Origin of the sequence: Flavonifractor sp. AGMB03687, from assembly GCF_017811815.1 — a bacterium.
Classification (GTDB): domain Bacteria; phylum Bacillota; class Clostridia; order Oscillospirales; family Oscillospiraceae; genus Flavonifractor.
Genome location: NZ_JADKZI010000006.1, coordinates 57,672 through 115,342, shown reverse-complemented (window position 1 = coordinate 115,342; position 57,671 = coordinate 57,672). Strand labels below are relative to the sequence as shown.

Annotated in this window: 53 protein-coding genes, 1 tRNA gene and 3 pseudogenes (2 of these 57 cut by a window edge); 16 read left to right on the top strand and 41 right to left on the bottom strand. The window is 56.8% G+C overall.

Annotated elements, in window-relative coordinates; genetic code table 11:
- Both J9789_RS12880 and J9789_RS12875 read left to right on the top strand, forming a co-directional pair.
- A protein-coding gene (locus J9789_RS12880) for an MFS transporter (RefSeq protein ID WP_209346027.1) crosses the window boundary here: on the top strand, nt 1–1,200 show its 3' portion. Its footprint begins 18 nt before the window's first position; the window shows 1,200 of its 1,218 coding nt (coding positions 19–1,218); its start codon lies off the left edge, out of view; the stop codon is at nt 1,198–1,200.
- 107 nt (nt 1,201–1,307) lie between these two features.
- Entirely contained in the window at nt 1,308–2,729 is a 1,422-nt protein-coding gene (locus J9789_RS12875; protein ID WP_209346024.1) for a sigma 54-interacting transcriptional regulator, read from the top strand.
- Nucleotides 2,730–2,799: 70 nt separating this feature from the next.
- On the opposite strand, the gene J9789_RS17140 is transcribed toward J9789_RS12875, so the two are convergent.
- Both J9789_RS17140 and J9789_RS12865 read right to left on the bottom strand, forming a co-directional pair.
- Nucleotides 2,800–4,092, bottom strand: coding sequence for a hypothetical protein (locus J9789_RS17140; protein ID WP_348633690.1), 1,293 nt, complete (start codon nt 4,090–4,092; stop codon nt 2,800–2,802).
- 59 nt (nt 4,093–4,151) lie between these two features.
- Entirely contained in the window at nt 4,152–4,508 is a 357-nt protein-coding gene (locus J9789_RS12865; protein ID WP_209346023.1) for a TnpV protein, read from the bottom strand.
- Between J9789_RS12865 and J9789_RS12860 the strand changes: the two genes are divergently transcribed.
- On the top strand, nt 4,507–5,310 hold the full coding sequence (locus J9789_RS12860; protein ID WP_209346021.1) for a hypothetical protein: 804 nt from the start codon (nt 4,507–4,509) through the stop codon (nt 5,308–5,310). The two genes, J9789_RS12865 and J9789_RS12860, sit on opposite strands and share 2 nt — an antisense overlap.
- 49 nt (nt 5,311–5,359) lie before the next feature.
- On the opposite strand, the gene J9789_RS12855 is transcribed toward J9789_RS12860, so the two are convergent.
- From J9789_RS12855 to ppdK, 21 genes and pseudogenes are all read right to left on the bottom strand, one after another.
- On the bottom strand, nt 5,360–5,575 hold the full coding sequence (locus tag J9789_RS12855) for a transposon-transfer assisting family protein (protein ID WP_209346019.1): 216 nt from the start codon (nt 5,573–5,575) through the stop codon (nt 5,360–5,362).
- A 1-nt stretch (nt 5,576) separates the two neighbouring features.
- Nucleotides 5,577–6,788: pseudogene (locus J9789_RS12850) on the bottom strand (LPD16 domain-containing protein); the annotation flags it as partial.
- Nucleotide 6,789: 1 nt separating this feature from the next.
- Complete coding sequence (locus J9789_RS12845) at nt 6,790–7,158, bottom strand: DUF3851 family protein (protein ID WP_209346017.1); 369 nt, start codon at nt 7,156–7,158, stop codon at nt 6,790–6,792.
- A gap of 2 nt (nt 7,159–7,160) precedes the next feature.
- Entirely contained in the window at nt 7,161–9,611 is a 2,451-nt protein-coding gene (locus J9789_RS12840) for a VirB4-like conjugal transfer ATPase, CD1110 family (RefSeq protein ID WP_245185270.1), read from the bottom strand.
- The gene (locus J9789_RS12835) at nt 9,571–9,957 is read right to left on the bottom strand and encodes a PrgI family protein (RefSeq protein WP_209346015.1); all 387 of its coding nucleotides are present in this window, start codon (nt 9,955–9,957) and stop codon (nt 9,571–9,573) included. The genes J9789_RS12840 and J9789_RS12835 overlap by 41 nt, the downstream gene beginning before the upstream one ends.
- Nucleotides 9,958–9,977: 20 nt before the next feature.
- Nucleotides 9,978–10,850 carry a VirB6/TrbL-like conjugal transfer protein, CD1112 family gene (locus J9789_RS12830; protein ID WP_209346013.1) on the bottom strand — a complete coding sequence of 291 codons (873 nt, stop codon included), beginning with the start codon at nt 10,848–10,850 and terminating at the stop codon, nt 9,978–9,980.
- Nucleotides 10,851–10,933: 83 nt separating this feature from the next.
- A pseudogene (locus tag J9789_RS12825) lies at nt 10,934–11,020 on the bottom strand (Maff2 family mobile element protein); the annotation flags it as partial.
- Nucleotides 11,021–11,109: 89 nt separating this feature from the next.
- Nucleotides 11,110–12,774 (bottom strand): recombinase family protein, encoded by a 1,665-nt coding sequence (locus J9789_RS12820; RefSeq protein WP_024738135.1) that lies wholly within the window; start codon nt 12,772–12,774, stop codon nt 11,110–11,112.
- A gap of 6 nt (nt 12,775–12,780) precedes the next feature.
- Nucleotides 12,781–12,978, bottom strand: coding sequence for a hypothetical protein (locus J9789_RS12815; RefSeq protein WP_024738134.1), 198 nt, complete (start codon nt 12,976–12,978; stop codon nt 12,781–12,783).
- A 241-nt stretch (nt 12,979–13,219) separates the two neighbouring features.
- Nucleotides 13,220–14,530: a virulence-associated E family protein gene (locus J9789_RS12810; RefSeq protein WP_348633689.1), complete on the bottom strand. Its 1,311-nt coding sequence runs from the start codon at nt 14,528–14,530 to the stop codon at nt 13,220–13,222.
- The gene (locus J9789_RS12805) at nt 14,517–16,550 is read right to left on the bottom strand and encodes a recombinase family protein (RefSeq protein ID WP_348633688.1); all 2,034 of its coding nucleotides are present in this window, start codon (nt 16,548–16,550) and stop codon (nt 14,517–14,519) included. The genes J9789_RS12810 and J9789_RS12805 overlap by 14 nt, the downstream gene beginning before the upstream one ends.
- Complete coding sequence (locus tag J9789_RS12800; protein WP_209346012.1) at nt 16,547–17,047, bottom strand: PcfB family protein; 501 nt, start codon at nt 17,045–17,047, stop codon at nt 16,547–16,549. The genes J9789_RS12805 and J9789_RS12800 overlap by 4 nt, the downstream gene beginning before the upstream one ends.
- Nucleotides 17,048–17,148: 101 nt before the next feature.
- Nucleotides 17,149–17,460, bottom strand: coding sequence for a DUF5720 family protein (locus J9789_RS12795; RefSeq protein WP_209346010.1), 312 nt, complete (start codon nt 17,458–17,460; stop codon nt 17,149–17,151).
- Nucleotides 17,453–17,815 carry a hypothetical protein gene (locus tag J9789_RS12790; RefSeq protein WP_209346008.1) on the bottom strand — a complete coding sequence of 121 codons (363 nt, stop codon included), beginning with the start codon at nt 17,813–17,815 and terminating at the stop codon, nt 17,453–17,455. Before J9789_RS12790 ends, J9789_RS12795 begins: the two co-directional genes overlap by 8 nt.
- Before the next feature lie 48 nt (nt 17,816–17,863).
- Nucleotides 17,864–18,727: a DUF6017 domain-containing protein gene (locus J9789_RS12785; RefSeq protein WP_209346006.1), complete on the bottom strand. Its 864-nt coding sequence runs from the start codon at nt 18,725–18,727 to the stop codon at nt 17,864–17,866.
- A 37-nt stretch (nt 18,728–18,764) separates the two neighbouring features.
- On the bottom strand, nt 18,765–19,256 hold the full coding sequence (locus J9789_RS12780) for a hypothetical protein (protein ID WP_209346004.1): 492 nt from the start codon (nt 19,254–19,256) through the stop codon (nt 18,765–18,767).
- Between the two features lie 50 nt (nt 19,257–19,306).
- Nucleotides 19,307–19,579: a DUF5720 family protein gene (locus tag J9789_RS12775; protein ID WP_204651777.1), complete on the bottom strand. Its 273-nt coding sequence runs from the start codon at nt 19,577–19,579 to the stop codon at nt 19,307–19,309.
- A 12-nt stretch (nt 19,580–19,591) separates the two neighbouring features.
- A complete protein-coding gene (locus J9789_RS12770) occupies nt 19,592–20,527 on the bottom strand; it encodes a ParB/RepB/Spo0J family partition protein (protein WP_209346002.1) in 936 nt (311 codons plus the stop codon).
- Nucleotides 20,484–21,305: a ParA family protein gene (locus tag J9789_RS12765; protein ID WP_209346000.1), complete on the bottom strand. Its 822-nt coding sequence runs from the start codon at nt 21,303–21,305 to the stop codon at nt 20,484–20,486. The genes J9789_RS12770 and J9789_RS12765 overlap by 44 nt, the downstream gene beginning before the upstream one ends.
- Before the next feature lie 450 nt (nt 21,306–21,755).
- The gene (locus J9789_RS12760) at nt 21,756–22,619 is read right to left on the bottom strand and encodes a ParB/RepB/Spo0J family partition protein (protein ID WP_209345998.1); all 864 of its coding nucleotides are present in this window, start codon (nt 22,617–22,619) and stop codon (nt 21,756–21,758) included.
- Nucleotides 22,620–22,934: 315 nt separating this feature from the next.
- Entirely contained in the window at nt 22,935–25,577 is a 2,643-nt protein-coding gene (gene ppdK / locus J9789_RS12755) for a pyruvate, phosphate dikinase (RefSeq protein WP_209345996.1), read from the bottom strand.
- A 264-nt stretch (nt 25,578–25,841) separates the two neighbouring features.
- Between ppdK and J9789_RS12750 the strand changes: the two genes are divergently transcribed.
- From J9789_RS12750 to J9789_RS12735, 4 genes are read left to right on the top strand one after another with little or no spacing between them, the layout of a single operon-like run.
- Nucleotides 25,842–26,222 carry a BlaI/MecI/CopY family transcriptional regulator gene (locus tag J9789_RS12750; RefSeq protein ID WP_209345993.1) on the top strand — a complete coding sequence of 127 codons (381 nt, stop codon included), beginning with the start codon at nt 25,842–25,844 and terminating at the stop codon, nt 26,220–26,222.
- A gap of 1 nt (nt 26,223) precedes the next feature.
- Nucleotides 26,224–26,937 (top strand): M56 family metallopeptidase, encoded by a 714-nt coding sequence (locus tag J9789_RS12745; protein WP_209345991.1) that lies wholly within the window; start codon nt 26,224–26,226, stop codon nt 26,935–26,937.
- Entirely contained in the window at nt 26,900–27,688 is a 789-nt protein-coding gene (locus tag J9789_RS12740) for a M56 family metallopeptidase (RefSeq protein WP_209345989.1), read from the top strand. Before J9789_RS12745 ends, J9789_RS12740 begins: the two co-directional genes overlap by 38 nt.
- A 17-nt stretch (nt 27,689–27,705) precedes the next feature.
- Complete coding sequence (locus J9789_RS12735; RefSeq protein ID WP_209345988.1) at nt 27,706–30,228, top strand: M56 family metallopeptidase; 2,523 nt, start codon at nt 27,706–27,708, stop codon at nt 30,226–30,228.
- Nucleotides 30,229–30,282: 54 nt separating this feature from the next.
- Here the strand turns inward: J9789_RS12735 and J9789_RS12730 are convergent, their stop codons facing one another.
- A complete protein-coding gene (locus J9789_RS12730; RefSeq protein ID WP_209345986.1) occupies nt 30,283–32,484 on the bottom strand; it encodes a hypothetical protein in 2,202 nt (733 codons plus the stop codon).
- A 32-nt stretch (nt 32,485–32,516) separates the two neighbouring features.
- Nucleotides 32,517–33,284 (bottom strand): 23S rRNA (guanosine(2251)-2'-O)-methyltransferase RlmB, encoded by a 768-nt coding sequence (gene rlmB / locus J9789_RS12725; RefSeq protein ID WP_209345984.1) that lies wholly within the window; start codon nt 33,282–33,284, stop codon nt 32,517–32,519.
- A 205-nt stretch (nt 33,285–33,489) separates the two neighbouring features.
- On the opposite strand from rlmB, the gene ftsH reads away from it, so the two are divergent.
- The gene (gene ftsH / locus J9789_RS12720; protein WP_245185269.1) at nt 33,490–35,646 is read left to right on the top strand and encodes an ATP-dependent zinc metalloprotease FtsH; all 2,157 of its coding nucleotides are present in this window, start codon (nt 33,490–33,492) and stop codon (nt 35,644–35,646) included.
- Nucleotides 35,647–35,699: 53 nt separating this feature from the next.
- On the opposite strand, the gene J9789_RS12715 is transcribed toward ftsH, so the two are convergent.
- Nucleotides 35,700–36,329, bottom strand: coding sequence for a helix-turn-helix domain-containing protein (locus J9789_RS12715; RefSeq protein ID WP_209345980.1), 630 nt, complete (start codon nt 36,327–36,329; stop codon nt 35,700–35,702).
- 206 nt (nt 36,330–36,535) lie between these two features.
- Between J9789_RS12715 and J9789_RS12710 the strand changes: the two genes are divergently transcribed.
- Nucleotides 36,536–36,611 (top strand) — tRNA-Ala (locus J9789_RS12710).
- A gap of 48 nt (nt 36,612–36,659) precedes the next feature.
- Here the strand turns inward: J9789_RS12710 and J9789_RS12705 are convergent.
- The gene (locus tag J9789_RS12705; protein ID WP_209345978.1) at nt 36,660–36,902 is read right to left on the bottom strand and encodes a hypothetical protein; all 243 of its coding nucleotides are present in this window, start codon (nt 36,900–36,902) and stop codon (nt 36,660–36,662) included.
- 134 nt (nt 36,903–37,036) lie between these two features.
- A complete protein-coding gene (locus J9789_RS12700) occupies nt 37,037–37,459 on the bottom strand; it encodes a hypothetical protein (protein WP_209345977.1) in 423 nt (140 codons plus the stop codon).
- A gap of 193 nt (nt 37,460–37,652) precedes the next feature.
- Between J9789_RS12700 and yfbR the strand changes: the two genes are divergently transcribed.
- From yfbR to trpS, 7 genes are all read left to right on the top strand, one after another.
- Nucleotides 37,653–38,240, top strand: coding sequence for a 5'-deoxynucleotidase (gene yfbR, locus J9789_RS12695; protein ID WP_209345975.1), 588 nt, complete (start codon nt 37,653–37,655; stop codon nt 38,238–38,240).
- Nucleotides 38,241–38,283: 43 nt separating this feature from the next.
- Nucleotides 38,284–38,553: an ACT domain-containing protein gene (locus J9789_RS12690; protein ID WP_209345973.1), complete on the top strand. Its 270-nt coding sequence runs from the start codon at nt 38,284–38,286 to the stop codon at nt 38,551–38,553.
- A gap of 170 nt (nt 38,554–38,723) precedes the next feature.
- Nucleotides 38,724–40,082: a PFL family protein gene (locus J9789_RS12685; RefSeq protein WP_209345971.1), complete on the top strand. Its 1,359-nt coding sequence runs from the start codon at nt 38,724–38,726 to the stop codon at nt 40,080–40,082.
- Nucleotides 40,083–40,218: 136 nt separating this feature from the next.
- Complete coding sequence (locus J9789_RS12680) at nt 40,219–42,180, top strand: molybdopterin-dependent oxidoreductase (protein ID WP_209345969.1); 1,962 nt, start codon at nt 40,219–40,221, stop codon at nt 42,178–42,180.
- A gap of 112 nt (nt 42,181–42,292) precedes the next feature.
- Nucleotides 42,293–43,627, top strand: coding sequence for a glucose-6-phosphate isomerase (locus J9789_RS12675; protein ID WP_209345967.1), 1,335 nt, complete (start codon nt 42,293–42,295; stop codon nt 43,625–43,627).
- Nucleotides 43,628–43,770: 143 nt separating this feature from the next.
- Entirely contained in the window at nt 43,771–44,184 is a 414-nt protein-coding gene (locus J9789_RS12670; protein WP_209345965.1) for a hypothetical protein, read from the top strand.
- 460 nt (nt 44,185–44,644) lie between these two features.
- Nucleotides 44,645–45,739 carry a tryptophan--tRNA ligase gene (trpS, locus tag J9789_RS12665; protein ID WP_209345963.1) on the top strand — a complete coding sequence of 365 codons (1,095 nt, stop codon included), beginning with the start codon at nt 44,645–44,647 and terminating at the stop codon, nt 45,737–45,739.
- Nucleotides 45,740–45,904: 165 nt separating this feature from the next.
- Here the strand turns inward: trpS and J9789_RS12660 are convergent, their stop codons facing one another.
- The 13 genes and pseudogenes from J9789_RS12660 to J9789_RS12600 all read right to left on the bottom strand — a co-directional run.
- Nucleotides 45,905–46,804, bottom strand: a complete 900-nt coding sequence (locus J9789_RS12660) for a Bro-N domain-containing protein (protein WP_209345961.1) — start codon at nt 46,802–46,804, stop codon at nt 45,905–45,907.
- A pseudogene (locus J9789_RS12655) lies at nt 46,791–47,271 on the bottom strand (low molecular weight protein-tyrosine-phosphatase). The gene J9789_RS12660 and the pseudogene J9789_RS12655 overlap by 14 nt, the downstream one beginning before the upstream one ends.
- 160 nt (nt 47,272–47,431) lie before the next feature.
- Nucleotides 47,432–48,631, bottom strand: coding sequence for a site-specific integrase (locus J9789_RS12650; protein WP_209345957.1), 1,200 nt, complete (start codon nt 48,629–48,631; stop codon nt 47,432–47,434).
- Nucleotides 48,632–48,735: 104 nt separating this feature from the next.
- Complete coding sequence (locus J9789_RS12645; protein ID WP_209345955.1) at nt 48,736–48,936, bottom strand: excisionase; 201 nt, start codon at nt 48,934–48,936, stop codon at nt 48,736–48,738.
- Nucleotides 48,937–48,969: 33 nt separating this feature from the next.
- Complete coding sequence (locus tag J9789_RS12640; RefSeq protein WP_209345953.1) at nt 48,970–50,166, bottom strand: Rep family protein; 1,197 nt, start codon at nt 50,164–50,166, stop codon at nt 48,970–48,972.
- Nucleotides 50,167–50,283: 117 nt separating this feature from the next.
- On the bottom strand, nt 50,284–51,693 hold the full coding sequence (locus J9789_RS12635) for an FtsK/SpoIIIE domain-containing protein (RefSeq protein ID WP_209345951.1): 1,410 nt from the start codon (nt 51,691–51,693) through the stop codon (nt 50,284–50,286).
- Between the two features lie 5 nt (nt 51,694–51,698).
- A complete protein-coding gene (locus J9789_RS12630) occupies nt 51,699–52,046 on the bottom strand; it encodes a hypothetical protein (RefSeq protein ID WP_209345949.1) in 348 nt (115 codons plus the stop codon).
- 348 nt (nt 52,047–52,394) lie between these two features.
- A complete protein-coding gene (locus tag J9789_RS12625; protein WP_209345947.1) occupies nt 52,395–53,600 on the bottom strand; it encodes an S-layer homology domain-containing protein in 1,206 nt (401 codons plus the stop codon).
- A gap of 591 nt (nt 53,601–54,191) precedes the next feature.
- Nucleotides 54,192–54,866: a DUF1016 N-terminal domain-containing protein gene (locus J9789_RS12620; protein WP_209345945.1), complete on the bottom strand. Its 675-nt coding sequence runs from the start codon at nt 54,864–54,866 to the stop codon at nt 54,192–54,194.
- Between the two features lie 19 nt (nt 54,867–54,885).
- Nucleotides 54,886–55,629: a metallophosphoesterase gene (locus J9789_RS12615; protein WP_209345943.1), complete on the bottom strand. Its 744-nt coding sequence runs from the start codon at nt 55,627–55,629 to the stop codon at nt 54,886–54,888.
- A gap of 13 nt (nt 55,630–55,642) precedes the next feature.
- Nucleotides 55,643–55,993, bottom strand: coding sequence for a hypothetical protein (locus J9789_RS12610; protein WP_209345941.1), 351 nt, complete (start codon nt 55,991–55,993; stop codon nt 55,643–55,645).
- A 130-nt stretch (nt 55,994–56,123) separates the two neighbouring features.
- Nucleotides 56,124–57,107 carry an alpha/beta hydrolase gene (locus J9789_RS12605; protein WP_209345939.1) on the bottom strand — a complete coding sequence of 328 codons (984 nt, stop codon included), beginning with the start codon at nt 57,105–57,107 and terminating at the stop codon, nt 56,124–56,126.
- Nucleotides 57,108–57,205: 98 nt separating this feature from the next.
- A protein-coding gene (locus tag J9789_RS12600) for an oleate hydratase (protein ID WP_209345937.1) crosses the window boundary here: on the bottom strand, nt 57,206–57,671 show its 3' end. Its footprint extends 1,310 nt past the window's final position; 466 of the gene's 1,776 nt are visible here — the last part of the coding sequence; its start codon lies beyond the right edge, outside the window — the gene reads right to left on this strand; the stop codon is at nt 57,206–57,208.

Below are 57,671 nucleotides of genomic sequence, written 5' to 3'. Positions count from 1 at the left end.
GTAATGCTCTACCTGAGCAATGGTACATCATCGGATGGACCTAACGTGATCGTGCCCTGGATGGCTTCGGCTCATGGCTGGGATGAGGCAACTTTGCTGGGCTTTGGCACCGTCAGCGGCCTGATCAGTATTGTGGGCATGTTTGTGTTTGGCGTGATCTGCGATAAGAAGGGTGCACGGTTTACAGCAGTGCTCTCTCTGGTGCTGGGCGGCTTGTCCTACATCTGGTACGGCAATGTCAACTCCATTACCCAGTACGCCATTGCCTACATTCTGATTATGCTGTTTTCCAATGTATATGCATGGATTGCAGGCGGTGCCTATCTGGCATCCTGGTTCCCCAAAAAGAAGGGCCTGGCTCTTGGATGGGCCACCATGGGCAACAATCTGTCCTCTGCAACCTTTGTAGTGATTCTGACCCTGATTTCGAGCAAGTTTGGCATGCCGGTGGCCATTACTGTGGTTGGTATCTTTATGATCGTGGTGGCAGTGTGGGGCCTGTTTATGAAAAACAACCCGGAAGATGCCGGAGCCACACCGGACAATGTGCCTATGAGCCAGCAGGAGGTGGAGGCATACCGGCAGGAGGCCAACGCCTATGTAAGCCCCTGGACCTTTGGTAAGCTGGTGCGCACCAAGGAGTTCTGGCTGATCAGCGGCGGCCTGGGCCTGTACATGCTGGTTACCGTGGGTATTATGAGCCAGCTGGTGCCTCGTATGACCTCTCTGGGACTGACTCAGGAGAATGCGCTGTTTATCATGAGTGTCTGCTCTGTTGTGGGTATTGTGGGCAGCTATCTGTGGGGCGTGCTTGACCAGAAACTGAGTACCCGCGTGGCTACTGCAGTCTATGGTGTTTGGTATGCGGTAGCGGTGATCTTTAACCTGATTCCCAACATGGCCTGTCTCTATATCTCCGTGTTTATGATTGGTATCGCCATCGGCGGCAACGCCAACTGGCCTGTTTCTCTGGTGTCCAGTGTATATGGCTACCGTAACTTTGCCAAGGTATACTCTCTGATCAATCCCTGTATCTCCATTATCCGCGTGTTCAGTTTCAGCGTGCTGGCTATTTCCATGGCTATTACCGGTTCCCTGTCCGGCGCTTATGCCGTGTTTGTGGTTCTGGCTTTTGTGGCTGCGGGCCTGATTCTGCTGATCAACGATAAAAAGTACGCCGACGGTAAGACAACCTGCTGATTGCAGTTATGCGGCATAGAAAAGGTCCATCCTTTATAGGATGGACCTTTTCTGATTCTGCAAGATATGCTACACTAAAACAAAATGGAAAAGTGAGGTCGTATAGTATGCTGGCAGAGTCCTTCTGGGAAGTTATGTTTGATAACCTTCATCAGGGTATTTATGTTCTGGACCATGTCGGCCGCTATATTTATTGTAACCGGGCATTTCTCCAGATGGTAGGCGGAGCCAGCCGGGAAGATATCCTTCAGCTAAACGCATTTCGGTTGGTGCCTGAGGGACAGGTGCGCAAAAGCGTGGGTGTGGCGGCATTGGAACAGAAAAAACCGCTGACGATGATCAATACCGTTATTACGCCCCGGGGATACCACTACCGGCAGATGGCTACGGCTACCCCCATTTTTGATGATATGGGTGCGGTAGTATATGTATTGGTGGAAACTACGCTGCTGGAGACGCTGGAGCGTCAATTTCAGAATGCATTACTGGTAGAGGATCGGGATTATGCGGATGTTTACCCGGGCAATGCGGGAGCGCCGGGGCCTGTGGAAGTGGTGGCGGAAAGCCCAGCCATGCGTGCCCTGCTGGAGATGGCCAGGCAGCTTGCCCAGGTAGATACCACCGTATTGCTTACCGGAGAGACCGGGACAGGCAAGGAGGTTGTAGCGCAATATCTCCACCGCCATAGTCGGCGGGCCAGAGGAGACATGGTGGAGATTAACTGTGCGGCTTTGCCAGAAAATCTGCTGGAGGCGGAGCTCTTCGGATATGAAAAGGGTGCTTTTACCGGTGCACTGAATACAGGAAAACCGGGCCTTGTGGAGAAGGCCCAGGGGGGAACTTTGTTTCTGGACGAAGTAAATTCGCTTCCCCTGGCTTTGCAGGGTAAGCTGCTTCGTCTGCTGGAGACCCGCCGGAGCAAACGGCTGGGCGCCTTGGAGGAAAAGGAACTGGATTTCCGCCTGATCTGCGCTACCAATCAGGATCTGCGGGAGCAGATGGAGCAGGGGAATTTCCGTTCGGATCTTTACTATCGGCTCTCAGTGGTACCTATTACGTTACCGCCGCTGCGGGAACGCAGAGAGGATATTGTACCGCTGGCGCTGCACTTTCTGGAACAGTTTTGCCGCCAGTATGGCCGCACAAAGGTCTTTGCCCAGGGGGTGTTGGATCAGCTGCAGGCCTACGATTGGCCGGGTAATGTACGGGAACTGCGCAATGTAGTGGAGCGGCTGTTGATTACCAGTACGGCGGATGCCATGGAGATCCGACAAGCCCCCGACCATCTGATTTCCGGCTCGATTCCCAGTCAGAATGGCCAAGCGCAGTCTATCCAGCAGCCTGTGTGGCATGCGGCAACCCCTGCGCCCTCCGAGGGCCCGTATTCCCTGGAGGAATATGTTCAGTCCTGCGAGCGGCAGGCCATTGCGGATGCGCTTGCCCGCTGCGGGACTACCTATAAAGCGGCAGAATACTTGGGTGTCAATCAGTCCACGATTGTCCGGAAAAAGCAGAAATATGGTCTGTAGAGACTGTTTTATGCGGAATAAAAAGGTGCACGCCGCAAATTTGCGGCGTGCACCTTTTTGTTCAAAGGAATTAGAATTCGTAATCCTCGGGCTCGTTGCTGTGCTCAAAAACGTAGGGGTTTTCGATCTCACCGGCCCGAACCTTTTCCCACCACTCGGTGGCTTTCTTGGGCATAGTGCGCCAGGATTCGGCGGTCTGAGGCGCCTCCATGTCGCGGGTGGCGTAGCGCCAGTCATTGACGCGGCTGATGTACTTCTCATCCTGCTGAGCAGAATTTTCGTCACCCAGCTCACCGGCGGCAATACGCAGCAGAGAGCCATACTGCTCGGAGACGGTGTGCAGCTTCAGATCCTCCATCAGCAGCTTCTTCAGAGGACGCTTGGCCAGGTTGGACATGATGGTGCGGTTCTCATAGGGCATGGTCTTCCACATACGGGCGATCTCCCAGGCGCGCTCCAGAACCTTACCCTTGGGAAGGACCTCGTTGACCATAATGTCGATCTCATGGACCGGGTCACCGTTTCCAATGGTGATGTTATCCCCCATGCGGGTGATGGGCTGACCAGATAAGTCTGGCGGTGTGGGCTGTTCTGGCGTTTCCTCCGCAGCAATCCGCTGGGCATCGGCCATGACCCGCTGCACAAAGGGATCGCTGTCCAGCTTTTCCGGGTCCACCACTTGGCCGTCTACAATCCCACGCTGAGCCAGGGTCTCCCGGATGGCGATGGGGTCCACATCATCTAAATTGTCCTTTTCAACTTGGGTGTAGAAACGGTCCTCTTTGATGAGCTGGGCAATCCGGCGCTGTACTTTGGGCCAGGGCAGAGCCATCCCGTTGGGGCTTTCCGGGCGGATCGCAAACGGGGTTTTGCCGTCACCGCCGTCAAACTCATGGGCCAGCCATGCTGCGGTGTCTTTTTCCCGCCCATGCTTTTTCATGTAGCGGACAACGGCGTGTTTGCTCTCGATCTTTCCGTTCCAGGATTGGATAGCCCGGTCAATGTCATTGTCCGAAAGTGGGCGCAGCAGCTCATGGAGCTTTGGATAGGTTTCGTCTGCCACTTCCCGGTGCAGCCGCTGGCGAAACTCCGGCACATCAGAGAACAGGCGGATCAGCTCTATATCGTGGGAATCAAGAATGGCGCGGCGCACAGCAGCATTACACTCGATCATAGCGTTTTCATAATCACTATGACCGCAGGCGTTCCGGTACCTGGCATCCTGGGTGACAGCCTCCAGCACGATGGGCTTGTATTTTTCATGCAGCTCCCGAAGAGTAGGCTTTGCCGCCTCTGCCTCCTGGTCAGCAGCTTCCGGCTGCGACTGTTCCCGGGCAAAAGAAAAAGCAGAGGATGTTTGCACATTCTCTGCTTCATCTATTCTTTGGATTTGTTCCGCTTCGGAGAGGAACAGGTTTAAGGTCAGCTGTTGATAAGCTCCGCCATCAGAATCTCCTCGGCCTGGGCCTTGCAGGTGTTCATCAGGCCCACCCAGCGCATCGGATCGCGGGCTTTCAGCTCCTCCGTCGCGCCCGCCGACTCCGCCAGCTGGGGCATCATCTGTTGCAAACGGCTGTTTGCCGTCTCGTCGATCTCCAGCAGGTGCGGGTACAGCTCCTCGGTCAGCAGCAGCTGATTGTAAATCAGGGGCCGGTGTTCCTTCAGATACGCTTTCCGCAACCGCCCGTACTTGCCTAGGGGCTTCGTTGGCTGCTCGGTCAACTTCAGGTCGGGAATCTGATAATCTCCGTTCCTCGTGTAAGTCAGGTTGTTCTCCATGTGTAATGCTCCTTTCCGCAAGATGTTCGCGCTCATAGTTCTGGATGATGACGCCGATCTGCCGCAGCACCTGCTGGTTGATCTGGCTGACCGCTGCTCCCAACGCCCCAACCGTGGCCGGGGTATTGAAATCGAAGATTGCCATAAAGTCCTCGTGCTGGAAGTAGCGTTCCGGCTCCAAACCGCAGCGGGACATCAGGGCATAGGCGATGCTGACAGTGGCCGCCGCTTTGAATTGGACTTCGATGTTGAGATCATCGTATTCCTCCAGGAACGAACCGTCAACAATATAGCGGAAGTCCTGCTGATGCTCGTCCCAATACTCACTCGCCAGCTTTCCGGCCACATCGGTGAGCTGCTGGGCGAGATCGTCACCGGCAATACCGTAGTTGCGCTCAAGCATGGCCGACACAGGCCCGATGTGCTGTTCCTCCAGCTGCCACAGCCAGGGGGTACGGGAATGTTCACGGGTGCCGGTATCGGAAATATCGAACACATAGCGCAGCCGGGGTCTGTCGCCAGAATCGTCCACCAAGGCGATACCCTTGGAACCGCGCCGCACATACCGGCCCATCTTCTCGTTCCACAGATCGTACTCGGCACAGGCGGTGGCGTCCGGGCGCTGGGCGTAAATCATCATCTGCTCATGGAACGGATATTTGTAGAGGCGGGCAGCCGTGGCAAGAAAGGCCGTCCATTCCTGCCAGCTGCCCACAAGCCGGGTCGATACCTGTTCGGCCATCTGCCGGTAAAATTCAGCTTTGGATGGCATGGTTTTCTGTCCTCCTTTCATGTTAAATAGAAATGGGGCGGCACATCAGGCCGCCCCGCTGGGTCAGTTGGGATAGTGTTTACTCGTCGAAATCCGGGAACAGCTCCAGCTCGGCAAACTCGGCATCGCTCATAGCCTTGAGCTTACCCAGGGCGCTGTCCGTCAGCTCCCACAGCTCGGCTTCCTCCGGCGAAAGCTCGCCGCACATCTCGGTCAAAGCCTCGATCAACCCGGTGCGGCTGCCGGTGTTGTAAATGCACAGCAGGTTCGTTTCCTCAAAAGTGAAGTTTCCCATATCAAATCTCCCTTTCCGCACTCTTTTTGGGCGCTGCTTTTTTGGGTTCCGCCTTGGGCTGACTTTTCAGCTGCTCCATGACGGACTTTTTCTTGTCCCGATCCTCCCGGTGGGCGGCGGCTGCCAAATCCATGAGGGATATGGGTTGACCGCTGCGGGCCTGCTGTTCCAGCTGGGCTACCGTCGGCTCCTTGGGGCCGTTGTTGATGATACCGTCGATCATACCGTAGTCATCCTCTACGGTCATTTCCGCATTTTTCAATGGATTATCCGGCAAGAATCCGGGAACCGGCTCAAAGCCGAAGCTGTCGCAGTAATGACAGGATACCTTGCCATCACGCTTAATGGCAACGATGTCGCTGACGCTCATGGACGGATGGCGGTAGTCGGCGGGATGTTCATTATTAAAGCGGTATTCGAGATTGTCCAGCACACTGCCTTTCAGGTCTCCGGGGGCAAGCGACGCAGTGTAGACCAGATCGTAGTTGTCTCGCTGAACTGTCCGCCCGATGGACTTGATCCACTCCAGCCCCTCATAACGAATGTCCCGCAGCTCGTCAGTGTGCTTCACTTGATAAATCGCATAGCAGTCCCCCTTGTGAGAGAGAAATGCCTGCTCCCGTTCCTCCTGGTGGGCCATGCGGTCCTTGACCAACTTATCAAACTCCGGGCTTTCCTCCCATTCCTCACGGGACACGGCGAAGATGCCGTCATGGGCATCCAAATCAGCGGTGTCAAAAGCCATCGCCGGATTCTCGCCCTCCTGGATAATGTAAACGGTCAGGTCGCGCTCCATCAGTTCATAGGCTCGTTCTTTGGAGAGCGGCAGAAGGTCGCCGTCCAGGTATCCGCACTTTTCCAAATCATCCTGTGTCAGCGCTGGGTCCGGCATGGGATATTCGTCCAACGCCTGTTCCTGAGCATCCGGTAGCTGGGCGGCTGCGGTTTCTGCGCTCTGCTGGCTGGCCTGTTCCTGCAAGGTCTCGATCATAGACAGCGGAGCATATTTGATGGACTTGCCGCCCATCCCCAGGTCCTCGCAGATATGGCTGACCGCTGTGGAGCGGCCCAAGTCCGCCCCATCCAGCTGGCCGCCGTCCAACTGCTTCATGGTTGCCGCATCGTAGAGGGTGTAGTCCCAGCCGGTGTCGCAGGGCTGAACATGAAGATAGGTGCTATCGTCCAGCACCAACAGGGCCTCCCGGTACTCGGCACTATTCAAACCATTCTCCCATCATCAGGGAGGCCATCATGTAGCGCAGCTCCACATAGAGGGCCAACCCCTGGGGACCACGGGAGGGGTGCTGGATCAGAAAGGCGTAGATCTGCGCCACTACAGAGGCCAGCAGTTCAGACTGCCCGCCCTCGAAGATGACGATGACGGGAACGCCGTTCATAGCGCACCAGATTTCCGTCAGGCGCAGCAGGCCCGCCTCGCCGTCCTCGCTCAGCTGAGCCGCCTGGTCTGCCGCTTCACGGCATTCGCTGACGGCAGCGGCCATGTCGGAGAGCAGATTGGAACGCTGTTCCTCCAGCGCCGCTTCAAAAAACATCATAGAGTTCAGTTCCATATTGGGCTTCATGGTCATTCATCCTCCTTTTTCAGTTCCTGGGGTTTGGTGGTCATAATGCGGTACAACTCGGTGTTCTTCGGGAAGTGGTCCACGAAAGGCAAGATGGTTGCGCCGTAGAACAGCAGGCCCTCGCCCTCGCCAGAATGGGTCACATAGCTGAGCTGGTGCGGAGAAATGCCCAGCTGTTTGGCGAGAATCTGCCGGTCACCGCCCGCCTGGTTGAGCATATACACGAAGTCGGAGTTCTCAAAGATGTTCTCCACCTCCCGGCTGCTCAAAAGGTCTTTGACATTCTGCGTGATGCCGGTGGGGATGCCGCCCCACTTACGGAACCGCTTCCAGATCTCCACCGTGTAGGCGGCGGTCTGTTCCTCTTTCAGCAGCAGGTGCATCTCATCGATGTAGTAGCGGGTGGACTTGTGGGCGGCACGGTTGATGGTGACACGGTTCCACACCTGGTCCTGGACCACCAGCATACCGATCTTTTTCAGCTGCTTGCCCAGTTCCTTGATGTCATAGCAGACAATGCGGTTGTTGATGTCCACATTGCTGCGGTGATTGAACACATTGAGGGAGCCGGTGACGTAGATTTCCAGCGCCGTGGCGATGTACTGCGCTTCCTTTTCCTCCTGTGCCCGCAGCAGGTCATACAGGTCCTCCAGAATGGGCATATTCTCCGGGCGAGGGTCATTGAGGTAAGTCTGATAGACCAGCCGCACACAGCGGTCAATGATGGTTTTCTGCACCGGCTGCAAGCCCTCCTTGCCGCCCACGATCAGCTCGCACAGGGACAGGATGAAGTCGGACTTGAGGGACAGCGGACTTTCATCGTCCGAGTAGTCGAGGTTCAGGTCCATCGGATTGATGTAGTTGGTGGATGTGGGCGAAATCTTGATGACCTGCCCATGCAGACGCTCCACCAGGGGCGCATACTCGGCCTCCGGGTCACAGATGATGACATCATCCGTGGTGAGCAGGAAGCAGTTGGCGATCTCACGCTTGGCCGAAAAGCTCTTGCCGCTGCCCGGTGTTCCCAGGATCAACCCGTTGGGGTTTTTCAGCAATTTTCGGTCCACCATGATGAGGTTGTTGGACAGGGCGTTGATACCGTAGTACAGTGCTTCCTTGCCATTCTGGAACAGCTCCTGCGTGGTGAATGGCACGAAGATGGCCGTGGAGCTGGTGGTCAGCCCTCGCTGAATCTCGATCTGATTGAGGCCCAGGGGCAGGCAGCTCATCAGCCCTTCCTCCTGCTGGAAATCCAAGCAAACCAACTGACAATTATGCTTTTGTGCAATAGAGCTGGCCTGGAAGATATTGTTGTCCAGCTGCCGGGGATTGTCCGCCGTGTTCAGCACCAGGAAGGTCACCAGAAACATTCTCTCGTTGCGGGATTGCAGGTCCTGCAAGAGCTTCTTGGCCTCATTGCCGTAAGTGGCAAGGTCGGACGGGATAATGTCCATGTCGTATCCGGCACGGACAGCCTTTTTCTGTTCCTCGATCTTGCTGCGGTCCAGGTCGGTGATTTTCCGCTTGACCGTCTTGATGGCCTTTACCTGGTCCACCGACTGGATGTGCAGGCTGACGATCAGAGAGCTTTCCATGTCCAGAAAATCCGCCAGCATCCGGTCATTCAGCTCCGGGGCGAGGATCTGCAAAAAAGAAACAGCCCCGTATTTTTTACCCATACAGAACTGTTTGCCGGTGCGGAACTCGAAGCCCGACGGAGCGACAAAGTCCTTGGTGGACAGACCGGACGGAGCCAGCCAGTCCCATTCAAACCGGAACGGCACCTGCTCATCCATGTGGAAAATGGAGTGAAGCTGTGCAAGCCGTGCCTTGCCGTCCAGCACCTCAGCGGCCACGCCCAGGCGCTTGAAGTTATTGAGGATGTCGGTCTCGATGCGCTCCAGACGCGGTTTGGCGGCCTTGAGGCTGTCGGCGTCGATACCGAAGGTCAGGAACTTGGTCTTGATAAGGCCGTTGTTACCTCTTGCCAGCTGGTTTTGCAGCATGGTCATGTACTCGGTACGGATGCTGTCGAAGTCATCCCCCTGGAGGGGAATGGAAATAGCACGGGCAAAGGTTTCTTCGGATGCCGCAAGGTTCAGAAAAGACAGCTGAAATCGGATCGAGCTGTCGAAGTAGTTGAGGAAGTCACACCAGCCCTCAAAGATTGCCGTCTTGTCCTCGTTCTGCGAGAGCTGGTAGTTGATGTCCTGGAACTGGATGGTCTTGGTGTAATGGCCGTCAGGCAGGCGGCAAATGCCGTCCGGCCACATCCGCTCATAGGGGATGCTGTCCTGTGCGGACTTTTCCTTTTTGTCCGTGCGGTTGGCGCGGGCAATGGCGGCTTCGATCTGCTTTCTGTCAGCGCGGGAAAGCTTCTTCTTGGGAACCGGCGGCGTCTGCTTGCCATCCTTATCGGCCTGCCGGTTTTTCTTTGCGGTGAACAATGTCATACACCTCCTTGTCGAGTCTTGCCTGCCGTTCCAGCACGGCATAGAAGTTGTTGGTCTTATACGGGCGCTGTTTAGGCCGAATAACGGCCACCTTGATGATGTTGCCCACGATCTTTTCCAGGGGCTGACCGTGTTTTTCGTACATTGCCAGCATGAAGAAGGGCAGCATGACCAGCATCATACACATGGCAGCCACGCTGTTTCCCACAGGCCCCCGGAGCAAAAAGAAAAGCGGTACGCCGATGAGCGCCCCGCTGCCGAAACAGATCAGCTGCCTTTTGGTCAGATTAAACGCGACCTTGGTTTTGACTTTCGTCAGGTCTTTGGGTACGGGTACATAAGCCAAAGGGATTACCTCCTTCCTGGTTAATGTGCATTGAACACGGATTTTGCGAGACTGCCGGTCTTAAAGAGCGTAAAACACAACAGGACCGTATAGCCCACACAGCTCCAGATGGCCATGATGACATCCGATTCGGTGGCAATATTCTGTACCAGCACGGCGTAGATCGCCACGCAGACGATGATGAGGAATGCCTGAAAGCCCAGGGCGATCAAAGAGCGCAGATAGTTCTGGCCCATTCCGCCGCCCACCTCGCGGCTCATCATAGTTGCCATAGGAATAGGTGCAACCGAGGTCACAAGGTAAATCTCAATCATACGGCCATAAATCACGATAAAGATACAAATGTAAAGCGCCCACATGGTAATGCCGATAAAGAGCGACTGGAACCACAGGCCGAACAGCGGCCCCAGTTCCATATCCATCAGCCTGGACTCCATATCGGTCATGACAGAGGAGATGTCGATGGAAGCATCGGACCCGATGATGCCTGCCGCCTGCGCCACCACGCTTTGGGCCATGTCGAACACGCCCATCACGATGTTCCAAGTATTGGAGACGATGATGATGGCTACGGCAGATTTGAACACCCACTTGAAGATCATCCAGGTGTCCACATCATGCAGATTGTTTTTGTCGGTAATCATCTGAATCAGCTCCATCGTCATCACGATAGCCAGAATCACACCGGCAATCGGCACCATGATGGAGTTGGAGAGGTTCTGGATCATGCTAAAAATGCTGCCGTTCCAGCCTTGGGGGGTCTGGCCCACCTGTGTGGCAATGTCTCCGACCTGCTGATTAACGGAATCGAACATCCCCGATAAGTTGCTCATAATGCCGCCCACCAACATTTCCTTCAGCCAGTCAGTAAGGGCATCCAACAAGAAATCCATACGGTGTCAACCTCCTTTCAGCCGCCCCCGCTTGGGGGCAGGGGCGGCAAGGATTTCTTATGACGGCTTAACGAGGGGAACGATCAGACGGTGAACAGGCCGGAGAGCAGGGGTACGAGGACCATGCCGACCACGGCCACGCCAGCGCCAGCCATGAGCTGCTTTATCCCTAATTAGGAGTAAAACCTTGCTCGATGGCGGGCGGCGGCGTGTCAAAAAATATATGGAATTGTTTTAGAACCGCCCCAGCGGGAACAGGTCAGCCCTTGACCTGTTCCACCTCCGGGATGGGTTTGAGATTGAAGTGAATTTCGATAGAAATGTGTCGTGTCTTATCGCTGTCGATGTGTTCATGGACAACGATTTCTTTAATCAGGCGGTTTAAGGTGGCTGCGTCCAGCTCCGTGATGTCGGCATATTCCTGAATGGCGTCCACCCATTGTTTGGCGTCCATCGCCAGCCGCATTTCATCAGCCAGCTTCTTGCGCCCCTGTGCAACCCGTTCTTTCAACTCGGCCTGTTCTTTCTGCGTCTTGTCCAGCATGAGATTGAAGTTGGCTTCGCTGATCCGTCCGGCAACCATGTCCTCATAGAGCCGCAGCACCATCTTTTCCAGAACCTCAATCCGTTCCTCGTCTTTTGTCAGGGAACGCTCCAACGCTTCCCGCTGGCCTTTCTGCTCGGCTTCACAGGTGTTGGTCAGCTTCCCGGCAATGGCTTCCCCATCGGTCAGGGCAGCCTTGGCGCACTCCCGGATTTTGTTCAGAACAAGGTGGTAAAGGGTGTCGTACTCCACCCGGTGCTGGGTGCAATGGTTCTTGCCGAACGCCCCATAGGTCTTACAGGCGTAAATCTGCTGCGGGTGCTTGGCGTGGGTGGTGCGGATGGTCAGCGACTTGCCGCACTCGCCGCACTTGATAAGCCCGGCAAACAGGCTGGTTTCCCCATTCTGCCGAGGGCACTGGCGGGATTTCAGCTTGTCTTGTACGATGGCAAAACTTTTGCTGTCAATCAACGGTTCGTGCCGTTCCTCCACCACAATCCAGTCCTGCGGCTTCTTCTCGCCAATGGTGCCGATTTTGAAGCGGTAGTCCTTCTTTTGGGAAGCTATCGCCCCGGTATAAACGGGATTCATCAGGATGTCCTTTATCACGGAGAAATCCCACATATACCGCCCGTTTTCCGGGTCTTTCTTTTCCCATTTGGTGCGGACATTGCGGAAGCCCCGTTCCCGGTTCCACCATGTAGGGCAAGGCACCTTCTGTTCCTCCAGCCTGCGCCGGATGAAGTTGGGGCCGTGTCCTTCCAACGCCCAAAGGAAGATTTGCCGGACAATGGGGGCGGTTTCCTCGTCCACCAACAGGTGGTTTTTGTCCTCCGGGTCTTTCCGATACCCAAAGGGAGCCACACAGCCGGTAAACTGGCCTTGCTGGGCTTTCAGAAGATACGAGGAATGTACCTTCTTGGAAATGTCCTTGCTGTACATCTCGTTCAGGATGTTCTTGAACGGCGCAATGTCGTTGCTGTCCCGCATGGTGTCAATACCGTCATTCATGGCGATATAGCGGACGTTGTGGCGGGGGAAGAAGTCCTCGATCAGTGTGCCGGTCTGCAAGTAATTTCGACCCAACCTCGATAAATCTTTCGTTATCACAAGATTTATCTGCCTGCGCTCGATGGCCTTTAACATTCGTTTCAGGTCGGGGCGCTCCATGTTCAGCCCCGTGTAGCCATCGTCCTGATAGACTGCCACAACCTCCCATCCCTGCTTTTCGCAGTAGCTTTCCAGCATATCCCGCTGGTTGGCAATACTGGCGCTCTCCCCGTCAAGGTCATCGTCTTTGGAAAGCCTGCAATAGATGGCCGCCCGGAAGCTGCCCGCCAGAATTGCGTCCATGCCTGTATATTCGTATCCGTTCATCATAACCGTTTACCCGCACAATCCAGACGGAACACGGTTCTTCTGAACCTCGTCTTTATTATATCGCAAATCTTGTGTTTTCGCAAGATTTTCCTTGCCGGTATTCTGCCCATATTTTTGGGCAATCAGGCTTACAAAGACATCCGCTGCGTCCAGCTCGCCGTCAAAAACTGTGGTAACATGAATCTCTGTTTTCGTTTTTGCCATAGGCAGTTATCCTCCATAATAGAATAGCCAGACAAGGAGAAGGTCGGCAACGAAGTCCGGCAACGGGCTTCAAAAAACCTCAAAACCATCTCTGTCTGGCGGTTTGGTTACAATTTATATTTTCTTTTATTTTTCTGTTGCTTTGGTTGCTGATAGGGGAAAAAGCCCGCAGTTACGGGGCTTTCCCCGGCAACCAGCCCGGCAACGGGAGTGCAACAAAGTCGGCAACGGGGTTGGATTTTCAGAAAGGAAGCTCCATCTGCTCTGTGACCTCCACAAATCCCTCCGGGATTTTTTCGGCTCCGCCCTCGGTATTCGTTGCCGGGGCTTCACGCTCCCAGCCCTTTTGCCTGCCGTATTCCGGGAACATCCGGGGATTGGAAAAGTAGTGCCAGCCTGTGACACAGTGGTTCATAATGTCGTTGACCTCCCGGATTTCCCATTGCTTCGGCTCGTCAAAAGGGTGGTTCAGGGCTTCCCGGAAAAGCTGCTTGGAACACACCATGCTGCCGGTATAGCGGTCAAGGTAGGCTTGGATCATCCCGGCCTTGGTATCCTCCGGCATAAAATCCCGCTGGTGTTCTTTGAGATAGCGTACCATTTCGGGGCTGAAAGACAGCTTAAAATCCCCGCTGCGGTAAATGGTCATGGCTTCCGCCCATAGCTGCTCAATGTAGGCTCTGGAAGCGGCTTCATCATCCAAAATGTGAACTTCCGCCTGTTCCGGGTACACCATGACCGGCAGAAAGCGCCGGTTGCCGGATCGGTCAAGGGGCAGGAAGTCAAGGGCATTGGAAGTGCCGCCGAACACGCATTGCCGCAGCCTGTCCTCCGGGTGGGTTTCGTATGGGATTTTATAGACCTCCTTCTGTCGGCTCAAAAAAGACTTGATTTCCTCAATGCTCTTGGCGTTTGCGGTGGCAATCATCTCCGACATCTCAATAATCCAGTGGCCTTGCAGTTTGCGGTACACATTGTCATCGTCCAGCTTGCGAAGGTCATCGGAAAACCACTCGTCTTTCACGGCCAGCAGCCGGAAAAAGGTGGATTTCCCGGCTCCCTGACCGCCCACCAGACAGAGCATGACCTCAAATTTGCAGCCGGGATGAAACGCCCGGTGGATGGCTCCCAGTAGGAACAGCCGCAGGGCTTCATAGGTGTACTGGTCGCTGTCGGCTCCTAAAAAGTGGTGCAGACAGGTACGGATACGCTCGGTTCCGTCCCATGAAAGGCCGTTCAGGTAGTCCCGGATGGGGTGATAGCCGTTTTCATTGGCAGCGATCCCGATGGCGGCTGCAATCTTCTTTTCGCTGGTCAGCCCATAGGTTTCTTCCAGATACAGGAGCAGATAATTCATATCCGTGTCCGTGATGGCGGTGCCGGTACGGTGGTAGCCGATGGGCTTAATGATGTCGGTACGCTCGGTCAGCAGATTTTTGGCGATTGCTCCGGAAAGCAGTGGGTCATTCTGAAAGACGGTCAGGCAGTTGCGGATACTGTTACGGATGCCGCCTTTCTCGGTGCTTTCCAGCATGGCCTTAGCGTCTGACATTCCCACGGATTTTCTGCACAAGGTCAAAGGTCTGCTGGTCAATGATAGGCTCATGGGTATTCTCGAAAATTGTCCATTCGTCCTCCGGGACATAATGGCTTTTCTTGTCCTTGAAGTGCTTTCGGGTCTTGAAATTGATGGTGTGTCCCAGATATTCACGCTTTTCAAGAATGTTGCAGATGGTGGAAGAACCCCAGCCGTACACATCTTTGAAAGTCTTGTTTTTGTTCACGCCCTCGCCGTGCTGGGCAAGGTAAGCGGACGGAATGAGGACTTTTTCTTCTTTCAGCTTGCTGGCGATCTGATACGGACCGTAGCCCTCAATCGTCATGGCAAAGATGCGCTTGACCACATCAGCGGCTTCGGGGGCAACCAACCATTGGTCTCTGGCTTCGTTCCAGAGATAGCCGTAAATGACCGTGCCTGTGAGGTGCTTGCCGGACTTGCCTTTTGACTGGAAAGTGGAACGGATTTTACGGCTGGTGTCTCTGGCGTAATACTCGTTCATAATGTTGCGGAAAGGGGTAAAATCATCGTCCCCTCTGGCACTGTCCACGCCGTCATTGATGGCGATAAGGCGAACGCCACGCTGACGCAGGATTTCCATAATCTGACCGACTTTCAGATAGTCACGACCCATGCGGCTCATGTCCTTGATACACAGATACTCCACATTCCCGGCTTCAACCTCTTTCATCATTGCCAAAAATCCGGGACGGTCAAAGCAAGTACCACTAATGCCATCGTCCGTGAAATGGACAATGTTTGTAAAGCCCTGCCGTGCGGCGAACTCCTCCAACATGGTCTTTTGATTGGAAATGGAATTGCTCTCACGCTGTTGGTCATCATCTTTGCCAAAGTCATCACGGCTCAATCGCTCATAAAGAGCTGTGATTTTCTCGTTTTTTCTCATAACTTGCGCTCCTTTTTTCGGTTTTAGGTTGTGTGTTCTAAGAGACTTCCCAACCGCTTGATTAAGAAGTCTTTTAGAGCATACAACACCTGCGGCCAATTTGTATTTCTTGTACTGGCGTACCGCAAAGTGGTGAGGGTCACGGGATTCCAGCTCGTCGAACATCAGGTCAACGGCGTTTTTGTATTCCTCGTCATCCTCCCGAACTTCCATGCTGTTTATCATCTCGATGAGGGTGGAGAAGTTTTGCTCCTCAATGGGGGCCTCATAGTGGATGTACCCAATCAGGGCACAGTACAGCAGTGTTTCCGCTTTGACCCAAAAATCGTCCCCGGCCTTTCCCTCGCCCTTGGTGTTGGCTATCAACGTGGTAACCAGCTTCAAAATGTCCTTCTCCGAGTGGATGTAGGCAAAGGGGTTATAGTGCATGGACTTCTTGAAGTTGATGGTGTTGAGGACCTTTATCCGGTAAGGCTCATAGATAACTTTGCCGCGCTTATCCTTCATGGGCTTTCCGTCCTTATCCATCTTGGGAGCGCCCCGCTGGAGCATCTTGCCGCACTCCACCAGGATGGTGCCTTTGGGGTCTGTGACCACATAGGAGCTGTGCATCTGCATGAGGTTCGGCTTGAGCCAGAAGCGTGTCTTACCGGAACCCGAGCCGCCGATCACCAGAACATTTTTGTTTCTGGCGGTCTTGGGGTCCTTGGGTCGGCTGTTCATGGTCAGGCTTTCCGTTTTGGTCAGAATCACATTATTCTGCGGCACCGGGTCAATGTAGGGTGCAATGTCCTCATGGGTTCCCCAGCGGGCGGAACCGTACTCCATGCCATGCCGGTATTTTTTGGCGTTCTTGCTTTTGAGATAGACGGCCAACCGCAGACCAGCGCCACAGCACAGTCCCACCAACAGGTCCAGCGGGTGAAGGCTGGGCCACCAGCTGGCCAGCGCCACCGGCAGCGTGGAGAAGAACGAGAGCATTTTTGCCGAAGCGTCCGCACCTGTGGCCATACGCCAGCCTTCTCCAAAATTGGTGGCGAACAGACCCACCAGGAGATATGGCAGGTTCAGCAGAACGAGCTTTTTGATGTCCAACTGCTTTTTCATCGTTCCAGCTCCTTCCGCTTGTGCCGGTCCATAACCGTATTCTGAAGCAGTTCTTTGAACTTACCCAGTTTCTCCAATATGGACGGGCGTTCTGTTTTCTGCGCCTTTTTCACCTTTTTGCTGGTGTATTCGGTAAAGGCGGCGGTCAGAGCATCCGCATCCCGCCCTTTGAAGAAAATCAGGTACTTGGGCGGAGAGCTGCTGCGGTCTTTTTTAACGGCATAATCCACACCGTACTTCCGGGCAATCTTCTCAAACTCACGGATAGAGGGGTCGGTGATCTCGATGTTGGATACGCCCTGGTTCTGACCGATCAGCTGTTTCACGGTCTGCTTGCCATGCGGTATCACGGGAGCGTCCCGGCTTCTTTGCTTTTGCAGCTTCTTTTCCTTGCGGTAAGCCATGTACTTGGCAATAGCGGCCTTAAACAGCCGCCCTGTGAGCTTTGTGCCGCTGACTACCAGCGTCAAAGTTCTGTTTTCCACTTCCTCCTGCATAGGTCATCGCCTCCTTTCCACAGGTTTTGCAGGGGTGGTGCTTGATACTAGGGCGGGACCACCAGCCGCCGCAGCAGAAATTTCACGATTAGAACCTCCTTTCAGCGCAGCTGGTCGGAACGATCATAGTAGAGATGTCCCTGACGCACCTTGGCATGGCTGAGAATCTTGATGTGGCCCTTTTCCTGGCTCTCCAGGCTTTTCTGGTATCCGGCCTCCGTCAGAAACAGACGGGTCCGTTCGCCCTTCCATCCCACCGGGGAATCGTAGGTCAGCACATCGAAGATAATCATGTGCCGGGTATCCTCAGCAAACCGCTGTAAATCCATGTACTCGTGCCCGTGGTAGTTCTGTGCCCCGGCTTTGAGGCGCATTTCCTCCATCAGCTGGCCCACGGTCTTACGCTCAGGCATGGCGCGCACCTCCTTTCCCGCGCCCCTGGCCCTTCACGGTCAGGATACCGTTCAGGGTGGTGGCGGTGATCCGCAGGCGCTCGGCGGTGGCGATGTCATTCTTCACGGTCTCGTCAATACCGTGGCCGCAGACCACCAGCACATGGGACCGGCGCAGGTAGTCCCGCGCCATATCCAGCCCGTCCTTGTGTTCCTGGGGAATCTCGTCCTTGAGGAAGGTGGGCAGGAACAGCACCGGGCAGATGGGCGAATACCCGGCGTCATACACCTGACGGCAGTAGGCCGCAGCGTTCTCGGCGTTCTCATACTGGCTGTTGCTCCAGGGAGCCGTAATGTAAGCAAGGGGTCGTTTCATGGCAAAATCCTTTCTCCCGGTGCGTCCGGGCAGTAGAAAAGCGGCTGTTTACCAGCCGCCTGCGTACATATCGTGGTTAACCTGTGCGGTGTAGTGGTTGCTGATCGTGGTCGGCGCATTGAACAGCACCGCAAGCAGATACTGCTTCATGTTGCGGATTTCGGTGGTATTGTTCCGCAGGCACTCCATGACAAACTCGATGTGGGAGCAGTCCAGCTTCAAAAACCGGGAGCAGACCACCTCATGGGGAAAGTCGCTGCCAGCGATCCGGGTGGTTTTCCGCTTGGCGCAGACGGTCTCCACCATCAGCTCCACAATCTCGTCCAGGTCCTCCCGGTAGGTGGTAAACTCCCGGCACAGGTGGTCATACTCGATGTTCTCCAGAATCAAATCCCGATAACTCTCCATCTCTGTGAGCGACATCGCATCCCTTCCTTTCCGTTCCGGCAGCTGTGCTGCCGCTATCTCCCGGAAGGGAATGGAATCGGTACTTGCTCTATGAGTATTTTGTTTTTGGGTACTTGATTTCTTAGTATTTAATTGTGTCGGATTTTCCGGCAACGGTTTCTTCGTTATCGGTTTTTCCGTTGTCGGATTTTCCGATGACGGAACATCTGTAATGGGGCGCTCATAGATGCTGTATTCATTGGCCCCAAATTTTCCGGTGGCATCTATAGTCTGCCTGCGTCGGATATACCCCGCACGTTCCAGTTCGTTGATTGCAGAACGAATGGCATCTTTGCTTTCCCGGTTGATAAAACAAAGACCAGATAAGGTGTAGTCCCAATCGTCCGGCAAAGACAGCATCTGAGAGAGCAGTCCTTTCGCCTTCAACGACAACCGTTTGTCTTTCAGATGGAAGTTACTCATGACGGTGTAATCACCTGTGCGTTCCACACGAAAAACAGCCATGCTATATCACCTGCCTTGCCGTTCGTGTTTCATCGTGTTACAGGTCATAAAACACATCATCCACTGAAACGCCTCTGACCGTTTTGTCGAGATCGGCAATCAATGCATCTAACTGTGAACTGACTTCACTGCATTCCCAATTGACCCCTTTGTAGAGGCGACACTCTGTAACATACTCATTGCCATCCAAGGCGAGATAAAAATCAGCGGTGACAAGAAATCCGGCATCATGTAATAGCCATAGATTTATAGTTTGAGCATCAATTGGGCTACCGGAACCATTTTCAGAATATAGAAGCGTTACCCACTTCTTGAAAAGCTCTGATTCGCAATACACCATGCACTGCTCTCTGTTTTTTTCAGTGCGAAAAGAGTATATGGTCTCGGAGTTTTCCCAGATGGTACGAATAAGAGACCGCGGATCAACTTCTTCCAAAAGGTTTTCCAGTTCGACTTGCTGGTTGTAAGTCGATTCAGTAGTTATAAAGATATCCTTCAGTGTGTTTTCCAAATCTTCAACTGTGTGCATATATATCCCCCCAATCTCGCAATGGTCTATTTCTTCCAACATACAACATATCAAGGGTGATGCTTTCTTTTAGGCTTGAAGTCGAGGACATGGCCCTCGATCACATGGGCATACCGCTTGATTTTGATTTCCCGGCGCTGCTGACTCAGGAGAGCGGCCTGATACCCGTCCTCTGTGAGAAACAGCCGCATTTCATCACCGGGGCTACCGTAAGAACTGGGACGCTGAACGGAAAACTCGATCATCCAGCGGGTGTTATCCTGAAAACGCTCTACGGCAAGAATGTTGTGCCCTTTCAGCTCACGGGCCGAAATATCCCTCATAGGCGGCTCCTTTCATCGTTCCTGGTCTCTCTGGCGCTTCTTCTGCCACGCCTCCAGCAGCTTGATAATGGTTTCCTGCATCCGCTGGGGCGTGTAACTCTTGGGAAAATACTTCCGCAGGGTGTCGGAGGTGAAAGTCACCCGGTCCAGATCGCTTTTCTTTTCCTCGCCCATGATGACGCGCATCATATCGAGGGTCAGATGTCCCTCCTGGCTGTATCTCTTGAGCCGCTGGGCCTGGGAAAGAGAGGGGGTAGACTGTTCGCTGTCCATCGCGTCCAGCAAATCCCGCTGTTCCTCTTTTTTGAGGAAAGACAGCTCATAAGCCGGATTGAGTGCGATTTTCTGTTCATCAATCATATCCAGCAGTTCGGGAATCAGTTCTGTCAGGCGGATATAGCGTTGAATTTGATTTCGGCTCTGACCAACTTGCTCGGCCAAAATATCCCGTGACTTCTTTCCATCCGACTTGTGCCCAACTTGGGCACAAGTTAAATCGGACCGTTCCCCTTGGTGCTTCATAGCCTCTAGCTTCATCTTGTAGGCAAAGGCTCTCTCGCTGGGAAGCAGGCTTTCCCGCTGCAAGTTGCTGTCCACCATGATGATGGTGGCGGCATCATCGTCCAGGTCGCGGACAATGACCGGCATGGTTTCTTTCTCGGCCAGTTCACTGGCCCGGTGCCGCCTGTGACCGGCTACCAGCTCATAGCCACCCTCCGGGTCCGGGCGAGCAATCGCCGGAACCAGAACACCGTACTGCCGAACACTGTTGGCGGTCTCCATCATGGCTTCGTCATCCTTGACTTTGAAGGGATGGTTCTTGAAAGGATGCAGTTCAGACAGCGGGATTTCCCGTACCTTCTCCAGCTTGGCATCCTGGCGGCTTTCTTCGGTGGAAAACAAGTCATCGTATGGAGCAAGCTCTACTTTTTTCGCGCTGCTTTTCAAGTTTCATCACCTCCTGGGTCAGATTTTTGTAACCCTCGGCCACTTTGCCCTTGGGGTCATGGGCAAAAATACTCTTGCCCTCGGCACTGATTTCCTTTGCCCGGACGGAATGGGGAATCTCAGTTCCGAACACTTTGATTTTGCTGCCGTAGGTTTCTCGCAGCAGAGCCGCAATCTCCTTGGCAAAGTTGGTGCGGTTGTCCACCATCGTCAGCAGGATACCGTCGATCTGGAGCTTGGGGTTGATCTGCCGTTTCACCTTATTGACCGTCTGGAGCAGCTGTTCCAAGCCCTTGGCGGGCAGATACTCCGCCTGGACGGGGATTATTACCCTGTTGGCAGCAGCCAACGCATTGATCGTAAGCATCCCCAAGGAGGGCTGACAGTCAATCAGGATCTGGGAATACTGTCCCTTGAGAGTGTCCAGATACTGCCGCAGGATTGTCTCTCGGCTCATGGCGTTCACCAGAGAGACCTCCATGCCGGAGAGCTGGATGTCAGCGGGCATCAGGTCAACGCCCTCCGGGTGATGCAGGATACCCTCGCCGGGGCGCAGCGGCTCGTCCATCAGGATACGGCCCATCGCGTCGGACAGGGTAAAGGGGAGCTTGTCCGGCTGGGGGTGGCCCAGGCTGATGGTCAGACTTCCTTGCGGGTCCCCGTCGATCAGCAGCACTTTCTTCCCGGCCTGTGCCAGCCCGATACCCAGGTTTGCGCAGGTGGTTGTCTTGCCAACGCCGCCTTTCTGGTTGGCGATGGCGATAATTTGTGTGTTCATTTCAGTTTCCTCCTGTGTATTGAACAGAAGATGGAATGTAAAGAGGGTAAACTACCCCCTTGGGTTTTCTTAAAATCAAGAACATTTCGGCATCCTTTTGATTTAGGATTCATTTATCACGGTTCTGTACCGGACACTCCCATTGCCTGCGACGCTTTTAACGCTCGGACTGTGGCTGAGTGTAAGTTTTCCCCCTGTCCCTGGATCGTGGCCTCAAGTTATCAAGCTCTTTACCGGCGATAGGGAAGTCGCTCGACCCGTAGGCGTCATGGCGTATCACCGGAGTGGCTCTCCGAGGGACGGTTGTACCTGATGTTCTTCTGAATTTTCAAGGTCCATGAGATGTAACTCTCACTTGTAGGCCACGGCAGAGGCCGTTTGTTGCGCAAAAAATAAAAAAAGGAGCAGAAAAATTTTCTGCTCCCTGTTGTGACAAGGTATAATGACCTTTTATTGTGTGTAGCCACGCTTTTTACTCCAATTCCTAATCAACAGTAAAATCGTGTTGTGCATCTGTTCACTATTGTAATGCGAGGGGAAATACTGCTTGATTTCTTCTTCTTCAACAATCATCGGCTCTCTCTGGTTTGGTTTCTTTTTCGATAAGATAGAAACCAAGTAATCTTCTGTGAAGTCTGATTCACTGGCCTTTTCTCGGATGGCTTTTGCCTGAGAAATAGATGGGGTTGCTTTTAGTGCTACCATCACCTTATATAGTAGCTTTTGTTGCTTCTTGTCCAAGTAGGAAATAGATACAGCTGGATTCAATGCGATTTTTCGATTATCAACCATTTCAAGAATTTCTGGTATTAATTCAGTAAGACGGATATAGCGAGAAATTTGGTTGCGACTTTGACCGACTTGTTCAGCAATTAACTCTCTGGATTCTTTTCCGACACACTTCCGCCCAAGTTGGGCGGAAGTAAATCCTTTACGCCCCTGATGGCTCATAGCTGCCAACTTCATTTTGTATGCAAAGGCTCTTTCACTTGGGAGAATCGTCTCACGCTGAAGGTTTGCATCTACCATGTTTACAACTGCCTCATCATCCGTCATAGACCGGACTAAAACAGGCATCTCAGAGTAACCCAATACTTCACAAGCCGCTTTGCGTCGATGACCAGAAATTAGTTCATAGCATTCCTCACCAATCTGGCGAGCCACCGCTGGATGAATTACACCGTGAATTTCAATGCTCTCAACAAGACGCCGAAATTCCTCATCGTCTCGTACCTGAAAGGGATGATTCTTAAATGGCTTCAGTTGTTCCAAGGGAATGTTTTTTACTGCTTGCCTTTGATCGTCTCGTCCCATAATGGCCCCCTTTACTGAAAGCTGAATTCGTCCAAAATTACGGAACTGGCTGCTGTGAAAATAGCAGCGAGCATGGACAAAATGTATTTTTGAAATCAGAATACATTTTTGCGTTCCCGTTTAGATTTGTACAAACAGCCCAAAATAACAATAAAAAACCCCCGCACATTGCCCAATTGGGAATGTACGGGGGTTTTGGCGATTAGATATAAACCTCCACGGTTAAATCATGCCATTTTGACGGTTTTATGCCGTATCCATGGGATTTATAGAAGGTTTGTGCTTCATCAAATCCAATGGTGAATGACAGAACTCTTACTTGCGGGGGTTCTTGATAGCAGCCTGCGCGGCGGCCAGGCGGGCGATGGGCACACGGAAGGGAGAGCAGGACACGTAGTCCAGGCCAACCTTGTGGCAGAACTCCACGGAGGTGGGGTCGCCGCCGTGCTCGCCGCAGATACCCATGTGGATGTCGGGACGGGCCTGGTGGCCCAGCTTGACGGCCATATCCACCAGCTTGCCTACGCCCTTCTGATCCAAGTGAGCGAAGGGATCGGACTCGTAGATCTTATTCTCGTAGTAGTAGTTCAGGAACTTGCCGGCGTCGTCACGGGAGAAGCCGAAGGTCATCTGAGTCAGGTCGTTGGTGCCGAAGGAGAAGAACTGGGCCTCCTTGGCGATCTCGTCGGCGGTGAGGGCGGCACGGGGGATCTCGATCATGGTGCCCACCTCATACTTCATATCGATGCCGGAGGCAGCGATGATGGCGTCGGCGGTCTTGACCACCACGTCCTTGACGAACTTGAGCTCCTTCACCTCGCCCACCAGGGGGATCATGATCTCGGGGACCATGGTCCAGTCGGGGTGCTTCTTCTGCACGGTGATGGCGGCGTTGATGACGGCGGTGGTCTGCATGGCGGCGATCTCGGGATAGGCAACCGCCAGACGGCAGCCGCGGTGGCCCATCATGGGGTTGAACTCGTGGAGGGAGTCGATGACGTTGTGGAGCTTCTCCAGAGGAATGCCCATCTCGTTGGCGATCTCCACGATGTCCTCCTCCTTGGTGGGGAGGAACTCATGCAGCGGGGGATCCAGGAAGCGGATGACCACGGGGTGGCCCTCCATGGCCTCGTAGATGCCCTCGAAGTCGCCCTGCTGATAGGGCATGATCTTGGCCAGGGCCTTCTCGCGGTCGGCCACGTTGTCGGAGACGATCATCTCACGGATGGCCTTGATGCGCTCGCCCTCGAAGAACATATGCTCGGTGCGGCATAGGCCGATGCCCTGAGCGCCGAAGGCGTAGCCCTGAGCGGCGTCGTGGGGGTTGTCGGCGTTGGTGTACACCATCAGCTGGCGATACTTGTCGGCCCAGCCCATCAGGCGGCCGAAGTAGCCGGAGCCGGGATCGGCGGGCACGGTGGCGATGGCCTCGCCGTAGATGTTGCCGGTGGAGCCGTCCAGGGAGATCCAGTCGCCCTCATGATAGACCTTGCCGCCCAGCGTAAACTTCTTGCCCTCGTAGTCCACCACGATCTCGCCGCAGCCGGACACGCAGCAGGTGCCCATGCCGCGGGCCACCACGGCGGCGTGAGAGGTCATGCCGCCGCGGACGGTGAGGATACCCTGGGAGACCTGCATGCCCTCGATGTCCTCGGGGGAGGTCTCCAGACGGACCAGGATGACCTTCTCGCCCCGGTCATGCCACTCCTTGGCGTCTTCGGCGGTGAAGACCACCTTGCCGCAGGCGGCGCCGGGGGAGGCGGCCAGGCCCTTGCCGATGACGTCGGCCTTCTTCAGGGCCTCGGGATCGAAGGTGGGGTGCAGCAGAGCGTCCAACTGCTTGGGATCGACGCGGCACACGGCCTCCTTCTCGTCGATCATGCCCTCGTCCACCAGGTCCACGGCCACCTTGATGGCGGCGGTGGCGGTGCGCTTGCCGTTACGGGTCTGGAGCATGTACAGTTTCCCATTTTCGATGGTAAACTCCATGTCCTGCATATCCTTGTAGTGCTGCTCCAGGCGGTTGGCGATGTCGGCAAACTGCTCGTACACCGCGGGCATCTCCTCATGGAGCTTGGAAATGGGGGAGGGGGTGCGCACGCCGGCCACCACGTCCTCGCCCTGGGCGTTGATAAGGTACTCACCGAAGAGGGCCTTCTCACCGGTGGCGGGGTTGCGGGTGAAGGCCACGCCGGTACCGGAGTTGTTGCCGGAGTTGCCGAACACCATGGACTGTACGTTGACGGCGGTGCCCCAGTCGTAGGGGATCTCGTTCATGCGGCGGTACACATTGGCACGGGGGTTGTCCCAGGAGCGGAACACGGCCTTGACGGCCTCCATCAGCTGGACCTTGGGATCCTGGGGGAAGTCCTCGCCCTTTTCCTTCTTGTAGAACTCCTTGAAGAGGACCACCAGGCGCTTCATGTCGTCGGTGTCCAGCTCCACGTCCAGCTTGACGCCCTTCTCGGCCTTGACCTCGTCGATGATCTCCTCAAAGCGCTTCTTGGACAGCTCCATGACCACGTCGGAGAACATCTGGATGAACCGGCGGTAGGAGTCGTAGGCGAAACGGGGGTTGTTGGTGAACTTGGCCAGGCCTTCCACCACCACGTCGTTGAGGCCCAGGTTGAGGATGGTGTCCATCATGCCGGGCATGGAGGCCCGGGCGCCGGAGCGGACGGAAACCAGCAGGGGGTTCTCGGGATCGGCAAACTTCTTGCCGCAAATCTCTTCCATCTTACCCAGGTACTCGTAAATCTGAGCCTGGATGTCCTCGTTGATCTGACGACCGTCATTATAATACTGGGTGCAGGCTTCGGTGGTCACGGTAAAGCCCTGAGGCACCGGCATGCCCAGATTAGTCATTTCAGCCAGGTTGGCGCCCTTGCCTCCCAGCAGCTCCCGCATGGAGCCATTGCCTTCGGAGAACAAGTAGACGTACTTATGAGAATTGCCCATTTTCCATTCCTCCTAAGTTGGCCCCGCCCGGTCGGCGGGACCGATCGCTGGGTTCTATTATAGCATTCTGACAAATAAATGCAAGGGCTGGAGGGGGTTATGTGCCAATTTTCACCAAACTGTAGAGTATGAAAATAATTTTCAAAACCTGGAAATCTGTTCGAAAACGTCATGAAATTGTAACCGGTCCGGCCTTGACAGAATGAGGTTACAGTTGTACCCTATACGTGAAAGGTACATTTGTAACCGGAAGGAGGCATCGCTATGGGCGCTGTGGAAGAAAAGATCACCGAGGCGGAGCTGGAGGTGATGGAGGTGCTGTGGCAGGCGGCTGAACCCCTGCCCCTGGGGCAGATCAAGGGGGCCCTGGCGGAGAAGAACGGGGAGACCGTCAAGACCCTGCTGCGGCGGCTGTGCGCCAAGGGGGCGGCGGCCCAGGAGAAGGGGCAGGTCTACTCCTACTATCCTCTGGTGAGCCGGGAGGAGGTAGGCACCAGCCGCACCCGCAAGCTCATCGACAAGCTGTACGCCGGGTCGGCCCGGCAGATGGTGGCCGCCCTGGTGGAGCACGACCAGCTGACCGGAGCGGATATCGCCGAGCTGCGGGCCCTGCTGGACGCCCTGGACAGGGAAGAGAGGGGCTGATATGGCGGCCTTTCTGCTGACGCTGGTCAAACTGAGCCTGTTGGGCTCGGTGCTGGCGGTGCTGCTGATGCTGGTGCGGCCCTTTATCAAGAGCAAGGCGGCGGCCTACTACCTGTGGCTGCTGGTACTGGCGCGGCTGTGCCTGCCCTGGGGGGTGACCATCCCCCTGCCCGCCCGGCCCATGGAGCCGGTCACCCTGTCCCAGACCCAGACCGTCCAATCTGACGGGACACAGACCCAGCCGGTCCAGGAGGGGACAGAGGAGGACGCAAATCCCGCCCCTGCGCCGTTGGACTGGCGGGGAGTGGTAACCTCTTCAACCCTGTGGTTCGTCCTGTGGGGGGCCGGGGCGGCACTGTGGCTGGGGCGGTATGTGTGGGGCTACCGGCGCTTTGCCGCGCTGGTACGCGCCTCTGCTCGGCCTGCCGGGGAAGAGGCCAAGCAAGTGCTGGCTACCCTGGCCCCCCAAGGCCGGGTGACTCTGCTGGAATGTGTCCACGTTCACACCCCCATGCTGCTGGGAGTGGTGCGGCCTGCCATCGTGCTGCCCCGTGGAGTGGAGGCCGACCGGCTGGAGGACATCCTGTCCCACGAGCTGACCCACGCCCGGCGGCACGACCTGCTCTATAAGTGGCTGGCGGCGGCGGTGACCAGCCTCCACTGGTTCAACCCCCCTGATGGCGGTGGTACGGCGGCAGATCTCCCACGCCTGTGAGCTCTCCTGTGACGAGGCGGTGACCCGTAACATGGATGGCCCCGCCCGGCGGCACTACGGGGAGACCCTGCTGGCCCTGGCCGCCCGGCCCCCCAGAGGCATGGGGGTGCTGGCCACCACCCTATGCGAGAAAAAGGAAGAGATGAAAGAAAGGCTGGTGCTGATCATGGATAAGAGGAAACAGAGCCCCATCGCCCTTGGGGTGACGGTGCTGTTATCGGCTGCCCTGATGGGCTGTGCCCTAGTGGACGGAGGAACTGCTGCCGGAACCGGCAATCTGGTAGAGCATTTCCAGACCGCCGATCAGGTGCAGGGCTGGACCCTGGAGCTGGACTGGAAGCAGATGGCACAGCTTTCCGCTCTGCTCAACGGGGCGGACGCGGATCTGGCGCTGAAGCCGGAGGAGAGCTGGCTGGGGTATGTGTTTGCCCCGGAGTCCGACGGCGGCGGTCAGAGCGGCGTGACGGTGGGCAGTTCCATTCTCCCGGAACAGGCGCACTATGTGGCCTTTGGGGTGGAGGGGAATCTCCCCAGCAATCTGCCCGGGGTCCATGTGGGCCTGTATGACGCTGACGGCAATTCTGTGATCTGGAAGGCGGGGCTGTCCTCTTACCAGATGGTGGTCTTTGAATTGCCCGAGCAGGGACAGAGCTATACCCTGCGAATCAGCGGCGACGGGGCGGAAAACGGAGCCGATTTTTGGTATTTCACCGATGATACCTGCCCCGTGGACGATTTCCTGAAACACTGAGGAAAGGGGTGTTTTCTATGACATCCTTCCTGTATACCCTGCTCAAGCTGAGCCTGTTGGGCTCGGTGCTGGCGGTGCTGCTCATGCTGGTGCGCCCCCTCATCAAGAGCAAGGCGGCGGCCTACTACCTGTGGCTGCTGGTGCTGGTGCGGCTGTGCCTGCCCTGGGGGGTGACCATCCCCCTGCCCGCCCAGCCGGCGGAGCCGGTTACCCAGGCCCAGACCCAGACCGTGCCTTCCGGTGGGATGCAGACCGGAACTGTGCAGGGTCAGACAGGGGAGAGCATAAATCCCGCCAAGCCCGAAAGCCCCGCCGTGCCGGAGACGCCCGCCCCTGCGCCCTTTGACTGGCGGGGGCTGGTGACCTCCCCGACCCTGGGGTTTGGCCTGTGGGCTGCCGGGGCCGCCCTGTGGCTGGGGCGGTATGTATGGGGCTACCGGCGCTTTGCCGCGCTGGTGCGCGCCTCCGCCCGGCCCGCCGGGGAAGAGGCCCGGCAAGTGCTGGCCGCCCTGGACCCCAAAGGCCGGGTGGCTCTGCTGGAGTGCATCCACGTCCATACCCCCATGCTGCTGGGAGTGGTGCGGCCTGCCATTGTGCTGCCCCGAGGGGTGGAGGTCGACCGGCTGGAGGACATTCTGTCCCACGAGCTGACCCATGCCAAGCGGCACGACCTGCTCTACAAATGGCTGGCGGCGGCAGTGACCAGCCTCCACTGGTTCAACCCCCTGATGGCGGTGGTGCGGCGGCAGATCTCCCACGCCTGCGAGCTGGCCTGTGACGAGGCGGTGACCCGTGCCATGGACGGCCCCGCCCGGCGGCACTACGGGGAGACCCTGCTGGCCCTGGCCGCCCGGCCTCCCAGAGGCATGGGGGTGCTGGCCACCACCTTATGCGAGGAAAAGCAGCAGCTGAAGGAAAGGCTGGTGACCATGATGAAAGGCAGAAAGCAGGGCCCTGCCGCGCTGGCGGCCACCCTGGCCCTGGCCATTGCGTTGACCGGCTGCGCCGCCATCAGCGGCGCGGTGCCCAGCGCCAGTCCGGCGCCCTCGCCGGACCAGAGCGCCCTGCTGGAGGAGGCGGCGCTGTACGACCTGGACTTTGACCTCCAGATGGCCCTTCCCAAGGATCTGGACGACCAGCTGCTGGTGAAGCTGCCGGAGGAGGGGGATACCTTCCTGGCCTCCGTGTGGGAGAAGCGCAGCTACGAGGCGGCGGGGGGCGGCGACACCGATATGGGGTGGCTTTTCACCCTGGCCCGGTGGGATCAGGCCCAGTACGAGCAGTATCTGGTCTCCGACGGCAGCGGGGTGGACCTCTTTGCCTGCAAGGACGGCTGGTACTATGTGCGGTTCCACCCCACCGACGTGCGCTTCTACAGTGACTCCCAGGACCAGGCCACCCTGGAGGAGCAGAGCAAGGCCTGGGAGACCCTGAACACCCGCCTGCCGGAGGAGGTATGCCCCGACTTCATTGCCCGCAACAGCCTGGAGGCATACGACGCCAGCATGACCTTCCACGACGGCTGCCTGTGGGACAGCGACCACCGCTACGTCTACTTCCGGACCGGGGACTGGAGCGAGTCCATCACCCTTCTCCTCTCCCAGCCTGCCAAGCAGGGGACGGGGGGCCTCTGGTGCGTGGAGGGCTGGATGGACAACAACTACGGCACCCGCTATCTGGTGCTGCCCCGGGACACCGGTACCACGGCGGCGGACTACTATACCGCCCTCCAGCATCAGGTGGACGAGGGCTATGAGCCCGGACTGCTGGAGCCCCTCTCCGCCGCCAAGGAATGGCTGAGCGAGCAAGGCTACGACGTGGGCGCCGGCCATGTGGAACTGCTGGAGGGGGCGCCGGCCTGGAACATTTATGAGCGGGAGATGGTTCCCATTCTGGAACAGGAGCGTCCCATGACCCTGCTGACCTATGAGAACGGCCGGGAGACGCAGTCTCAGCCCTACGGCACCAGCGCCACCAACCGCTATCTCGGGGTACGGACCTGGGTGAAGGCCCAGGCGCCCGAGGTGCTCAACGGCGAGGCCATGACCTGCACCGCCGAAAACGGAGACAGCCTTATCTTCCTGAAGGAGAGTGGCCTGGTAGGGATCACCCGGGAGGGCAAGACTAGCTGGTATACCTACGCCTACGATTACGACGGACCCAACCCCTATGAATCTGTCTATGCAGAGGCATATTATGAGGAGTGGGTGGAGATGAACCAGCCCCTTGCCCACACCTACTCCGAGGCAGAGCAGGAGGCAGCCTTTGAGGCGGTGCGGGACCTCTTTAAAACCAGCTATGCAGGCTGCACGCTGGGGACCCTCAGCTACGACTCTCAGCGCTCCTATGAGGAGGCTGCCCGGTACCTGAACACGGACGATCCTCAGCAAATCAATAACTTAATTGTTATATTCGGCGAGTTTACTACAGATGGCAATCAGGCGGTGCTGAATCCCAACAGTACCTACACCGATTACATGTTCATCCTCCAGCGGGAAGACGCAGATGCTCCCTGGATCTTCATCGACGGGGGCTATTGAGTCCCACAAGCAGAAAAAAGACTCCCTGCCCACTGGGCAGGGAGTCTTTTTGTCTCAGTATTTGTTGACCATCCCCGAAATCAGGGGAGTGGGCACCAGCCACATGATGAGGAACACCAAGAGGTTGGGTGCGGACAGGGAGGCGTAGGCCCCCACAAAGGTGAGGTAGAAGGCCAGGATCAGGCCTACCACCGCCCCCAGGCTGGCCAGCACCGCCGAGGTGCGCACCGCCCGGCGCAGGCGGGCGGCGCCCACCACCGCCTCTGAGTAGGGGCCGATGCCCTCCCGGCAGAGGACGGCGGTGAGGATGTCGCTGTGGGCCTGGTCCTCGTCGGACAGCTCCACGCGGCGCTCCGCCGCCGGGTATTCCATCCGGTCCACCGGCAGCTTGAACCGCTGGCGGAGCATGGCGGGGATCAGATTGAAATCCCGGGTAGCCATCACCGGGGTGATCCGGTTGCGGATCAGGGAGGTCAGGGCGGGGTCCACCGTGCCGTGGAGGGTGTAGTTCAGGGCAAAGATGCCCGCCAGCTCTCCGTCGATGGCGCAGAACACCGCGTTCTTCACCCGCAGGCCGGGGGGCAGAGCCACCTCCATCAGCCGCATGAAGTCGGCAGAGCCCACCAGCACCTGTTCGTTGCGGATGACGCCGGACAGACCGCCTTCATAGCAGAAGAAGTTGGACACCCGGCGATAAATGGCCCCCTGGGCCCGCAGCAGGTCGTGAAAGATCTTGTCCAGGCCGCAGCCAGACTCCCGGATGAGGGTGGCGGTGTCGGCCACTACCTTTTCCGCGGGGAAGTCGCCAAAGATCTTGATGCCGTTGAGGGCTACGCAGCCCGGCGGGAAGAGGTCGGTGTCGTTGACCACGATGCCGCTGCCGCCGGTGGCGGTGACGCCGTCCCAGCCGGCAATGGCGGCACCCGACTTGCTCAGTCGCTGGCACAGGGAGAGCCAGGGCAGCCCGAAGCACAGGGCGCCGGACAGGGAAGCGGAGGCGGTGAGGGTGGCGGAAAGGCACCACAGCAGCCGCTCCGGCGCGCCCCGGCCAATGGAGACCACCACGCTGAGCAGCAGGCTGGCAATGAGCAGCAGGGGGGTGATGCGCCTAAAAATGCGCTGGGCGCCGTCGGAGGCCTGGATCTGACGGCCAAAGCCGATGGGCTCGCCGGACCACTTCACATAGGTGTCCCGGCCGTTCCACTTGCCCTCGTCCAGGGTGACCAGATAGGGGTTGGAGGCGGCCACCGCCGTCTTACAGGCCAGCCGCAGGCCCCGCCGCTTCCGGTAGGTGCCCCGCAGCAGCAAAGAAATGCCCAGCACGATGGCGGCGCAGTAGGGCATCTGGCCCTCCCGGGGGTCCAGCATATACATGGTCAGCGCGTCGGCCAGGGTGGCGGCGGAGGCGAAGACCAGTACAGTGTCCATGCCCGCGTCCAGCCGCAGCAGACCGAACAGCCCCCGGAAGAGGGCGTCCAGCCCGATCAGCATGGCCAATCCCTGCACCGCGGCCAGGATGAGCACCCGCAGCTCGGGCGTCAGCATCGCAGGGTGGGGGAAGGCGTCCAGAGTCAGATAGAGTGCGGGGAGGAAGAGAAGAAACACCAGGGTGGAGCGCAGCTTCAGGCTTTTCAGGCCCTTGCCGTACCGCTTGGCCAGATCCGCCGGAGGCAGATCGGGGGCGGGGGGCGGCTCCTTCCGGGGCTTGCGCTCCCGGCGGCGGGGGGAGGGTTCCTCCTCCTCGTCGGTGCCGGGGATGAATTCCTCGGCCCGGCGCACCGCCGTGTCGTCCTCCATGCCCTCCTCTTCAAACATGTGCTCGGCGTAGTCGTCCGCCTTTTTCAGCAGGCGGTTGATGCCCTGGGTGAGGGGACTCTCCTCCGACGCCTCGTCAGGGAAGTCCAGCACGTTGTCCGCCGGAGGGGGCTCCTTCTGCCGGGGTGCCTCCTGTTTCGGGGGAGCCTCTTTTTTCTTGGGGGGCTCCTTTTTGGGAGGCGGCTCCTGCTCCACCGGCGGCTGGGCGGCCTTGGCGCGGGCCGACTCCTGTCCGCCCTCCGGGAAGGTGAGCACCCGTCCCGGCTTTTTCACGTTGGAGGTGTTCCGCTGGCTGTGGGGGATCACCGGGAAGGGGATGGTGTCCTCCTCCACCTTTTTCTTCTTCTGCCCGCCGCCGAACTCCGCCAGGATGGATTCCAGGGAAAATTCGTCTCCGCCGGGCACGTCCTTATTCAATTCATCGTCCCGGTCCTTTGACATGGGAGCATGCTCCTTTTCTGAGGATAGGTAAATCAGCCCATGCGCTGGCGGACGGCCTCATAGAGAAGGATGGCCGCGGCGGCGCTGGCGTTGAGGGAGTTGAGCTTGCCCTTCATGGGGATGCGCACCTTGAAGTCACAGGTCTCGGCCACCAGACGGCCCATGCCGGTGCCCTCGCTGCCGATGACGATGGCGGCGGGGCCCTTCAGGTCGGCGTCGTACAGCAGCCGGTCGCCGTCGGCGGCAGTGCCGAACACCCACACGCCCTCGTCCTTCAGCTCCTTGAGCAGGGCGGGTAGGTTGGGTACCCGGGCCACGGGTACGTGGCTCACCGCGCCGGCGGAGGTCTTGGCCACCACCGCCGTCAGACCGGCGGAGCGGCGCTTGGGGATGATGACCCCGTGGGCTCCGGCGCACTCGGCGGTGCGGATCACCGCGCCCAGGTTGTGGGGGTCGGAAAGCTCATCGCACACCACGATGAGAGGGGGCTCCCCCTTCTCCCGGGCGGCGTTCAGAATGTCGTCCACGCTGGCGTACTCCCGCACCGCCGCCTGGGCAATGACGCCCTGGTGGGAGTGGGTGCGGCTCATAAAGTCCAGCTTCTTCCGGTCGCATTCCACCACCACGATGCCCTTGTCCCGGGCGGCGGCGGCAATGTGGGCCAGAGCAGAGTCGGTCTCTCCCCGGGCCAGGAAGATCTTGTCAATGGGCGTTCCCGCCCGGAGGGCCTCGGTGACGGCGTTACGGCCTTCAATGATGCCGTCCGCCTCGGCCTGGGGGGCCGGTCTGCGCTCCTTCATGATTGGTTCCTGCCTTTCCTGTTAATCTCCTTCAGTATACCACAAGAAGGGCCATAGAAAAAGATAAAAATTCCCCGTCGTGCCCCTCCGGTTTCATAGAAAGTTTACAGCTTTCAGCTTTCCCTTTCTTGTTTTTTCAGGGGTCGTGTGCTATAACTATAATTACTTTCCAGTTGGAATGAATGCACTCAAGGAGGCATTTCTATTGAATCCCGATCGCCAAAACAATAACCGCGGAAAGGGCGGAGGCAACAACAAGCGCAACATCACCGCCATCGTGTCCATCATCCTGTGGGCCCTGGTGCTGACCGTGCTGGTCAACTACGCCTCTTCCATGTTCCGCCAGGCCAATTCGGTGGAGATCAGCTACGGCGTGTTCCGTGAGCTGGTCAAGCAGGATTGTGTGGAAGGAGTCGTCATGGACTCCAACAAGTACACCATCTATCTGAAGGATGGTGTGTCGGTGGATGCCAACGGCAACATCACCAAGACCGCTGAAGCCGCCGGCATCTCCGACGGCAGCGAGACCCAGAAGACCGATCAGAAGGGTACCATTCCCCCGCCCTCGGAGTGGGCCCAGGAAAAGACCACCTACTACTGTGCACCCATCACCCAGGCCAACGTCCGGGATGATGCCCTCATCGATCTGCTGGAGGAGCACGGCGTCACCCAGTACGGTCCCGAGTATGTGGAGGAGCTCAACCCCATCGTATCCATGCTGGTGTCCTGGGTGCTGCCCATGGTGGTGATGGTGGCCCTGTTCTCCTTCCTGTTCCGCAGCATGGCGGGCAAGATGGGCGGCGGCCTGGGCAACCTGGGCAAGTCCAACGCCAAGGTTTACGTGGAGAAAAAGACCGGCGTCACTTTTAAAGATGTGGCCGGCCAGGATGAGGCCAAGGAATCCCTGGTGGAGATCATCGACTTCCTCCACAATCCCCAGAAGTACACCGAGATCGGCGCCAAGCTGCCCAAGGGCGCTCTGCTGGTGGGCCCGCCCGGTACCGGTAAGACCCTGCTGGCCAAGGCCGTGGCCGGTGAGGCCAACGTGCCCTTCTTCTCCATCTCCGGTTCCGACTTCGTGGAGATGTTCGTGGGTATGGGCGCCGCCCGTGTCCGCGACCTGTTCAAGGAGGCCAACAAGATGGCCCCCTGTATCGTGTTCATCGACGAGATCGATACCATCGGTAAATCCCGCGACAACCGCATGGGCGGCAATGACGAGCGGGAGCAGACCCTGAACCAGCTGCTGGCTGAGATGGACGGCTTTGACCCCACCAAGGGCGTCATCCTGCTGGCCGCCACCAACCGGCCCGAGGTGCTGGACCAGGCCCTGCTGCGGCCCGGCCGCTTCGACCGGCGCATCACCGTGGACCGGCCCAACCTGGCCGGCCGTCTGGCTACCCTCCAGGTCCATACCCGCAAGATCAAGCTGGCGGAGGACGTGGATCTGAAGAAGGTGGCCCTGGCTACCGCCGGCGCCGTGGGCGCCGATCTGGCCAACCTGGTCAACGAGGCCGCCCTGCGTGCGGTCCGGCTGGGCCGCAAGGCGGTCAACCAGCAGGACCTGCTCACCGCCTTCGAGCTGGTCATTGCCGGCGCCGAGAAGAAGGGCAGCGTCCTCAGCGAGTTCGAGAAGAAGCTGGTGGCCTATCACGAGGTGGGCCATGCCATGGTGGCCTATAAGCAGAAGCACGCCGAGCCGGTCACCAAGATCACCATCGTCCCCCACACCCAGGGCGCCCTGGGCTACACCCTCCACCTGCCGGAGGAGGACAAGAACCTCCACACCAAGGACGAGCTGCTGGCCCAGATCACCGTCTCCATGGGCGGCCGTGTGGCCGAGGAGCTGGTGATGCACACCATGACCAACGGCGCCGCTCAGGACATCCAGGACGCCACCAGCATCGCCCGCAACATGGTAGCCATGTTCGGCATGAGTGAGCAGTTTGGTATGATGGCTCTGGCCTCCCGCCGCAACCAGTACCTGGACGGCGGCTACGGCCTGGACTGCGCGGAAAACACCGCCGCCTCCATGGACCAGGCGGTCCACGGCATCATCGACTCCTGCTACCGGAAGGCTACCCAGATCCTCTCCGAGAGCCGGGAGGACATGGACAAGGTGGTGGCCTTCCTGCTGGAGAAGGAGACCATCACCGGCGCCGAGATGGTGGCCATTCTGGAGGGCCGCGACCCCGCCTTGGCCGATCAGTATGCTGAGCTGGAGAAGCGGGAGCAGGCGGCAGAGAAGCCTGCCCAGACTCAGGCCAGCATTCCCCTCGGTGGGGATATCCAGCTTGATGGAGAGACTCCCGATCAGCCGGAGAAGCCAGAGACCGGCTTTGGAGACAAGCCAAAGGAATAACACATAAAAATACCCCGGGGATGATCCCCGGGGTATTTTTATGTAGGGGCAAACTAGCCGTACTCATTTAGAATCTGTAGTTCTTCCCGTCCGTTTTTCTCAAAACCCACGAAAATGCGCAGTGGCTCGTTGGGTACGGTAAAAGTCGCTGAATAGGAGACCCCTTCCAGCGATGCCCGCTGGTCCGTGGATTCCTGCCGAAAACGCTCTCCTGTGTCTGTTTCCGCCAGGAAAAAGACCGTGGTGTCCTCCAGTGCAGCAGAATCCTCCATAAGAACCCACACAAAAAGCTCCCCTGTCTCAGAGCTGCCGGAAAGGCTGGTCACCGACATGCCATGGTTTGCAATCTGTTCGCTTAGTTTGGGCGGAGCCAGCTGCTTTATAGCTTGGGGGATGATGCCCACCGCCAGCCCGGCCAGAAAGCACACTACCGCCAGGAGCAGCATTTTCCGACGGATGCGGGAGTCCTTTTTTGCTGCCGGCGGCTCCTCCACCTGGAGCAGTTCATTTAAAGTGATGCCAAACAGCTTGGACAGGGCGATCAGTTTGTCGGTGTCGGGTACCGCCCCGTCGGCCTCCCACTTGCTGACCGCTTGACGGGATACCCCCAGCTTGTCCCCCAGCCCCTCCTGGGAGAGCCCCAGCCGGGTGCGGTGGGCCTGGATGCGCTGACCCAGCGTCATGTCCATCCCCCTCCTTTCGCTGGTTTTATCCTATCCGACGGCGGTCCAAAAAGCAAGGGCCGCCCCCTTCCATCCTGTCAACCGGCGGTTGACAACACCCAACTCCAAAAATTTTTGAGAAAAATGAAAAAAGCAGTTGACAACAGGGGAGAGGAGTGCTAAAATACAATTCGTTCGGTCGACCTGACCGGCGGCCAAGTGAATATGGGGGTATAGCTCAGCTGGGAGAGCGCTTGAATGGCATTCAAGAGGTCAGCGGTTCGATCCCGCTTATCTCCACCAAAAAGACCTGAAACTTTGGTTTCAGGTCTTTTTTTCGTTGTTGGGGCCTCACTCATCGATACTGCGTCCGCAGTGGGGACAGAAGGGCCCCGTGCTTCGGTCCAGATATTTTCCGCAATGGGGGCACCGGTAGAAAAGAAGCTGAAACCCCAGCGCGCACAGCATGATCACCACGCCGATGGTGGTCAGCAGATTGATCTCCGCCAGCACGCCCCCAACCGCCAGGGCACTGCCCACACCCAACATCAGCCAGACGATCCTTCTTACCTTTTTGGGCGGCAATGGTTTCACGGTCTGTCACCTCCGCGTTCCGGTTTCTTGGCTTACTAGGGACAGTATACCACCCCGAAGAATGCCGGGCAATGCCCGTGGACACACAGCACAAAAAACCCGCCCATGCCATGCATGGGCGGGTTTTTGTGGATTCAGGGCTGGGGATCTTCCGGCGGGGTGAGCTCAGCGGGCTGGGCCGCTTCGGTCTCCACCGGCGGCACATCCTCCGGTACAGTAGGGGCCTCCGGTGCGGCCGGAGCGCCCACGGCAAAGCACCGTCTGCCGTAGTGGATGATGGTCAGAGCGCCTGCCGCCATAAAGAAGACACCGCTGTAGACAGCCAGCTTGCCGCCCAGCTCCCGCAGGTTGTTGGCGGTCACGGCGGCGTTGAGGGCGGCGTCCCGGGTGGCGTCATACTGATAGGTGTAGAAGTCCGCGCCGAAACTGGCCATATCCGGGCTGTGGGTGGAGTAGGTCTCCGCCGGGGTGGCCAGGAACACGATGCCGGCCAGCACCAGCGCCAGGCCCACCACAAAGCCCAGCAGATCCCAAATGTTTTTCCGCTTTGCTTGCATAATTCCTCACACTCCTCGTCAGATTGGGTCAGAATCGATTCTATAGCCATTGTAGCACACCAAAAGGGGCAATACGATATCCTCGCTGCATAGGGTATGGGCCTTTGGAGGGGAAAAGTTTGGGGGCCTTCCGTTTACACCGACGTGCATTTATGGTAGAATAACTTGTTTCGATGGAATAGGGGGATTATGGATGGAATCTCGACCCTTTTTTGCCTATTTATCCCGGATGCGGTACATCAACCGCTGGGGACTCATGCGCAACACCTTTCAGGAGAACATCCAGGAGCACTCCCACATGGTGGCGGTGCTCTCCCACGCCCTGGCGGTGATCCGGCGGGATGTGTTCGGGAAGGAGGCCGACCCCGGTCTGGCCGCCATGGCCGCCCTGTACCATGACGCCCCGGAGATCCTCACCGGCGATCTGCCCACCCCCATCAAGTATTACGACCCGGAGATCCGGGACGCCTACAAGAAGGTGGAGGAGTTCTCCGCCGGCAAGCTGCTGAACATGCTGCCGGAGGAGCTGCGCCCCGCCTTTTCCCCCCTGCTGCGGGAGGACTACGACCCGGATACCAAGGCCCTGGTGAAGGCGGCGGACAAGCTGTCCGCCCACATCAAGTGCCTGGAGGAGCTGAAGGCGGGCAACACCGAGTTCCAGCAGGCCGCCCGGCAGACCCTGGACGCCCTGAAGGACTACGGCCTGCCCGAGGTGGACTATTTCCTGGAGCATTTCCTCCCTGCCTTCGGCATGACCCTGGATGAGATGGGCCGGACCTGAGCCGGTGCCGTTTCCATATCGAGAAATAAAGGAGTTATCAACTATGAAAGCCATTGTCACCGTTCTGGGCAAGGACCGGGTGGGCATCATGTCCCTGGTGTGCGGTCTGCTGGCCCAGCACAACGTCAACGTTCTGGATATCAGCCAGACCATCCTGCAGGACTATTTCACCATGGTCATGCTGGTGGATGTCAGCAACTGCGACCTGCCCTTTGCCGACCTGGCTGCCCTGATGGAGCAGGAGGGCAAGGACCGGGATCTGTCCATCCGCGCCCAGCGGGAGGACATCTTTAATGCCATGCATCGCATCTGAGGAAGCGCGAAGCCGCCGAGCAGGGGAGCCTGGACCGGAGCGAGGGCGAGCGCAGGGCCGCTTTGCGGCCCGCAGACCAGCCCGAGACGGAGGGAAGGCGACCCGGCTGTGAGGCGTGCGCAGCGTGACAAGAAACGATGATCGTCCGACGATAAGGAGTACATCATTTTATGATTAATGCCAACGAGATTTTTGATACGATCCATATGATCGACCAGCAGCATCTGGATGTGCGTACCATTACCATGGGCATCTCCCTGCTGGACTGCGCCGACTCCGATCCCAACGCCGCCTGCCGCAAGATCTATGACAAGATCACCCGCCAGGCCGAGCACCTGGTGGCCACCGGCGAGGCCATCGAGCGGGAGTTCGGTATCCCCATCGTCAACAAGCGGCTCTCCGTGACCCCCATGGCCCTGGTGGCCGGGGCCTCCGAGACCAACAGCTATGTGCCCTTTGCTGTGGCCATGGACAACGCCGCCAAGGCGGTGGGCGTCAACTTCATCGGCGGCTTCTCCGCTCTGGTGCAGAAGGGCGCTACCAAGGCCGACCGGAAGCTCATCGCCTCCATCCCAGAGTCCCTGGCCCGCACCGATCTGGTGTGCGCCAGCGTCAACGTGGGCTCCACCAAGGCGGGCATCAACATGAACGCTGTGGGCGTCATGGGCCGCACCATCAAGGAGTGCGCCCAGCTCACCGCCGACCAGGGCGGCTTCGGCTGCGCCAAGCTGGTGGTGTTCTGCAACGCCGTGGAGGATAACCCCTTCATGGCCGGCGCCTTCCACGGCGTGGGCGAGCCCGACTGCATCATCAACGTGGGCGTGTCTGGCCCCGGCGTGGTGCACCATGCCCTGAAGGACGTGAAGGGCCAGCCCTTTGACGTGGTGGCCGAGACCATCAAGAAGACCGCCTTCCGGGTGACCCGTATGGGTCAGCTGGTGGCCCAGGAGGCCAGCCGCCGCCTGGGGGTGCCCTTCGGCATCGTGGACCTGTCCCTGGCTCCCACCCCCGCCATCGGCGACTCCGTGGCCCGCATCCTGGAGGAGATGGGCCTGGAGACCTGCGGCACCCACGGTACCACCGCCGCCCTGGCCCTGCTCAACGACGCGGTGAAGAAGGGCGGCGTCATGGCCTCCTCCCACGTGGGCGGCCTGTCCGGCGCCTTCATCCCCGTCAGTGAGGACGAGGGCATGATCGCCGCCGCCCGTTCCGGCGTGCTCCACCTGGACAAGCTGGAGGCTATGACCTGCGTGTGCTCCGTGGGCCTGGATATGATCGCCGTCCCCGGCGATACCTCCGCTGCCACCATCTCCGCCATCATCGCCGACGAGGCTGCCATTGGCATGGTCAACTCCAAGACCACCGCTGTGCGCATCATCCCCGCCCCCGGCAAGGTGGTGGGCGACACCGTGGAGTTCGGCGGCCTGCTGGGCTCTGCCCCCGTCATGCCTATCCATCCCCAGAGCGCTGAGGCCTTCGTGGCCCGGGGCGGCCGCATTCCCGCCCCCATGCAGAGCCTGAAGAACTAAGTCCAGGGGGGACGTTGTCCCCCTCTAGATACAAAACCGCCGGGCCGATGTGGGCGTCGGCCCCTACGCAAATGATTCCTGTTTTGCTCGCAAAAGGCCGCCCACGGGCGGCCTTTTTCAAAAGGAGGTTATCATCATGTCCACTTGTCGTTCTGCCTGTCCCTATGACTGCCCCGAGGGGTGCTCGCTGCTGGTGGAGACACAGGGCAATACCGTCACCGCCATCACCGGCGATCCGGCCAACCCTTATACCGACGGCTGGGTGTGCGCCAAAATGCGCCATCTGCCCGAGGCCATGAACGGCCCCCACCGCATCCTCACCCCGCTGCGCCGTACCGGTGCCAAGGGCGCAGGGGAGTTCGAGCCCATCTCCTGGGACCAGGCCATTGAAGAGATCACCAGTCGCTGGAAGGAGCTGATGGCCCAGTACGGCCCGGAGACCATCCTGCCCTACTCCTACGCCGGCACCATGGGCGTGGTCCACCGTAACTGCGGCGAGGGCTTCTTCCACGCCCTGGGTGCCAGCCGCCTCAAGCGCACCCTGTGCAGCACCGCCAAGTCCACCGGCTGGAAGCAGGTCATGGGCAACTCCTGCGACCTGTCTCCCTGGGAGGTGGAGCACAGCGACCTGATCCTGCTGTGGTCCACCAACATCCCCGCCACCCGTGCCCACCTGGCCCCCATCCTGCGGAAGGCCAAGGCCAATGGCGCCAAGATCATCCTCATCGACGTGTATGAGAATCCCTCCGCCGAACTGGCCGACCAGACTATTCTGATCCAGCCGGGCAGCGACGGCGCTCTGGCTCTGTCCATGCTCCAGGTGCTGGACCAGGAGGGCCTCACCGACGAGGCCTGGCTGGCCGAGCACGCTGCGGGCTGGGAGGAGCTGCGGGCCACCCTGGACGTGTGGGAGCCCGAGGAGACCCAGTGCCTCATCGGCCTGAGCCCCGATGTCATCCGGGACCTGGCCCTGGTCTACGGCAGAGCCAAGGCCCCCTGCATCGTGCTGGGCAGCGGCTTCTCCCGCTCCGGCAACGGCGGCGAGGCCACCCGCGCCATCACCGCTCTGCCTGCTGCTGTGGGCGCCTGGGCCAAGAAGGGCGGCGGCACCTACGGCATCTGCTCCTCTCCCGATCTGGTGGACAAGTCCTGCGTCAAGCGGCCCGACCTGGCCAAGAAGAACACCCAGATGATCAACATTAACCAGCTGGGCTACGCGCTGCAGGGCAAGGGCCTCTCCACCCCCATCCACAGCCTGTACGTCTACCACGCCAATCCGGCCACGGTGACCTCCGACCAGAACGCCGTCCGCCGGGGTCTAGCCCGGGAGGACCTGTTTACCGTGGTCCACGAGCGGTACATGACCGACACCGCCAAGTACGCCGACATCATCCTGCCCGCCCCCTACATGGTGGAGCAGACCGACCTGTACACCCCCTACGGCTACCGGGAGATCCAGTACGCCCCGGCGGCGGTGCCCGCCCCCGGTGAGGTGAAGAGCAACTGGGAGGTGTTTACCCTGCTGGCTGCCGCCATGGGCATTGAGGACCCCTTCCAGGGCCGCACCCCGGAGGAGCTGTGCCGCCAGATGGTGGAGGACAGCTGGGCCCTCACCCGGGAGGAGAAGGACAAGGTGCTGGCCGGGGAGCCGGTGGTGCTGGAGAGCCCCTTCCCCCTGCCCGTTCAGACGGAGGACGGCAAGATCCACCTGAACGAGCCCATCATTGGCTGGTTCCAGCCCCACGGCGGTTCCGACCCCTTCCACCTGATCTGCGCCCCGGTGGTCCACACCCTCAACTCCTCCTTCAATGAGTCCTCCGCTCTGCGGGACCTGCGGGGCGAGATGACGGTGCGCATGAACAGCGAGGACGCCGCCCGACTGGGTCTGTCCCAGGGGGAGCAGGTAGTGTGCTACAATAACCTGGGCGAGATGACCTGCACCCTGGCCCTGGATCGGGCCGTGGCTCCCATGACGGTGGTGGCTGAAGGCGTCTATCCCGGCGAAAACACCGTCAACTGTCTGACCCACCAGCGCCTCTCCGACTGGGGCGAGGCCACCACCATGAACGATAACACCATCTGGGTGCGGAAGGCCTGAAGGTTTTTCCGATAATTGGCTTTTTTCTCTGGCCAAAGGCCGCGGCTAGGTGTATGATAGAGGCACTGGCCGAGAAACGGCTTTGTGAAATAGAAGAAGGAGTGACGTCACCATGATTCAAATCGACACCTCCAATGCCCGTTCTTTCCTCCCGGAAAACTGGCTGACCAGCCGTCTGGACGCCCTGGAGAGCGCCCGGCAGAAGCTGGAGACCGGCAGCGGCGCAGGCGGCGACTTTACCGGCTGGGTCCACCTGCCCCGGGACTACGATAAAGAAGAGTTTGCCCGCATCCAGGCCGCCGCGGAGCGCATCCGCTCCAACTCCCAGGCCCTGGTGGTCATCGGCATCGGCGGCTCCTACCTGGGCGCCCGCGCCGTGGTGGAGCTGGTCAACTCCCCCAACTTCAATCTGACCCACAAGGACGGTCCCGCCATCTACTTCGCCGGCAACGGCCTGTCCACCGACGCCATGCTGGAAGTGATGGAGCTCATCAAGGACAAGGAATGGTCCATCAACGTGATCTCCAAGTCTGGTACCACCACCGAGCCCGCCGTGGCCTTCCGGATCTTCAAGAACCTGCTGGAGGAGAAGTACGGCAAGGAGGAGGCCCGCAAGCGCATTTACGCCACCACCGACGCCCACAAGGGCGCTCTGAAGGGCCTGGCCGACGCCGAGGGCTATGAGGAGTTCGTGGTGCCCGACGCCATCGGCGGCCGCTACAGCGTGCTCACCGCCGTGGGCCTGCTGCCCATCGCCTGCGCCGGCGTAGACATCGCCGCCCTGATGGAGGGTGCCCGGGAGGAGATGGAGACCCTGGCCGTGCCCGGTGAGGCCAACCCCGCCTGGCAGCACGCTGCCGCCCGCCATGCCCTGTACACCGGCGGCAAGAAGGTGGATATCCTGGTGGGCTATGAGCCCTCCTACCGCTTCTTCGGCGAGTGGTGGAAGCAGCTCTACGGTGAGAGCGAGGGCAAGGAGGGCAAGGGCCTGTTCCCCGCCAGCGTGGAGTTCACCGCCGACCTGCACTCCATGGGTCAGTACATCCAGCAGGGCGAGCGCCTCATGCTGGAGACCGTGGTGCGCTTCGAGAAGAGCAACGGTCCCGCCGTCACCATCCCCCACGATCCCGACAACGTGGACGGCCTCAACTTCCTGGCGGGCAAGGACCTGTCCTTCGTGGCTGAGCAGGCCATGCGGGGCACCCTGCTGGCCCATGTGGACGGCGGTGTGCCCAACCTGATGGTCACCGCACCCGGCCGCTGCGCCAAGAGCGTGGGCGCTCTCATCTACTACTTTGAGTACGTCTGCGGCCTGTCCGGCTACCTGCTGGAGATCAACCCCTTCGACCAGCCCGGCGTGGAGGCTTATAAGAATAATATGTACGCCCTGCTGGGTAAGCCTGGATATGAAGATAAAAAAGCGGAACTGGAGGCCCGACTGGGCTAACGGTAAACCTGACGGTCACCCAGGGGGGACCTGTGGGAATTTTTTGTGAACTTGAGCAAATCAGTTGCAATCCCACCGCAAAAATGGTAACATAAATGCACCAGGCCGGGGTGGTCCCGGCGGACTAAGAAGGAGTGATAACTATGGTGAGAGTGATCATGGGGGTCAAGGGCACCGGTAAGACCAAGCAGATGATCGAGCTCATTAACTCCGCTGTTCACAGCGAGAATGGCAACGTTGTTTGCATCGAGCGCGGCCCCAAGCTGACCTATGACATTCACTATAAGATTCGCCTGGTTGAGGCCAGCCACTTTGATGTTTGCAACTTCGACTTCATGAAGGGCTTCATCAGCGGCCTCTATGCCGGCAACTACGATATTACCCACGTGTTCATCGACAGCCTGACCAAGATCGTGACCGCCGACGTCACCGATCACTCGGTGGAGGACTTCCTGGATTGGCTGAACAACTTCTCCGAGAAGAACAACATCAAGTTCACCGTCACCATCAGCGCTGACGAGTCCCTGGCTACCGAGGGCATCAAGAAGTACTTCTGAGACCGATGAGAAACCGGCCTGCCGCACTTGCGGCAGGCCGGTTTTTTGTGCGCTCAAATTTAAGGATTGACAACGGTGAGGTTTGGGACTATACTATCCCCATCAATTTAATAGGAAACCGTTGAAGCGGAGATAACGGCAATCATGCCTTTACAGAGAGCCTGCGATGCTGAGAATCAGGCAAGAAACAAGTTGTCAAATGGACCGCTGAGGGCGCAGTCAAATGGGAGCAAGGTGGCTCACAGAGTATTCTGCGACGTGTAGGTATACGTCAGTTACCGGGGATATGCTGGTATCCCGCTAAGCGCATAAGGGTTATCCTTATGAATCAAGGTGGCACCACGGATAAGATAGTTATTCGCCCTTGACAGAACTGGAAGTCTGTCAAGGGCGTTTTGTTTTCCAGCACGCCTCTGACGAAAGGACTCCCAAATCCACATGAAAAAGAGGAGTGTTTCAGATGCGTAAGATTATTTTGACAGGTGACCGGCCTACCGGCAGACTGCATTTAGGCCACTATGTGGGCTCCCTGAGAAGACGGGTGGCCCTGCAAAATTCCGGCGAATATGAGAAGATTCTCATTATGATCGCCGATGCCCAGGCACTGACGGACAATTTCGATAACCCGGAAAAAGTGCGCCAGAATATCATAGAGGTGGCGCTGGACTACCTGTCGGTGGGCCTGGACCCCAGCATTTCCATCCTGTTTGTCCAGTCCCAGATCTCCGAGCTCACCGAGCTGACCTACTACTATCTGAATCTGGTCAGTGTGGCCCGGCTGTACCGCAACCCCACCGTCAAGGCGGAGATTCAGATGAGGAATTTCGAGGCCAGCATCCCCACTGGCTTCCTGTGCTACCCGGTGAGCCAGGCGGCGGATATCACCGCCTTCAAGGCTACCACCGTGCCGGTGGGGGAGGATCAGCTGCCCATGCTGGAGCAGACCCGGGAAATTGTGCGCAAGTTCAATTCCATCTACCAGGAGACCCTGGTGGAGCCCGATGTGCTGCTGCCCGAGAACAGCGCCTGCATGCGTCTGCCGGGCACCGACGGCAAGGCCAAGATGAGCAAGTCCCTGGGCAACTGCATCTTCCTGGCCGACGACCCGGAGGAGGTGCGCCAGAAGATCATGAATATGTATACCGACCCGCTCCACCTGAAGGTCTCCGATCCCGGCCATGTGGAGGGCAATACGGTCTTTACCTACCTGGATGCCTTCTGTCAGCCCCGGCACTTTGGGGAGTACCTGCCGGAGTACGCCAGCCTGGACGAGCTGAAGGAGCACTACCAGCGGGGCGGCCTGGGGGATGTGAAGATCAAAAAGTTTCTGAACAGCATCATTCAGGAGGAGTTGGCCCCCATTCGGGAGCGGAGAAAGGAATACGAAAAGGATATCGGGGCGGTCTATGACATTCTCAAAGCGGGCTGCAATGCGGCCCGCGCCATTGCCCAGCAGACCCTGAACGAGGTCAAGGCGGCCATGAAGATCAACTACTTTGACGATGAGGCCCTCATTCAGACTCATAAGGAAAAGTACGCAAACGGGACGATTTGAGTCCGAAAGAGAAAGAAAAACCGCATCAGACCCGCACAGGGGTCTGATGCGGTTTTTGTCAAGGGTAGACACTTTAGACATCTAAAGCAATGCCTTGGTTACGATGTTAGTATCCGTATACCCTCATTTTGCTTGAGAAAATTATACCATATGCATGGCACAGTGTCAATTCTTGCTTCTGGGTTCTGTACCATCATCCTGTTCGACGCTCACGCCTTCAATCATATCGGTCACAACCTCATTGAGCTGAGCGGCATTTTGAGAAGTAATGACCGGGACACCGCCGGAGCGAGCTTCAATATCTTTTCTTGCACTACCGGCAACCTCGCCACCCTCTCGGGCGGTTTGCAAATTTTCCTGAAATGTGGACGGCTGACGCTGTTTTGAAAGCTGCGTGGTCGTTGCTTCTGCCAGCATATTCAGCACCAGCTCCAGCGTACTCATATTGTCGCGGAGGTTTTCCTTGGTCAGTCCCTTGAGCTTCTTATATTGCCGTGTGGTCATACCCGACCACGCTCGGGAGATCTCATCAGTCAGGATGGCATATTCCACGCCCTTCTGGACGCCGCGGGCGTCCCATTCATCAGTTAACTCCTTGCGAACCTGAATTGCCTGGAGCCTCTGGTTGATCCACTCGCGGGTATAGCCTTTCCGCTGATAGGTCATCAAAGCCCGTTCAATGGTCAACTCGGGATCAATGGTTTCCTCGATTCGCTCCCGACCCACTTCTGCCAGCCAGAGTTTGAATGGCTCGGCTTTGGGCGAAGGGATGGATTGAATAATGCGGAGAAGCTGCTGGGTGTCAGCCACATCGGTGGCTCGGCGCTTACCATCCGTAGCGCGCAATTTCAACTGCTTACAATTTGTAAGCAGTTCATTTGCGCCTTCTTCTTTGAGCCTATTTTTTAGCACAGCCCAATATGTGCTGGCGTGACGAGTATCTGGCTGATCCGTCAGCACTGCCACCACATCGACGATGGAGAAGTACCATTCTTCTTTTTCCTCGTCCCACGCGGTGCGGATTCGTTTATCCTCAAAAAGCTGGATCTTATCATTTTGCTCCATGACGCTGCGCCTCCGTTTTCTCTATAAATCTAAGCAGCCCTTGGCAGCCTTCCCACACATCCCGCCATGTCTCCTCGAAGTCGTCCGTGTACCACGGGTCGGCTACATCGCCGGGGCGGTCGGTAAAATACAGCAGGAGGTGCATCTTGCCGGCGTAGTCTCCGCCGCAGATGTGGTACATATTGCGGAGGTTCGCCTGATCCATTCCAATCAGGAGGTCGTATTTGTCGTAGTCCTGATTGGTCAGTTGGCGGGCGCTGTGTCCATCGCACCGTATCCCATGCTCGGCCAACTTGCGGCGTGCCGGAGGGTAGACTGGGTGTCCGATCTCCTCGGTGCTGGTGGCAGCGGAGGCAATCTGGAAATCTTTCTCCAGACCCGTTTTCTTCACCATATCCTTCATTACAAACTCCGCCATCGGACTCCTGCATATATTTTCCATGGCACACGAACAGTATTTTAATCACTTGCGAAAACTCCTTGAAAGTATTGATATAACCGGCTTTCTGCCTGTTTTGCATTCTCTTTTTCCGTTGCTTCCTTGGCATATCCTGGCGTAAATTCGCACATCTTTCCTGACAAAAGTAGTAAACGGAGTAGTAAAATGGGGCCTGTTTTGCGGTTTTACTACTCGCCGTTTGCCACCCGCTCCAACTCCTTTTGTGCATCCTCAAAGCTGATATGGGTGTAGGTGTTCAGCGTCACACCAATGTCAGAGTGGCCCATCAAATATTGCAGGGTCTTAGGATTCATGCCGGATTTCGCCATGTTGGAGCAATAAGTGTGGCGACAGACATGGGGAGTTACCTTGGGCATCGGGACTTTGTAGATGCTGTTGTACTTCTGGCAGATGTGCTGGAAATAGTGTTCCCAGTGGAGCGCCACCATGGGCATCCCGTTCTTGTCCAGGTACAGAAAGCCCCATTTGCCACCGATGATAGGCTCCACCTTGGGCTTTTGGCGGTTGGCAATAATCCGCTCAAAACAGGCATATACATCATCCGTCATGGGGATTTTTCTTGTTCCACTGGCGGTCTTGGTGGCCTCGATGATGTATTCCATCTCGCTTGTCCGCTGCAACTGATGGTCAACGGTTATGATACGGTTTACCATGTCCAGGTCGGCCAGGGTTAACCCAACAAACTCGGAAATCCTCAAACCCGTTTTGAACAAGATGTAAATGCCTTCATAGTAGCGGCTGAAATGCTTGTCGTTCTTTACGAACTCCAAAAACGCCCGCTCCTGCTTTCTGGTAATTGCCTCCCGCGTCACACTGTCATTAACAACAACGGTTGCAAGCTGGAACTCAAACGGATTCTTGCGTATCAAATCATCTTCCACAGCCATCTGAAAGGCGGGCCGTACAACGCCCCGGATAGAATGAATACTGCTGTAACTGCGCCCGTCCTTTTGCAGTTGTATCAACCAGCACTTGGCATCGGAGGTCTTGACCCGGTCAATCCTCATGCCGCCGAACTTCTCTTTTTTCAAGATGTTGGTCACGGTTTGATAGCCTGCCTCTGTGTTGGGGCGGACGCCCGTTTTCTGGAGAATGTACTTTTGGACGAGCGCCAAAACCGTCATTTCTCCACCACGAGGAACAATTTGGTCGTCTAAATCCCGCAGAATCTGCTTTGCCTTTTCCCGAAGGGAGAGGCAATCCCGCTTGCCTTCGGGCAATTTATCCGTCTTTTCCAGTTTCCAGCTATAAACAAACCGTTGCTTTCCGGTGGCGTCGGTGTATTTATACGCATATCGTCCGTCTTTGCGTTGGCTCTCTCCGTTGCGAAGTATGCGGTTTCTGTTGTCGCGTCTCTTTTCGCTCATTTTGGTACGCTCCTTTCTGAAATAGGAAAAGAGCCTCGGCACGATACAAAAATATTGTATCATACTTTCGACTCTTTTTCTATGTTTTTCTATTGTTAAGGCAACTAAATCGCCGAAATTTCATTCAAAAATAATTCAAAGCGTTTCCGCTTTATTAGATATTTTACACCGTTTTGAATGACAAAATCTGAATTTAGGTTTTCTGCCACGATCTTGCGAAGTTTCTTTTCGCCAATGCCGAAATACTCGCTTGCCTCGTCAATCGTCAGACAGAACTTGTCTTTAATAGGTACTTGATTTTCCATGGTGGGCCTCTTTCGTCTTGTGCGTGGTTAGAGTTAATCAAACATCTTCTTAAATACTTCCTCTGAGCTAACTGAGGACACGAAATCAGTCTGTTGCAGATAGGGGTTTACACGGCTTTGCAGAACATGATAGCGGCCATCCGTATAGCTGAAAGACACAAGGTCAATCGTACCAGGCTGCACCATGACAGTTGCTGCAACACGCCGGTCAAGCTGAGGAAATCCATCGGGGCCTTGGTCGGCAAGGGATTGTTTACGGGCATAGCCGTCGTGCTTCACAATGGTCGTAAATTGTTCCAGCCAAAATGCATACGGGGAATATGGACTGGTCACGATAATCATATCTGCGGCAATATGCTTATCAAAGTACCGTGAGGGGGCCTTTACTTCCGCACCAAATGGGTCGAAGAGCCGAAGCAAATCCTGATATGCCAGAACTTTCGGTCTCAACTCATCTAAGACGATGACTGGCTCACTGGCATAGTCCTCGAAGATGTCGCGGCTGGAGCCGGACATATAATAGGGCCGCCCCTGCTTTCCCGCAATCTCGCGTGCCAGACGAGTTTTACCAGCGCCCGCCACGCCAAAAAGCCAGATAACGGTTACTTGTTTACCCTGTTCCCGCATTTCCTTCCGCCATGCGTCAGCGCGGTTTCTCAGGACTTTAGACCAGACAGCATCTATCTGTCTTTTGTAATAACCCAGTTGGGAACCGGTCAAACGCTGCTCTACTTCTGATTTTGTAAGGATTCCTGCATACATGGCGTCCAAGAGGTCTTTTGCGGTCATGTCCTGCTGCCGCACTTTTTGAACAGCCTTTGTCTGTATGGTCTGCAAATACGCCGGATAATCAAAATTAGCGATAACCTCGCCGGGGTCATACTGGTGCTTGCCTTCGGCTTGTGCCTGCCGGGTGGAATGTACCAAATAAGCATAGCCATTTTCGTGGTGGCTGTCCCATGCCTCAATGTACTGAGGGGCATCTCCCAAAAGGTGAGCGACAGATGATAAGTGACGGGCATGAGCAAACGACATCATTACATGAACATCGGGTGGTTTGGAGTTTCCTTTTTCGTCGGTCTCTTGGTCGTGTAAGATGAGTGCATATCGCTCCGGGTGTATCTTCTGCTCAATGATAGTCCGCAATGCGGTTAAGTCCTTCATGGGGAGATAGTTCAACTGTTGCGTATACATCATGTGGCGACACTTCGGCGTTTTCTTTGTTGCCATAATTTCACCCCCTTTCTTATGGGATGTTGGCACAATGGAACAAGTTTTGCGGGGGGCTAAACAAGCCCGGCCCCCCGCAGGCAGTCGCTGCCAAGGGCACCGCCCGCCGCCTTTGTGCTACACAGCGGCGGGCGGTGCAGATACCGGATCATTGTTGTAATACTCACTAAGCAACTGCCCTAAAGCCTGATACACAGGAAATTCCATACGAGGAAAATGCACATACGATACAGCGTCATGCACACCATCCGTGGAGGAAAACCAGGCGTCACCGGGGCCATAGACGCGGTCAGGCATGGTATCCAGCTTCGTCTTATCCCACAGCAGCAAAGCTTCCGACCGGGTGGGGCGGAATAGAACCCGCGTACTCATGGCGGAGCGCAGCATGGCCGGAAGCCCGCCCTCCTGGACGGATGCCTCGGCGATACTGATGATAACATAACAGCCAGCACTTGCCCCCATCGTCACAATGCGTTTGATTATATTATCAAAGGTAGCAACGCAATAATCGCTATCCTTAGCCGCTTTTGGAGGAAAAATCGACCTCAGCGCCACATACTCGTCGATAAATAGGAATGACGGGTGCATACCGGCTTCCCACCACTTGACCGCATCGCCGGACTGCTCGGAGAGGTCGTTTAGGGTTCGTTGTCGCTTGATAATAGAGCCAGCAAACCAGCGCAGCGCCGCCAAAATCTCCCTCGCCTCGCCGTCCTCGTCCAGGGTCACCACATGGGGCAGTCGTGACAGTTCGGCTTGCTTGGGGTCGATGACGATAACCTCGCTCCCGTACTCGTCGCGCCCACATTGTAGCGCCTGCAACAGCAAGGCAATAATGCCCGTGGTTTTGCCGCTTCTCGTCTTTCCAGCCACCAGCATGGAGCCGCTGGTTGTCAAGTCAATGTCGGCCCCATCCTGCACCCGTAGGCGCGTTGGGCTGACAGGCTTCATTTCTTCGGCATTGTGAAATGTCAAACTGGGGTCAACCAATACATCCTCCAACCTGAAAACGACCTTGTCATGGGCAACCCCGGCATCCGTCTGGGTAACCGCATAGCGGACAAACCTCCCATTAACAGCGGTGGATATTGCCGATGCAGCGTCGGTGATGGCCTCCACTGTGCAGCTCCGTGCCTCAATGGTCAGCTCATACACACCGCCGCCAATGTCTTTGCAGTTTACGCCCGGCAGCAACTCCCCTTCGCGCAGCCGGAGGGGATTGCCATAGCGTGGATGGCACAGCGCCCGCCGGACTTTGTGCCGGATCTTGGCGCTGTCAGATTGCAAACGATGGACCACCGCCGCCGCGATCAGCCCGGCGACACCGATGCCCAGAGAGACGGCGGCAACTTTTCCCATCCCACGCACCACCGCGCCCAGGATCGGCACATCGGCGACGGAGGCCAGCCCATGGAATCCCAGCGCCAGCACACCGCCCAGCACCAGAGCGGACAGCCCGAGCAACAGAAGATTTACAGCGGGCGGAGCGTAGGCCAGCGGTGCGGCGTCATGGTGATAGGTACGCATAGGGGTTACTCCTTGGCAGCAGCGATGACTTTGACATCATCGGCAGTCAGAGAGAGGCGGTTATGGTATTCACCATAGACAACGCCGACAGGATTGATTAACTCGATGGACGAGCCAATGGGGATGTTCAATCCCAGCTTGCGTACCTTCACAACCATCTGCTCATACTTGTTGCTGATGGTTTCGCCACTACGAGTGGGGTAGACTGTTTGGTCATCCGCAATGACGGTGCTGATTTTCGTCCCGAGGATTTCTTTGGTTTCATATTCGCTCCACGGGGAGACACCAACGACCTCCAGACGCTTTCCGCTCAAGAATCGTGCGGTGTCAAAAAATTTGGATAAACCTTTCACGGCTTATCGCCTCCTTTCGTTGCGTATCATATCACAAGCTTTTTCGCATGTAAAGTTTCGAAAAAATCATTATTCGTCAATATTTCGCAACTTTTTAAGGTTATAAATTGGGCATAAAAAAGCCCAGAAAAAGGCTGATTTATACCACCGCAAAATGGCGATTGGCCAAAGGTACGATTTATCGCATCGTTCAAAAAATTCCTAAAATTTCCATTTTGGAGGTGTGACGATGGTGCACTGGACGGCGAGGTAGTGCAAAGTGGTCTTTGACTGTCGCCAGGGAAAAACTTTGTAAAAAATGACGAAAAAAATACCCGCCCCGGAGACCGGGGCGGGTGATGGAGTGGATTACTTGTTGTAACTGAGGACACCGTCGTAAGTCCAGCCCATGTTGTACAAAATCTGGCTCAACTGACCACGGGTCAGGGGAGCGTTGGGAGCGAAAGTACCCTTGCTATCAACGCCGCCAACCAGTCCCAGATTGTACGCCCAGCAGATGGACTTTTCACACATCGCAGCGACTTCGTCTTTCGTGTAGGAACCAGTCATGAGCAGAACGGTCTTCATTTCCATCCAGTTGGTGTCAATCCACTTGCGGATTTCAGCAGCGTCGGGCAGTTCGTCGATGGAGTTGATATAGTTGATGTTTTTACCTGCTGCAAGATTAGCACGCCAACAGTCGTAAACACCTCTCTGCATACTGCCAATGCTGGTAACTCCATTGCTGGCTACGCGGGAAAGAAGATTGCCGCAGTCTTTCGCCAACTGAGTTTCATAGGCGGTCAGAACGAAAGTTCCGTTATTTGTCAGTGCTCGTCCAGTGAACCAGATGGCTGCATAAGCACGGGAAGCGACTTCCTGATTACCGTTGGGATAGGGAGTCTGACCGAGCATGCGGGTGTAAATGATGTGAACCTGCTCTTTGGTGAGCGTATCATTCGGCCCAAACTTACCGTTGCCGTAGCCTGCGAGCAGACCGCCCTCGGTTAGAGTCATGACGGGATGATAGCACCACATGGTAGTGGGAACATCAGTGTAGGAATTGCTGTAATTGGCGGACGGAGTGCCGGGTACATAGACATTCTTAACTTCGCTCCACTCTTCCTTGACGCCGTTTACACTGCCGGAACTTCCGGAGTTGTTGTTGGAACCAGTGTCCTTGCCGATAGTGATAGACTTGCCATCAGTGGTATCTAAGTGACCGAGCAATTCATAGCCGAACTCGGACATACCGGCGGACTTATAATACTTGTAGATGTCTACTTTCAGACCCGCAGGGATAGTGATGCCGATGCAGTTGGGGCTGCTGCCTGTAAGAGTATAGGTGGAACTGGATACTTTCAGAAGAACCGTTCCGCTGGACGGCCAATCGAACTTGTTGTTCTTCACATCGCTAATCCAACTGACAGCGTCATAGACGGTCTCGTCAAAGTCGGCCCACTTGCCGCTTTCGCCGTTGAGCGCACCGGTATCGGTGGCATAAGCTGCGGGAATGGCGCTGACCAGCAACACAGCGGCCAGTAGGACGCCAAGAAAACACCTATATCTTTTCATGGGTAATTCTCTCCTTTTATAAAAAATAGATTTGTGCGCTGATTGTCTCCCAGCAGAGCAGCCCGTGGGGGTGGGACAGTCCCGACCCCCGTGGGCAGTTGCATCTGCGGGGCGAACAAAAAGGCCGTGCAGGTATGTAAATTCCCTGCACAGCCCTATCAATCAGCACACAAACCCATTACGGAGAGATTTTCCCTTGTAAAACGAGGGCGTTCCCTTTATAATGAAATCGGCGCAAGTTATCTTGCTGTGTGGGAGGTCACGTCTCCTGCATAGGGACGTGGGGAGGTGCGAACTCTCCACGTCCTGCCCTTATTATTCGCCTTGTTTGTATTGTACTGCAATCTGTGACGGCACGCAAGCGGTTTTTTCGGACTTTTCTAGCCCGAGGCCGCTTTTTTGTTGTTCAGAGGGTGGCCGTGTTGCTGGAACGGTAACTGGGTGGCCCGCCACGAACAGAACCGGGGTACTGGTCCGGAGTCTGGCATAAGGCGGGGAATAAGGTTTGGTACGCTTTTCGCAATTCTCCGAATTGCTGGCGCTCTCACGCCCTGCGGGGCGTAGGTTTATGTATCGTGTCGAGGCTCAAACTCAAGTAGTAAATTGGTAGTAAATCGGGCTGTTACCTGCTCTCAAGCCGCGAAATATCGTCATTTCGGGAGTTACGGTGAAATCCTCCCGTGGCAGATAAAAAGCACTTTCGTCATTCTGGGATACCCTCGTTTCCTGTTCGCCGTTACAGTCATTATACCATGTTTGGGGAAATTGGTCGAGAGGAACTTCCAGATGAGCGCCGCAGTCGATTTGCCGCTGCAATTCAGACTTTGACCAGCTATGTTCGATGCAGACTTGAAGATACCATGCCCGTTCTTCCATAGAAAGGGCGGCTTCCATGATTACAACATTCTGCGTCCAGTTCAGGTGCAGCGCCTGCTCCATAAGTTGTGGAGTGCTCTCATACAGCCTGTAAAAGTCCCGCATCCGGCGCACATTGCGGGGAGAGAAGCCGGATGCTTCAGGGTAGCGGCGCTTTAAATACTCCGCCGCAGCCACAGCCGCGCCTTTTTCCGGTCTGTCGCTGACCAGTCGGCCTATCTCGCAGTACAGCTTCATCTGCGGCAGTTCTGCCGTCACCAGCGTGTCCAGCGCCACGAACATGGCGCTGTAATCTACGGGCTTCCTGATATTCATCCGTTTCTCCTTTCCGGCGCTGTGCGCCTGATATTGCAGCAGCACAAAGATAAATGCGGGCAACCATTCCCGCACTTATCTCTGTACTGCTTTTTCAAATGACCTGTACCATCTGCTCCCACAGGAGGATGTGCTTTTCATCGACTGCTCTGTTGTCGTGGTAATGCCCGAACAGCCAGTAGTGATAATCCGCTTTTGTTTTGACCTTCTCCAGAAAATCGGTGAGGGAATCTGGGGTGAAGTCCGGGTTCAGCTTCTGCTGGACGCTGGTGGGTGCGCAGTGGGTGATGATGTAATCTGCCTCATATCCTACACGCTCCAGATTGCGGACGGCTTCCGCATACTCATCTTCGCTCAGCATTTCCTGCTCCCACCAGGAGACTCCCTTGACACGGAACACCTGCCGGGTACGGCGTTTCAGCCAGTAGTCCTCCTCGAAGGTAGGACTTGCAGGGTCAAGAATGCCGTCCCAGATATCATGAGAGGCGGCGCCGCCTATGGTGAAGAAGGTGTATCCCTCAATTTCAAAGACCTGCCCCCGCATCAGGTGAAGGATATGGGGACGGATCTCATGGACCTTACCGCCGTGCCATTTCTGAATGGGCAGAGCGTTCAGCCTGTCGAAGTTCTCATGGTTGCCGTCTACGAACAGTGTGGTAAAGGGCTTGTCCTCCAGCCAGTCCAGCCAATACCGCTCGTTGGGGGTATCCGCCCAGACGCCGCCGAAGTCGCCGCAGATAATGACATGGTCGCTGCGGCTCATCTCCTTCTGCTCCGGGAAGTGCTTTGTCCCAAACCGCTGGAAGTTGCCGTGGGTATCTCCGGTTGCGAAAATCATGGAATTTGCTCCTTCACATGGTCATAGTCATTTGTCCCTCTGTCTGCTCTGTGGGCTTATGCTTTTGCTCCCCCAACTCTTGGGCCGTTGCGGTCCGTACACCCTCGCCTTGGCGTGTATGGGCTGTGATCAGCCGGCCTTCCGCTATGAGCTGCTCCATCACTTCGCTGACGAAGCGGTTGGCAAGGCTGTTCGTATTTTGCTTGTCACACAGGCGGTGTACTGAAAACCGGTACGCAACACTACCAGCGACAGGGCCGGTCTTAAACAAGTTCCGCCGCTTGGTTCTGCACATAGCCAGAAGGCTTGAGACAATTTCCTCCCGCTTGGATTCCAGAAGCTCTAAATATTCGTCGTCGCTCATATCCAGATACTCCTCATAGCGGTCGGTAGCATACTATATGAATTCTAACTTTTTCCTTTATCCCTTGGAGCTATTTAGGATATCCCACCGACCTATTTGCTGTTCACGCCCATTTCAACGATAAAGCTGCTCAGTCAAAATCGGCCCAGAAATCTTTGATTGCATTTTCATATCGTTCCTTCTCTACCAAGTAACTCACTCCATGTCCCGCCCCTGGAACGATTAACAACCGCTTGGGGGCTGCACAAGCAATATAATTTTGATAGGTCATGTCCACAGGGACAAATTGATCCTGCGCCCCATGGATAAACAAAATTGGAACAGAGTTTGTCTTTAGTGCGTCAAGAGTTGAGTAGTCAAAACCCTTGACCTGGTTCTTTTGCTCATAGATACCAGCCATGATTTTTCGACGAAGGTGATAGGGCAGATGGAGATTTTCGTTGGAAATGTGTCTCCCAATCTCATCAGGAGAGGTATAGGCACAGTCAGCCACAATTCCATGAACGTTCCGTGGAAGATCCAACCCCGCTGCCATTAAAACAGTAGTCGCACCCATGGATACTCCACTTAAATAGATTGGGAGGTCAAGTGCCCGCTCATCTGTTGCCCAGCGAATCCATTGCAGGCAGTCAAATCGTTCTGTGACACCCAGCCCCATGTAGTCGCCTCCGCTGCTGTTCTGCCCCCGTTGCTCCGCAAAAAGAACACAGCAGTGATTGTCATGCAGAAAATCCGCAATCAGCCCACAACCCATATCCCAGGAAGAACGCCAGCCGTGCATGGCGATCACAACCCGTTTGGGGTTTTCACATGGGTACCAATGACCTACAAGCTCAATTCCATCATGGGCTCGGGTTTCAACGGTTTCCAGATTTTTCTCCCGTAATCTTTGGGCTGCCTCTTTCTGCCGGGTTAGAATCTCCTCATCTGCAAGGGAGCCAGCAATTAGCTGACTCATTGCTCCTGAAATCACGGGGGCAACTTTAGGCGCTTCTCGGTCAAGAGCCGTTTTTGCAAGGAGCCTTGTGACTGCATAGGCGGTTGCCCCCGCTACAGCAGAAGCGGATAACAGCACATAAGAGGAAACCCGCATTTTTTCCCTGTCCATATCCATTGCTATACTCCTTTTAAATGATTCTTGTCATCCCTTTTCTGAAAATGGCGCCGGATCCCAATCGGTTTCCGGCGCCATTCTCATTTTTTGAAGGCGTTTTAGATTACATGATACTCCTTCAGCAGCTTTTCCACATCGGTGCCTTCGATCTTCTCCAGCACCTTTTTCACCGCCATCCGCTCCTTGAAGCCCAGGTCCATCTCGGTGAGAGGTCTGCCGTCCCGGAGGCTGATGGAGGCTTTCAGCAGATCCCGGATGTCATAGAGGCTGCCCCAGACCTCGGGCACGCCTCGATCCACGTTGAAGAGGGTGTAGACAGCCACCATAGCGGTACGCATGGAATATTCAGTGGTAAACACGGTATCCCGCTCCACTTCGGCAAACTGGCCCAGGAAGGCAAAGTTCACCGCTCCTTCAGGCACCACCTGGGGCCGGTCGCCCTTGGCGCGGGGCATGAAGTAGGCGCTGGCGAAGGGCATCATGGTGGGCACCGTGTTGGCGCTGTGGGTGGCCAACTCCTCGATCTGATCCTCGGGCACCCCGATGTGGTAGAGCCACTCCATG

Excerpts from the sequence above, each read along its gene's own strand:
- J9789_RS12765 (WP_209346000.1), bottom strand. The coding sequence starts at position 21,305 with ATGAACACACAAATTATCGCCATCGCCAACCAGAAAGGCGGCGTTGGC.
- J9789_RS12700 (WP_209345977.1), bottom strand. The coding sequence starts at position 37,459 with ATGCAAGCAAAGCGGAAAAACATTTGGGATCTGCTGGGCTTTGTGGTG.
- J9789_RS12865 (WP_209346023.1), bottom strand. The coding sequence starts at position 4,508 with ATGGAGAACAACCTGACTTACACGAGGAACGGAGATTATCAGATTCCC.
- J9789_RS12795 (WP_209346010.1), bottom strand. The coding sequence starts at position 17,460 with ATGCCTGAGCGTAAGACCGTGGGCCAGCTGATGGAGGAAATGCGCCTC.
- J9789_RS12610 (WP_209345941.1), bottom strand. The coding sequence starts at position 55,993 with ATGAGCGACGACGAATATTTAGAGCTTCTGGAATCCAAGCGGGAGGAA.
- J9789_RS12760 (WP_209345998.1), bottom strand. The coding sequence starts at position 22,619 with ATGGGACGAGACGATCAAAGGCAAGCAGTAAAAAACATTCCCTTGGAA.
- J9789_RS12785 (WP_209346006.1), bottom strand. The coding sequence starts at position 18,727 with ATGGCTGTTTTTCGTGTGGAACGCACAGGTGATTACACCGTCATGAGT.
- J9789_RS12820 (WP_024738135.1), bottom strand. The coding sequence starts at position 12,774 with ATGATGAACGGATACGAATATACAGGCATGGACGCAATTCTGGCGGGC.
- J9789_RS12680 (WP_209345969.1), top strand. The coding sequence starts at position 40,219 with ATGTCCACTTGTCGTTCTGCCTGTCCCTATGACTGCCCCGAGGGGTGC.
- J9789_RS12845 (WP_209346017.1), bottom strand. The coding sequence starts at position 7,158 with ATGAAGCCCAATATGGAACTGAACTCTATGATGTTTTTTGAAGCGGCG.
- J9789_RS12740 (WP_209345989.1), top strand. The coding sequence starts at position 26,900 with ATGGCGGTGGTACGGCGGCAGATCTCCCACGCCTGTGAGCTCTCCTGT.
- J9789_RS12775 (WP_204651777.1), bottom strand. The coding sequence starts at position 19,579 with ATGAGGGATATTTCGGCCCGTGAGCTGAAAGGGCACAACATTCTTGCC.
- J9789_RS12790 (WP_209346008.1), bottom strand. The coding sequence starts at position 17,815 with ATGAAACGACCCCTTGCTTACATTACGGCTCCCTGGAGCAACAGCCAG.
- J9789_RS12735 (WP_209345988.1), top strand. The coding sequence starts at position 27,706 with ATGACATCCTTCCTGTATACCCTGCTCAAGCTGAGCCTGTTGGGCTCG.
- J9789_RS12625 (WP_209345947.1), bottom strand. The coding sequence starts at position 53,600 with ATGAAAAGATATAGGTGTTTTCTTGGCGTCCTACTGGCCGCTGTGTTG.
- J9789_RS12860 (WP_209346021.1), top strand. The coding sequence starts at position 4,507 with ATGTGTAATGCTCCTTTCCGCAAGATGTTCGCGCTCATAGTTCTGGAT.
- J9789_RS12645 (WP_209345955.1), bottom strand. The coding sequence starts at position 48,936 with ATGGAAAATCAAGTACCTATTAAAGACAAGTTCTGTCTGACGATTGAC.
- ppdK (WP_209345996.1), bottom strand. The coding sequence starts at position 25,577 with ATGGGCAATTCTCATAAGTACGTCTACTTGTTCTCCGAAGGCAATGGC.
- J9789_RS12815 (WP_024738134.1), bottom strand. The coding sequence starts at position 12,978 with ATGGCAAAAACGAAAACAGAGATTCATGTTACCACAGTTTTTGACGGC.
- J9789_RS12670 (WP_209345965.1), top strand. The coding sequence starts at position 43,771 with ATGGTGAGAGTGATCATGGGGGTCAAGGGCACCGGTAAGACCAAGCAG.
- J9789_RS12730 (WP_209345986.1), bottom strand. The coding sequence starts at position 32,484 with ATGTCAAAGGACCGGGACGATGAATTGAATAAGGACGTGCCCGGCGGA.
- J9789_RS12605 (WP_209345939.1), bottom strand. The coding sequence starts at position 57,107 with ATGGATATGGACAGGGAAAAAATGCGGGTTTCCTCTTATGTGCTGTTA.
- J9789_RS12685 (WP_209345971.1), top strand. The coding sequence starts at position 38,724 with ATGATTAATGCCAACGAGATTTTTGATACGATCCATATGATCGACCAG.
- J9789_RS12675 (WP_209345967.1), top strand. The coding sequence starts at position 42,293 with ATGATTCAAATCGACACCTCCAATGCCCGTTCTTTCCTCCCGGAAAAC.
- J9789_RS12640 (WP_209345953.1), bottom strand. The coding sequence starts at position 50,166 with ATGGCAACAAAGAAAACGCCGAAGTGTCGCCACATGATGTATACGCAA.
- J9789_RS12715 (WP_209345980.1), bottom strand. The coding sequence starts at position 36,329 with ATGACGCTGGGTCAGCGCATCCAGGCCCACCGCACCCGGCTGGGGCTC.
- J9789_RS12650 (WP_209345957.1), bottom strand. The coding sequence starts at position 48,631 with ATGAGCGAAAAGAGACGCGACAACAGAAACCGCATACTTCGCAACGGA.
- J9789_RS12805 (WP_348633688.1), bottom strand. The coding sequence starts at position 16,550 with ATGAAAAAGCAGTTGGACATCAAAAAGCTCGTTCTGCTGAACCTGCCA.
- yfbR (WP_209345975.1), top strand. The coding sequence starts at position 37,653 with ATGGAATCTCGACCCTTTTTTGCCTATTTATCCCGGATGCGGTACATC.
- J9789_RS12855 (WP_209346019.1), bottom strand. The coding sequence starts at position 5,575 with ATGGGAAACTTCACTTTTGAGGAAACGAACCTGCTGTGCATTTACAAC.
- rlmB (WP_209345984.1), bottom strand. The coding sequence starts at position 33,284 with ATGAAGGAGCGCAGACCGGCCCCCCAGGCCGAGGCGGACGGCATCATT.
- J9789_RS12745 (WP_209345991.1), top strand. The coding sequence starts at position 26,224 with ATGGCGGCCTTTCTGCTGACGCTGGTCAAACTGAGCCTGTTGGGCTCG.
- J9789_RS12830 (WP_209346013.1), bottom strand. The coding sequence starts at position 10,850 with ATGGATTTCTTGTTGGATGCCCTTACTGACTGGCTGAAGGAAATGTTG.
- J9789_RS12800 (WP_209346012.1), bottom strand. The coding sequence starts at position 17,047 with ATGCAGGAGGAAGTGGAAAACAGAACTTTGACGCTGGTAGTCAGCGGC.
- J9789_RS12750 (WP_209345993.1), top strand. The coding sequence starts at position 25,842 with ATGGGCGCTGTGGAAGAAAAGATCACCGAGGCGGAGCTGGAGGTGATG.
- trpS (WP_209345963.1), top strand. The coding sequence starts at position 44,645 with ATGCGTAAGATTATTTTGACAGGTGACCGGCCTACCGGCAGACTGCAT.
- J9789_RS12660 (WP_209345961.1), bottom strand. The coding sequence starts at position 46,804 with ATGGAGCAAAATGATAAGATCCAGCTTTTTGAGGATAAACGAATCCGC.
- J9789_RS12635 (WP_209345951.1), bottom strand. The coding sequence starts at position 51,693 with ATGCGTACCTATCACCATGACGCCGCACCGCTGGCCTACGCTCCGCCC.
- J9789_RS12875 (WP_209346024.1), top strand. The coding sequence starts at position 1,308 with ATGCTGGCAGAGTCCTTCTGGGAAGTTATGTTTGATAACCTTCATCAG.
- J9789_RS12840 (WP_245185270.1), bottom strand. The coding sequence starts at position 9,611 with ATGACATTGTTCACCGCAAAGAAAAACCGGCAGGCCGATAAGGATGGC.
- J9789_RS12690 (WP_209345973.1), top strand. The coding sequence starts at position 38,284 with ATGAAAGCCATTGTCACCGTTCTGGGCAAGGACCGGGTGGGCATCATG.
- J9789_RS12810 (WP_348633689.1), bottom strand. The coding sequence starts at position 14,530 with ATGTCAGACGCTAAGGCCATGCTGGAAAGCACCGAGAAAGGCGGCATC.
- J9789_RS12615 (WP_209345943.1), bottom strand. The coding sequence starts at position 55,629 with ATGATTTTCGCAACCGGAGATACCCACGGCAACTTCCAGCGGTTTGGG.
- J9789_RS12780 (WP_209346004.1), bottom strand. The coding sequence starts at position 19,256 with ATGCACACAGTTGAAGATTTGGAAAACACACTGAAGGATATCTTTATA.